Genomic DNA, 56,882 nt, shown 5'->3' on the forward strand with positions numbered 1-56,882 from the left:
AAAGTCACCAAAGAAAGCAGCTTTCTTCCCGCCCAAGGACCACCAAGCGGCGCGACACAGAAACACCTCACTGGCTCGGCAGTAGAGAGTGCCCTCACAGGCCACACCGGGCTTGGATCGCGGACCCACTGCCACAACGCGCCGTTCAACAAACAGGTGCAGCCCCTCAAAGCGCCGGCCCAGCGCTACGCGCTGCCGAAGGGTATGCAAGGGAAACCAACGGAAGGTTTGCGCGGTGACACGGACGCGTTAGTCGAGACGGATGAGTCAGCAAACAAGCACCGGCAGACCCGAATGACCGGACGGCGGCGCGAAGCGCTGCGCCGGAGCTTTGAGGGGCTGTACCAGTTTGTTTGAAGGCGCGGTTGCACAGTGGGTCCGCGATCCAAGCCCGGTGTGGCCTGTGAGGGCACTCTCTACTGCCGAGCCAGTGAGGTGTTTCTGTGTCGCGCCGCTTGGTGGTCCTTGGGCGGGAAGAAAGCTGCTTTCTTTGGTGACTTTCTTTGCAGCCGCAAAGAAAGTTACCCCCGCCCCGGGGAGGGGCAGTGCTAATACACCGACGCGACCACAGGAAGTCCATCGAAGCGCAAGCAAGCAGAGACAACGTCCACGCGAAGGCTTAGAGCGAAGAACCCCGCCCCGGGGAGGGGCAGTGCTAATACACCGACGTGAATACGGGAAGTCCATAGAAGCGCAGGCGGCCCATTAAAGCAATGACCGCAGCGTCACCGAGCTATCCGCGAGCTTCGCGGCATCAAGCGCCTTGCCGCTATTCAAAAGCCGCTTGTACACCGCCATATCGCGTCCCGCATTAACAGTCACAGCACCCGCAAGGCGAGACTCACCATCGAGAGCAAAGAGCGAGAAGGCACCTGTCGTCAGGTCCCCGCGCAGCACACGCCGGTGTGCATGATCCAACACCCCGAGCATCTGCACGTTGCAGTCATACTGATCCGACCAAAGCCAGGGAATCTCCGCATAAGGAGAATTACCCCCGAGCATATTGCCCGCCGCCACCGCTGGCTGATTCTCGGCGACTTGCCACGACTCCACCCGAACATGGCGCATCAACAGTGGATTAAAGTGCGACGTCACCTCACCCGCCGCAAAGACGAACGGATCCAATGTGCGGCATTGCGCATCAACTACAACGCCATCTGCCGTTTCAAGACCCGCTTCTTGCGCCAGATCTACATTCGGCAAGACGCCAATGCCCACCACTACGACATCGGCTTCAACCGGACCATGCTGCGTATCAACGATATATCCGCCGCCATTCCTTCGAATAGCCAGGACCGAGGTTCCAACGCGCACATCCACGCCACGCGCCCGATGCAACGCCTGCATATATTCACCAATCTCCGCAGGCATCGAACGATGCAGAACACGCGGCGCAGCTTCGATCACCATAGTCTCGCACCCGCGCGTGCGTGCTGAAGCAGCCACTTCGAGCCCGATGAACCCACCGCCCAGCACCACTACACGCTTTCCCGGCAGCAACGCCGCGCGCAATCTGCGGGCATCCGCAACGGTACGCACATAGTGCAACACGACACCTTCATCAACCGGCCCGGGAAACGCCCTCACCCGCGAACCCGTCGCGATCAACAGACGGTCATAGGCAAGCGCGGCGCCATCCGCCAGCAATACCCGGCGCCCGGCCCGATCAATAGCATCGACCCGCATGCCGAGCCTGAGCTCGATCCGCTGCGCCGCATACCACGCGGCATCGCGAATGAAGGCGCGCGCCTCGCCGTCCGCGTTTGTCAACGCGTCCTTCGACAGCAACGGACGGTCATACGGCAACGCGTCCTCGGCGCCGATCATCACGATACGCACATCCGCATCCAGCAAACGCAAGGTCTCGGCCGCGCGGCGCCCTGCGTGCCCCGCGCCAACGATCACGCAAGTGTCATTCGACATGAATCTGCACCTGGCCATCGACGATGCGGATCGGATACGCCCGCACCGCTTCCGTCACCGGCGCACAGCGCGGCGCCCCCGTGCGAATATCGAACAGCCCCTGATGCAACGGACATTCAACACACCCGTCCTCCACGAACCCATCCGACAGACGAGCATGGCCATGCGTACACAGGTCATGCAGCGCGAACAATTCGTCGCCGAGACGAAACACCGCAACAGGCTTCTCTCCCGCCACAATGGCCATCGGCTCGCCTTCCGTGAAGTCATCGAGCGCGCCGAGATACTGCCAGCCATCCACGAGGGCATTCAGGACGATCGCCTCAAATGGGCGTAGCGAGCAGCGTTTGCACACGCGAGGTGTCGTACACGACGCGCGTCCGTTGATAACGCAGCCCATCCGGCGTGCGCACCACACGGTCGTAGTACTTGCCCGCCTGGTACACGTCGGACTCGCCGTTGGTGCGCGTCTGCACGACCACGTAATTGCTCTCCGTCTCGATCACGCCATCCTTCTCCGCGATCACCGCAAGCCCCGACGTCATATGCCGGTAGCTGTGCTCCTCGAAAATGTTCGCGTGACGCAGCGACACCACGCGGTCGCGCAGCATCTTCCGGTTCGTGCAATGAATAATCCCGATGGGCAAGCCCATGTCGGCGTTCTCCTTCGGCACGATCTCATACACGCAGTCTTCGGTGAACAGCGCGGGCCACGCTTCGAGACGATCGTTGTCGAGCGTATTGATGTACTGGTTCTGAAGCATGCTCAGCTCGAACCACAGTTGCATGTCGGTCATAGTTCGGTTCTCGTGCGCGGTAAGTCAATAACCCATCAGCTTTTGATAACCCACCCAGAACTTGCGGATCAGGCTTTCGGTGATGACCGTGTCCTGCTGGTCGGGATTGGCGCGCGACATCTCGATCACCGAGGTCGCTTCGCCATCGCGCACGGTGCCACGCTGCACGAGTTCTGTCGCTTCCGTGTCTTCCATCGAGATATATCCCGCCGGACCCACCAGATTCGCCTGCTTGATGCGCAGCGCGCGCAACTCGGGCGTGTCGTCCGCGTAGCCGAAGAAATGGAAGATCAGCTCGAAGTTGTTGGGTCCCTTCGGCAACAGCTGACGCGCGACCAGCGTGTTGTGGATCTGCTGGATGACGAGCTGCGGAAAGATCGGCTGGATATGGTTGGTCGTGTCTTCCTCGTATTCGGAGACGAGGCCGAGGATGGAGTCGTCTTCGAGCGCAAAGCCCTCGTCGAAGGAACGGATGTTCTGCTGCTTGTAGGCGCCCGACGTATCCTCGCCCGTCTTCGTCACGGTGATGATGCTGTGCAGGCCGTGCGTTGCATCCGGGATCGAGCGCGCCTTCATGCCCACTCGGAAGATGTTGAACGTCGTGTGGAACAGATGCAGCATGCTCGCGTGATACGGGTCCTTCACGTTCTCGAAGTAGAGCTTCCAATTGGACTTCGAGTACTGGCGCGTGCAGCCAAGATATTCCACCGGCTTGTGAAAGATGCGGTCGATCCACGGTCGCATCTCATTGCCGAGATACTCGGGAAGCGGTCCCACCGTCTCGCTGAAGGTCGCGAAGACAAGCCCCTTGTAGCTGTCCACGCGCAGTTTGCGCAGGCTGTGCTGCTTCGGGTCGAACTCGGCGGGCATGCCGCTCATGCCTTTCTGGCCGCGTCGGAAAGGCACGCCGAGCAGGTTGCCGGCGTTGTCGAAACTCCATTGGTGATACACGCAGGTATGCGAGGTCGCATTGCCGCGCGCCTTGCGGCACACCGACGCGCCGCGGTGCGCGCAGCGGTTCACCCACGCGGCCAGCGAGCCGTCCTCGGCGCGCGTCACAACTACTGGCGTATCGCCGACGAACGTGCTCTTGAAGTCACCCGCGTTCGGCACTTCGGCTTCGAGGCCGAGAAAATTCCAGGTCGGCCCGCGATAAATGCGCTCCTGCTCGCGATCGTAAACGGCTTGCGAGCTGAACACCTTGTAGGGCACGCGCGATCCGTCATCGTGCGGAAAGACGACCGCGTCTGCGTCGAGCGGCTCCATGCGGCGAAGTGGCGTTTCGACCGTATCCATCGTGTATTTCTCCAGTTGTGGGGCGTCGTCCTGTCCGCGGACGGTACAGCGGGATTTTTGGAGAGCCACAATGGCGGGTCTATCCACCAAAAACGCGGCATGCGCCGGTTTATCCAGATTCGGCAGTTTTCGCTGACGGAGTCGTCATCGTGTCGCCACTGAACTTCAGCCCCTGCGCTTTACGCAATTACCGCCTGTTCGAGTCGACTAATCTCGATGAAACGCGCGAGTCCATCTCCCGCGTGATGCAGCCGCATGCACTGCGTCCATGGGGCGCGCACGAAGGCCCCGCGCACATGGACTTCGTGAAGGTCGGCGGGCTGGGTCTGGGCACCATTGCGTTCGGCGCCGAGATGGAAGTCGATGTCGAAGCCGTGGACGGCTACTACCTCCTGATGTTCTGTCTCGCGGGCCGCGCCCATGCCCGCACGCGCGACGTCACGCTTCAGGTGGATCGCAATAACGGCATCCTGTGTCGTCCGGGTCATTCGTTCGAGGCGCGCCTGTCGAGCGAGTGCGAGCAGTTCGTGCTGCGCATCGACGCGCAGAGCTTCGCCTCCGTGCTCGGCGACGAACCGCGCACGATTCCGGCGCATGTCTCGCTGGATAGTCCCGCGCTGCGCGGATGGATGGAGCAGTTGCGCACGCTCACCGGCTCGCCGGAACTGTTGGAAAGCGCGCGCACGAATCAGCGGGTTGCGTCGCATATGGAGTTCCTGCTGATCGAATTATTGTCTTCCGCTCATGCTTGTACGACGGAGCGCGAAGCGTCGGCCGCCATGCCCCGGCGCAGTGGGAGCGCGCCCGCCTATGTGCGCCGAGCGATGGACTTCGTGCGTGCCCACTGTGCGCAGGCGCTGCAATTGCAGGACATCGCGGACGCGGCCGGCGTGTCGTCGCGCACGTTGCGCGATGGCTTCCGGCAGAGTCGCGGCCTAAGCCCGATGCAGTTCGTCCGCGAAGCGCGCATGGAACGCGCTCGCGAAGCGTTGCTGGCGGCGGGGTCGGAGGTGCGTGTCGCGGATATCGCGCTGGAATGCGGCTTCTTTCATCTGGGCCGCTTTTCGGTGGGCTATGCGCGCATTTTTGGCGAGTCGCCTTCGGAAACACTGCGGCGCCGCTGACGAGAACCAAAAGCGAAGGACAGAGTTCCGCTATCGAATACGGCCATCGCACGATGTCCGTATCGTTCAGGTTCCAGGTGCAAAGCGCGCCTGTCACCTTGCTCCATAGCTCATGAACTCAACCGTTGCATCCGGCGCGCATGCGTCGAAGCCGCGACTGGGCATCGATATCGGCGGCACTTTTACCGACTTCGTGCTCGAGGCGGGCGATCTCCGTCACACCCACAAGCGCCTGACTACACCCGACGCGCCCGAGCACGCAGTGCTCGAAGGCGTGCAGCAGTTGTTGCGCGAGACCGGGGTTGCGGCGGATACGCTCGGCGCGATCGTGCATGGCACCACGCTCGCTACCAATGCCGTGATCGAAAGGCGCGGCGCGCGCACGGCATTGCTGACCACCGAAGGCTTCCGCGATGTCATCGAGACCGGCTTTGAGGCGCGCGCGGATCACTACGATCTGCGCGTGCGTCAACCCGCGCCGCTGATTCCACGCGATCTGCGCTTCACCGTCAGCGGGCGTCTGAGCGCGCAAGGCGACGAACTCGAACCGCTCGATCTCGCTGCACTCGATGGCATCGCCGCGCAACTCGAAGCCCGCGAGATCGAAAGTCTCGCCATCGGCTTCATGCACAGCTATCGCAATCCGCGCCACGAGATTGCAGCGGCGCACTGGCTTGCCGCGCGGATGCCGCGGCTCTCGATCAGTCTGTCGTCGGACGTGTCGCCGGAAGTGCGCGAGTTCGAGCGCTTCTCAACCACGGCGGTCAACGCCTATGTGCGCCCGCTGATGGCCTCGTATCTCACGCGCCTCGTCGATGCCTTGCACGCGCTGTCGATCGACGCGCCGCTCCTGCTGATGTCTTCCGATGGCAGTCTCTGCGACATCGATACAGCCTGCCGTCTGCCGGTGCGTCTGCTCGAATCGGGCCCGGCGGGTGGGGCGCTGCTGGCTGCACATCTCAGCGAGGTGCTCGGTTTGCCGAAGGTGCTGTCGCTGGATATCGGCGGGACCACGGCGAAGCTGTGCTTCATCGACGACGGCCGTCCGCACATGTCGCGCTCGCTCGAAGTCGCGCGTCTGTATCGCTTCAAGCCGGGCAGCGGCATTCCGCTGCGGATTCCAGTGGTGGAACTGTGCGAGATCGGCGCGGGCGGCGGTTCGATTGCCCGCGTGGACGCGCTCGGGCGCGTGCAGGTCGGTCCGGCGAGCGCGGGGTCGGCGCCCGGCCCCGCGTGCTACGGACTCGGTGGCCGGCGCGCCACGCTCACGGACGCCCACATGAGCGCCGGGCGTCTGGATCCGGCGTACTTCGCGGCCGGCACGCTGACGCTGGACGCGCAGGCCGCGCGCGAGGCGATCGATACCGACATCGCCGTCCCGCTTCAGATCGATACCGATGCCGCCGCCTATGCCGTCGCGGAACTGGCCGACGAAGCGATGGCCTGCGCGGCGCGAGAACATGCGATCGAACTCGGCAAGTCAGTCGAGGGCCGCACGCTGATTGCGTTCGGCGGCTCCGCGCCCTTGCATGCGGCGCGTCTTGCGGACAAGCTCGGCATTGATCACGTTGTGATTCCGGCGGGTGCAGGCGTCGGCTCGGCGCATGGCTTCCTGCTTGCGCCAGTTGCGTTCGATGCGGTGCGCAGCCGCTTCGCGCCGCTCGCGCAACTCGATCCGCACGCGGTGAACACGCTGCTCGATACGCTCGAGACCGAAGCGGCGGCTATCGTCGGACGCGTGGTGTCGCGCGAGACATGCAGCATGGAGGCGACGGCCTTCATGCGTTATCGCGGGCAAGGTCATGAATTGCAGATCACGCTGCCGGCCGCGCGTCTCGCCAGCGATGCAGTGGCCATGTTGCGGGATCGCTTTGAAGAGGTCTATCGCGCGCGCTTCGGACGGCTCGTGCCGCGTGCGGCGATCGAAACGCTTGGCTGGAGTGTCCGGGTCAGCGCCCCGCAACGAGCCGCGGTGACGCATGCGCAGTCTGACCAGGACGTCGAGACACCCACGCAAACCACGGCAGGCACGGAGCGTACCGTGCTCGACCAGTCGAGGCGCGCTCACGTCGCGGCGCGCTTCCATCGCCGCGACACGCTGGCAAAGGGCGCTGCCGTGAGCGGTCCCGCCGTGATCGTCGATCGCGAAACGACGGTCGTCGTGCCGCCCGATTTCGTCGCCCGTATCGATGCGGCAGGCCATCTGCTGCTCGAACGCCGCACTGCCAGAACCTGCATGCAATAAACATTATGCAAAATCACCATCACGACGCATCGACCCCGCTCGATCCGATCCGCCTGCAGATGATCTGGAACCGTCTGATTGCCGTTGTCGAGGAACAGGCGCGTCTCCTGATGCGCACCGCGTTCAGCCCAACAGTGCGCGAGGCAGGCGATCTCTCCGCAGGCGTCTTCGATGCGCGCGCGCGGCTCGTTGCGCAAGCCGTCACCGGCACGCCCGGCCATGTCAATTCGATGGCGGCCGCCGTGGGCCATTTCCTCGACGTGTTCCCGCTCGCGAGCATGCGTTCCGGCGATCACTTCATTACCAACGATCCCTGGCTTGCATCTGGGCATCTGCACGACGTGACCGTGGTGTCGCCGGTGTTCCGTGGCGAACGTGTGATCGCGTTTTTTGCATGCACGTGTCACCAGGTGGATATCGGCGGGATCGGGCAGGGGCCGGACGGGCGCTCGGTGTACGAAGAGGGCTTGTGCATTCCGCGCCTGCCGCTGGTGCGCGCCGGCGTGATCAACGCGGACCTGATCGAGATCATTCGCGCCAATGTGCGCACGCCGGATGAAGTGGAAGGCGACATCCTCTCTTACGCCGGCGCGAACGAGGCAAGCGGCGCGCGGCTCGTCGCGATGCTCGACGAGTTCGGCGAAGAGGACATGGTGCGTGTGTCCGACGCCATCATCGACCGTTCGCGCGCCGCCATGCAGCAGGCCATCGCGGCGCTGCCGGAAGGGCGCTATCCGTATGCGATGCGCATCGACGGCTTCGACACGCCAGTGGATCTCGCCGCCACGCTCGAAGTAGCGAACGGCCGCGTGAGCGTGGACTTCGCGGGAACCTCGCCCGCGAGCCATCGCGGCATCAACGTGGTGCTCAACTACACGCGCGCGTATGCGGCGTTCGGCGTGCGCGCCGCCGTCGCGCCTGAAGTCCCGAACAACGCCGGCTCGCTCGAACCGCTCGACATCAGCGCGCCCGAGGGTTCGATCCTCAATGTGCAGCGGCCCTGGCCGGTGTGCGCGCGCCACATCATCGGACAGTTTCTTCCTGATGTCGTGTTCGGTGCGCTCGCCGGCGTGCTGCCGGAGCGGGTGCCTGCCGAAGGGGCGTCGTGTGTCTGGGGCGCGCAGTTGCGCGGCGGCGCAGCGGCGTGGATGGCGGCGGGCGAGGCCTTGCCTGATTCGTCGTCGGCGCAGCAGCCGCGCGCGTTCGAAACGCTGTTCTTCAACAGCGGCGGCGCAGGCGCGCGTACCGGCGACGACGGCATGTCGGGCACGGCGTTCCCGAGCGGCGTGCGTGCGATTGCATGCGAGATCGTCGAATCGCTCTATCCGGTGGTGATCTGGCGCAAGGAATTGCGGCCTGACAGCGGCGGCCCGGGTCGCTGGCGCGGCGGACTCGGGCAACGGCTGGAGATTGCATCGGTCGATGGCGCGCCGTTTCAGTTCTTCGGCATGTACGACCGCATCGTGCATGCGGCGCGCGGCCGCGACGGCGGTGGTTCAGGTGCGCCGGGCGCCGTGACCCTCGATGACGGCACGCCGCTCGCCGCAATGGGCCTGCAAACCGTGCCGCGCGGACGGCGCTTGTGCCTGGACCTGCCGGGCGGCGCGGGCATAGGCGCGGTACGCGAGCGTTCCCGCGAACAGGTTGCGGAAGATGTCCGGCTCGGCTACGTCAGCGAGGCGTGCGCCGCGCAGGCATATGGCTTGGGTTGAGAGCGGAATATTGGCGGGATGGAAGCCGTCGCTAGAATGGACGCAGTGTTTCCGACGATGGAGCCGCGCCGCGCGGTGGCAGTCATGGATCGAGCTTCAACTTCCAGCAGCGCTTCCGCAGAAGCGCCATCGCTGATCGTCAGTGACGAACGGCGCGCTGGTTTGTTTCGCACCGCGCTCGCCCACGCGGGCGCGCCGCTGACCGAAGCCTACCGGCGTCTGCGCGACGATCCGCGTTGCGTCGAAGCGCGGGCATTGGGTCTGTACGGACGGATCGTCGAAGTGCCCGGCGACGGCGAAGAGGGCGCGTGGAAGATGATCTCGATCCGCGACGAGATTTACGTCGCGGTGTCCGATTGCTGCTACGCGCACGCGCGCACTGAGCCCGTGCCGCCCGAGGGCTTGATCGAATTCCACTATCTCGTGACCGGGACGGCGAGCGTCGGCGTGGACGATGCCGATGACGTGCAGGTCGAGGCGCCGAACTTCGTCATCTGTTACCAGGGCAAAGAGCTGCGTTATCAGATCACATGCCCCGAAGGCCCGCGCCGCGCGCTCGCGCTGTATGTCGCGCCTGCGTGCTTCGGGCGCGTGCTCGACGCGCTGGGCGGCGAAGGCGAGGTCATCCGCGCGCGTCTGGCCGCTGTGCAGCCCGATGAACTGTATCACCGGCGGATGCGTCTCACGCTGGACGCCGTGCAGGCTATCGAGCGGCTGCTCACGAGTCCGCACCGAGGAGCGCGCGACCTGCTGTTCGTCGAGGCGAAATGCATCGAGATCCTGTATGCGAGCGTCGGTGTGTGGATCGACGGCTTGCAGAGCGATGCGCCCGACGAGATCCTCTCGTCCCGCGACCTGATGCTGATGGAGCACGCCCGCGCGATGATCGACGCGGACCTCAAGCGCACCATGACGATTCCCGATCTGGCGCGCGCCGTGGGCACGAACTCGTCCAAGCTGAAGCGCGGCTTCAAGTTCCTGCATGGCGTGACCGTGTTCGACTACAGCCTGCGGCGGCGGATGCAGGAAGCGCTGCGTCTGCTGGTCGACGAACGGCAGTCCGTGGGGGAGGTGGCGGCGGCGGTCGGTTATCAGCATCCGACCAGCTTCACGACCTCGTTCCGCGACTTCTATGGCTTCGCGCCCAAGGATGCGCGGCAGTTGCGGGGCGCGCAGCGGCCGCACTCACGTTGAGCATCGCGCTCAACCCGGCCCGTCGCTGGCCGCAGCCAGCAGCGGCACCACAAAATCGCTGATCGGTGTCGCAATGCCGTGCGCGCGGCCACGGCGCTGCACCACACCGTTGCGGCAATCCCATTCGAGCGGGCGGCCCGCTTGCCGGTCGGCGAGGATCGACGTGCCCAGGTCGGCCGGCGAGCGGCGAAAGCCATCGACGATTTCCTGCGCCACTTCATCGCCCAGCGTCGCGCCTTCGGCGCGCGCTACTGCAAGACATTCCTTCGCATAGGCGAGCGCCAGAGCGGCGATGTCGTCACGGGCAAACATGCCGGCGCGGCGGCCGCTCAGCACCATCAGGCCCGCGACTGCATTCAGCAACAGCTTGCGCCATGCAACGGAGGCGAAGTCCTCGGCGATGTCGGCGCGGCAGCGCGTGCCGTGCATCGCGTCGATCACGAGGCGGCTTTCGGGCAGGTCCGGCAAGGTGAGACGCGCTTCGCGGCGCAGCCATACCGAGGCGTCCGGTTCGCGTTGCGCGGGAAACCAGACGACCGAAGGCAGCACCGGATTGCCCGACAGATACGGCGCAAAGAGCTGCTTCTGTTCGACGCCGTTCTGCAGCACGCAGACCACGGTCCTGTCATTGCACAGGACGGAGAGCCAGGGCGCTGCGGCATCGATCTGCGTCGACTTGACGGCGACGAATACCAGGTCGTAAGTGTCCGTGATCTCTTGCGGACGGGTCCGCACCGGTCCCGGCACGATGATGCGCTCGTCTTCGAAGCGCAACTCCAGTTGCGGAAGCGCGGTGCGGCCGCACAGGGTGGGCGTGCGGCCGGTCTCATGCAACGCGGCGGCGACGGTGGTGCCGATCGCCCCCGGGCCGATCAGGGCGATTTTCATGGTGTCACGCTGAGTCATCGTGTGCAGGCGTCCCTTGTCTGGTTGCCGGGCAGGGTCCCGGGCGTCAGAACGCGAGGGTAGCGCAAGTTGCGGCAAGTTGCTTCAGGCTGCTGCGGGACGCAGAGCTTGCATGCTTGCTGTAAGCGACGTCACGGCGTGATGCACGAGCGGACACCGCACCGGCTCCGAAGCCGGCGAGGACCGCCTCGCTCAAGGAATGCGATAGCTTCCGGTCTTCTTGCCGACGTAGTTGTACGTGCCTTTGTCGGAGGGCAAGGCGAGGACTTGCTGCCAGTCGAACTGGCCTTCTATGCCCTTGTACTTGCCCGTGCCGAACACGAGCGTGCCCTTGCCGTTGGTCGAGCCGCCCTGGTAGCTAAAGGTCTCGACAAACTTGTCGCCGTCCTTGTCCGCATACACGCAGAAACCGGTTGCCTTGCCGGCGCTGAAGCCGGTTTCGACGCAACGCGCAGTGACGTTCTGCATCAAGGGCGAGCGGGTATTGTTCGTCATCAGAAGCGTGGATTCGAAGAGATACACCGCGTCATCGCCGCTGATGCCGATGTTCCTGACATCCGTGCCGGCGGCCGTGTAAGTGGCTTCGATGTTGCCTTGCTTGGGGAGCGTCTGCGCCCGGGCGGCAGAGGCCGCCGATGCAGCGGCAATCAGGACGAACAGGGAGCAGGCAAGGCGATGCGTTGACATGCTGGAGCGGACCATGAGTCACCTCCGCAAGTAAGGATTGGCAACTTGCACGGTGCGGACACGGGCGAGGTGTTGTTCTATTCAGGTGCCTTCCGGACAAGGCTTGCAAATAGCTTTATAGAAGCTGGAATCCGAAAGGTCTAGTGCTTCTTTGAAAGATTCCCCGCGGTTTCGCTGGAGCGCGCGACAGACCAAAACGCGCACGCCTGGTCGCTTGTGTGAAGAAGCTCTCGCCCGTCCGGGCGCGATGCAGGCATCAGCGCGTGACCACGTCCTCACTCACATGCCGCCCGGATGAACTCCGGTATCGCGACCGCCTTGAGCGTGCCATCCGCCTGCTTGATGCACAGTGCGCGCGTCGCACGAAACTCGCAGATCAGCGTGTCGCCCCGCAGGATGCGATGCGCCTGGATGAAGACCTTGTTGCGCCATTCCTCGGTGGACGTATGAATCGCGAGCGTCTCGCCATACGTAGCCGACGCATGAAAGCGGCTGTGGATTTCCAGCAGCGGCGTCCCCACGCAACCGGGCAATGCGTCCAGATTCCGCCACGGCGGCAGACCGCATTGCATGAAGTAATCGTGCGATGCGGCATCCATCCAGCGCGAAAAGTTCGGGAAGAACACGATCCCCGCGGGATCGCAATCGCCGAACTGCACCTCGACACGAAAAATCGTTTCCTTGAGCACGCGTCCGACCTCGAATGAAGTTGAGCCAGCCGTATGGTAGTGCGCCAAAACGGCCAGCGTCCAGCTAACCAGCCAGTGAATTCCGCAACTTGATAGATCGATCTACTTGGCATAGAGTAACGCTCACGGATCAGCCGATCACAGCACCCGAATGCAAGATCACAACCGAGGAGACGAGGTGATTCTGTCCACCGAACATCAGCAGGTCGCCGACATGGCCCGGCGCTTCGCCAACGAAGTCATCCGTCCACAGGCGGAGCGGCTGGACCGCGAAGAAAGCTTTCCGGCGGAGATCTACCGGCAGATGGGCGAAACCGGCCTGTTCGGCATCACCGTGCCGGATTCGCTGGGCGGCGCGGGGCTGGATTGCCTCGCGTATGCCATCGTGATGGAGGAGTTGAGCCGCGGTTATGCATCGGTCGCGGATCAGTGCGGTCTGGTCGAATTGCTCAGCACGCTGTTGAGCCGGCACGGCACGCCGGCGCAGATCGACCGCTGGCTCGGACCGCTGGTGCGTGCCGAGACGAAGGGCGCGTATTGCATCACCGAGGCCGGCGCGGGCAGCGATGTCTCCGGCGTGAAGACCACCGCCGTGCGCGACGGCGAAGGTTGGCTGCTCAGCGGCTCCAAGCTGTGGATTCACAACGCGCCCGTCGCCGATGTGGCGCTGGTGCTGGCCCGCACGGACCCCGCTGCGGGCAAGCGCGGCATGAGCATTTTCATCGTCGATTGCGCAGCGCGCGGCGTGTCGCGCGGACCGAAGGAGCACAAGCTGGGACAGCGCGCGTCGCAGGTCGGCGAGCTGCATTTCGATGAAGTCAGGCTGCCCGCCGATGCATTGCTCGGCGCCGAAGGCCGCGGCTTCCACATGATGATGAGCGTGCTCGAAAAGGGGCGTGTGGGCATCGGGGCGCTGGCTGTGGGCATCATCCAGGCTGCGCTGGAAGCGGGCATCGAACAGGCGAAGATGCGCAAGCAGTTCGGCCAGGCCATCGCCGAGTTCCAGGCCGTCCAGTTCATGCTGGCCGACATGGCCAAGGACGGCGAGGCCGCGCGCCTGCTGGTGCGCGCAGCCGCGAGCCGGATGGACGCGGGCCTCGAAGCGACCGCCGCAGCCTCGATGGCCAAGTGCTTCGCCGGCGACGCAGCCGTGCAGCACACCAGCAACGCCATTCAGATCTTCGGCGGCAGCGGCTACATTCGCGGCTACGAAGTGGAACGCCTGTACCGCGACGCCAAGATCACGCAGATCTACGAAGGCACGAACCAGATCCAGCGCATCATCATTGCGCGTCAATTAATGAAGGCATGACCATGAGTAAAAGCGCAGTCGTCACGGGTGCATCGCGCGGCATCGGGCGGGCCGTCGCGCTGGCGCTGGCCGCGGAAGGGTTCGATATCGCCGCCATCGCGCTCGGCGACGCGGAGCGTCTCCAGACGCTCGTCGCCGAAGTGGAGGCGCTCGGGTGTGCCTGCCTGCCGCTGGATCTCGACATTGGCGACATCGACCGTCATGCGGGCGCGCTCGATGCCATCACCGCGCGCTTCGGCGGCATCGACTGTCTGGTCAACAACGCGGGTGTCTCGGTGCTCAACCGTGGCGATTTGCTCGACGTGAATCCGCAAAGCTATGACCGCTGCTTCGACATCAACACGCGCGGTACGTTCTTCCTGACGCAGGCCGTGGCCCGGCAGATGACGCAGCAGACGCCGGCCGGTGAGGGTGCGCGCAGCATCGTGTTCGTGACGTCGTCGAACGCGGTGGTCGCTTCGGTCGAGCGCGGCGAATACTGCATGTCGAAGAGCGCGCTGTCGATGGCGGCGCGCCTCTTCGCGCTGCGTCTGGCGTCGCATGGCATCGGCGTATTCGAGGTGCAGCCTGGCCTGATCCTCACCGAGATGACCGCGCCGTCGAAGGCGAAATACGACGCGCTGATCGCCGAGGGCATGACCGTGACGCCGCGCTGGGGCCAGCCCGAAGACGTGGCGCGCGTGATCCGCACGATGGCGGCCGGACTGCTGCCCTATACCGTCGCGCAAGAGGTGCGCGTGGACGGCGGCCTGATGATCCAGCGCTTCTGAGGTCATGCCATGCGCGAACTGAACGGACGCGGCGATCTCTGCTGCATCAATACCGCGACGCTGGGCCATCGCGAGGCACTGGACGTGACGGCGGCGCGCATCGCGGAACAGGGCTTCGGCTGGATCACGCCGTGGCGTCACGAAGTCGATGAGACGCGTCCAGAAGCTGCCGCCAGCGCAATCCGGGCGGCCGGGCTGAAGGTCAATGCCTATTGCCGTACCGCATACTTTGCCGCGCCTGATGAAGCGGGCCGTCGCGCGGCGCTCGACTCGAACCGCCGCGCGCTGGAAACCGCGGCAGTGCTTGGCGCGCCGGTGCTGGTCGCGGTGGTGGGCGGTCTGCCGCCCGGCTCGCGCGATATCGACGATGCCCGCAAACAGATTCTCGACGGCCTCGCCGCCTTGCAGCCGACGATCGACGCGACGGGCGTGCGCATTGCGCTCGAACCGCTGCATCCGGTCTATGCCGCCGACCGCAGCCTGCTCAACACGCTCGATCAGGCGCTCGACTGGTGCGACCTTCTCGATCCGTCGCGCACGGGCAGCTTCGGTGTGGCCGTCGATGCCTACCATGTCTGGTGGGATCCGGCGCTGATGCCGGCTATCGCCCGCGCGGGGCAGCGCATTCTCGCGCTGCATGCATGCGACTGGCTCCTCGAAACCCGTGACCCGTTGCAGGACCGCGGCATGATGGGCGACGGCGTGATCGATCTCAAACGTCTGCGCGCGGCGGTGGAGGGCGCGGGCTACGACGGTCCGGTGGAAGTGGAGATCTTCTCGCGACTGGACTGGTGGACCCGTCCCGCCGACGAAACATTGCGCGTATGTCGAGAGCGTTTGTTCGAGTGCTGCTGAAGCGCTCGATTTGCGTCAACGTCCCTCATAAAGCGGCGGACGCTTCTCCCTGAAACTGCGAATGCCTTCCGCCGCGTCCTGCGTGCTCGCGGCGAGTGCGCCTGCCATCGCTTCGAGCGTCGCAGCAGAGTCCTCGCCGCTGGCGGCGTTCACCAGTTGCTTCGTCAGCTGCAATGCCACCGGCGCACGCGCGGCCATCTCTCGCGCCAGTTCGTGTGCGCGTACCGCCAGTTGCTCGCGCGGCACGACTTCATGGACCAGCCCGCAGGCGTGGGCATCGGCGGCGCTCAGGCGTGTGCCGCTCAATGCTAGATACTTCGCGTGGCTTGCGCCGATGAGCCGCACCAGCCGCTGCGTGCCCGACCATCCGGGACATGTCGCGATGAATGCTTCCGGCAGCGCAAAGCGGGCTTCCGTGGCCGCAATGCGCACGTCCGCCGTGAGCGCCAGTTCGAGTCCGCCGCCGAACGCATGGCCGTTGACCGCCGCGATCACCGGCTGACGCAGCCGCGCCCATTGATCGAAGACCTGATGTCCGCGGCGGACCCAGCGCCGCCACATGTCGAGCGGTTCGAGCGCGGCCCATTCGTTGATGTCCGCCCCGACGCAGAATGCCGTGGCGCCGCTGCCCGTGAGGATGACGACGCGCGTCGCCGTGTCGGCTTCGAGATCGCGCGCGATCTGTTCCAGCTTTTCCAGCATCGCGGGCGTCAGCGCGTTGAGCTTGTCCGGCCGCTCCAGCGTGACCGTGGCGACGTGAGCCTCGCGGGCGACGGAAACAAAATGATCAGTCATGGCGGGGCTCGTGAGATTTCAAGCGCAATCCGAAGGGCGCGTCGGTGAACAGGGCAGGGTCCATCGGGCGCAGGTCGGGCGACACCTTCAGCGCGACTTCGGCCTGCTCCAGGATGTCGCGTTGCAGGTCCACGCCGGGCGCGATCTCGGTCACGGTGAGGCCGTCTTCGAGCAGATCGATGACGCAGCGCTCGGTAACATAAGTCACGCGCTGCCCGCGCTCGCGGCCTACGCGTCCGCTGAACGTGATCTGCTCTGCCGCCTGTACGAACTTGCGGGTGCGGCCTTCCTTCAGGATCGCGAGCTTGCCGTCGCCCACCTGCAGTTGCGCGCCTGCGGTGAAGAAGCCGGAAAACACGATGCGCCGCGCGTGGGCCGTGATATCGACGAAGCCGCCGCAGCCCGCAGTCAGATACGGCTTCGCTGCGAGCCGCGAGACGTTCACGCTGCCGTCGCCATCGACTTGCAGGAAGGACAGCAGCGCGATGTCGAAACCGCCGCCCTGAAAGTATGTGAACTGATTCGGTGAAGGCACGATGGCATCCGCATTCGACGCACAGCCGAACGCAAAGCCGAGCAGCGGCATGCCGCCGACAGCGCCTTGCTCGATGGCCCATGTCACCGCGCCATGCAGGCCTTCTTCGAGCAGGATGCGCGGCACGTTGGCCGAGATGCCGAAGCCCAGGTTGGCGGCATGGCCGTGCGCGAGTTCCATCGCCGCACGTCGGGCGATGACTTTCTCCGGCCCCCACGGCGTGGGCTCGAAAGCACTCGATGGCAACGCGATCTCGCCGCTGATGGCGGGGTCATAGGGCGTCTGGGTCGTCTGCCACTGGTCCGGATCCACGATGATGTAATCGACCAGATTGCAGGGCACGCGCACATCGTGCGGACGCAGCGTGCCGGACTTCACCACGCGCTTGACCTGCGCGATCACGATGCCGCCATGATTGCGCGCGGCCAGCGCCTGATCGATCCCGCCGAGCAACGCGCCTTCGTGCTCATAGCTCAGATTGCCCGCTTCGTCGGCGGTGGTGGCGCGGATGATCGCCACGCGCGGCACGAGCGCCGGGAAGTAGAGCCAGTCTTCGCCGTCGAAGGACACGCGCCGCACGATCGGCCGCGCGGATGCTGCGGCATTCATCGCGCAGCCTTGCAGATCGGGATCGACGAAGGTGCCCATGCCGACTTTCGTCAGCACGCCGGGACGTCGCGCGGCGGAGTCGCGATGCATGTCGAACAGGATGCCGCTCGGAACGTTGTAGGCCTCGATCCGGTTCTCGACGATCATGCGCCAGATGTCCGGCATCGGCAGCGAAGAAGGCCCGCTCGGATAAGAACCCGCCAGCGTGCGTGCGAGCAGTCCGGGCCGCGCGAGATGATCGATGCCCTTGACGCCGTACATGTCGCCCGCGGCGATCGGGTTCAGCGTCGTGAGATTGCGCGGCTGGCCCTCGCGCTCGAAGCGCGCGCCGATGGCCGCCAGCATCTTGTCGGGGCAACCGAGCGCGCTCGACGAACTGATGCTGACGACATCGTCCGTGCGGATCAGCCGGGCCGCAGCTTCGGCGGTGATGAGTTTGTTCATGTCGTGAGGGAGAGGGCTGGGCTCAGCGGTGCAGGTCGAACAGCGCTGCGCCGCGCTTCAGCGCATTGCGCGCGATGATGCCGCGATGAATTTCCGAGGTGCCGTCGAAGATGCGGTAGACGCGCGCATCGCGGTAATAGCGTTCGATGGCCAGTTCCTTGCAGAACCCCATGCCGCCGAACACCTGCACCGCGCGGTCCACCACGCGGCCAAGCGTTTCTGACGACTGCACCTTGACCATCGAGATCCAGTCGCGCGCGTCCAGCCCCGCGTCCATCATGCTGGCCGTGTTGAGCAGCATCAGCCGCGCCGCGTTGATTTCCATCACGCTGTCGGCGATGAGCTGCTGGATCATCTGGAAGTCGCCGATGCGTTCGCCGAACTGGCGCCGCTCGCCCGCATAGTCGATCATCATTTCCAGCACATGTGCCGCCTTGCCAATGCCGCGCGCGCCCACCAGCGCGAGGCGCACACGGCCGAGCATCCGCATGGCGAGCCGGAAGCCTTCACCCTCGCGTCCGAGCAGCGCGAGCGGTTCCAGCGGGACATCGTCGAAGAAGAGTTCGTGATGGGGCGTGCCGCGCAGGCCCATCATCGGCTGATCGCGGCCCACGGTGAAACCCGGCAGCGCCTTGTCCACCACGAACAACGAGATCTCCTGCTCGCCGGTGCGGGCCGAGACGAGGAAGAAGTCGCTCCATTGCGCGTCGCTGATGAAGTGCTTGCTGCCGTTCAACACCCAGCCGGACGGGGTTTTGCGCGCCGTGGTGCTGATGGCTTGAGCGTCCGAGCCCGCGCCGGTTTCGGTGATCGCGAGACCGCAGGTGCGCTCGCCGCGGATCGCGGGCGCGAGCCAGCGCTCGATCTGCTCGCCTTCGCAGGCCAGCAGCGCGTCGTAGACGTTGCCGAAGGCGCGCCGCACGAGGATGTCCGAGCTATGGCCGAACTGTTCCTCGCACAGCATGGCATCGACCGTATTCAGTCCGCCGCCGCCCAGTTCGGCGGGCATGTTGACCGCGTACAGGCCGAGCGCCCGGGCGCGCTTTTGCAGATCGCGCGCACGCTCCGGCGACAACACGCCCTCGTCCTCCACCTGTTGTTCGAGCGGCTGCAACTCGGTCCGCACGAAGCGGCGCGCCGTTTCGATCAGCATCTTCTGCGTGTCGCTCAGCGTGAAGTCCATCGGCTTCCGTACTCCCTATGCCTGAATTTAACCGCTGCCTACGCCGTGGCCACGCGCTCGCGCAGCGACGGATGCAGCGCCACCTCGAAGGGCATGCGTTCGAGCACATCGCGCACGAGATCCACGCCGGGCGCGACCTCGATCAGCTGCAAGCCCTGCGCCGTCAGTTCGAAGACGGCGCGCTCGGTCACGTAGATCACCTGCTGGCCGTCGGCGCGGGCGCGCTTGCCGCTGAAGGTGATGTGGCGCACCTGCTCGACCAGCTTCGGCACCGCGCCATGACGGCGGATATGCACCTTGCCGTCTTCGTGCTCGACTTCCAGTCCCTTGGCTTCGAACGCGCCGCAGAAGACCACCTTGCGCGTGCGCTGCGTGATATCGACAAAGCCGCCCGGCCCGACGATGTTCTCGCCCAGCCACGAGACGTTCACGTTGCCTTGCGCGTCCAGTTCGCCCATGCCGAGAAACGCGATGTCGATGCCGCCGCCGCTGAAGAAGTCGAACTGGTCGTTGGATTTGAGGATCGCGCTCGGATGGCGCGTTGCGCCGAACAGATCGCCGCCCAGCAGTTCGCCGTTGTGCGAACCTTGTTCGATCACGGTCCAGCTGATCTCGCGGCCTTCCGCGTGCGCGACGGCGGGAATGCCGTCGGGCAGGCCGTAGCCGAAGTTGACGCAGGCGCCGGGCGCCAGTTCCTGCGCGGCGCGTTTCGCGATCAGATAGCGGAGACCTTCGGGCAACGGCGGCGGCGTGCGCGTGCCGGGCGCGGCCAGTTCGCCGCTGATGGTGGCATCGTAGGCCGCGCCGGTGGTCTGCTTCTGCTCCGCATGTACGCAGATCTGATCGACCAGCACGCCCGGCACCGTGACCGCGCGCGCGGGCGCGATCGGCGTTGCGGACACGTCGCGCACCTGGGCGAACACACGGCCGCCGCTGTTGTGGGCGGCGAGCGCGGCGGCGAAGGCGTCGATGTCGGCGGGTTCCTCGCGCGAGGTGAGATTGCCTTGCCCGTCCGCCGTGGTGCCGCGCACGATGGCGAAGTCGATCCGAAAGTGCTTGTACCAGAGCAGTTCCTTGCCGCCGAGCGTGACCACTTCGACCAGATCCTCGCGGGCGCGAGCGTTCACCCGGCCGCCGCCGTGACGCGGATCGGCGAAGGTGTCGAGGCCGATATGCGTGACGAGTCCATGACGGCCCGCGCCGGCTTCGCGGATCAGTGTCTGGATCACGCCGGCGGGCAGCGTATAGGCTTCGATGCGTTCTTCGCGCGCAAGCGTCTGCATGCGCTTCGACCAGGTCCAGTGACCGCCGATCACGCGCCGCACCATGCCTTCGTGCGCAAAGCGGCTGATGCCGCTCTCCTGGCCGTCGCCGATGCCGAGGCCATGGATCAGCGTGAGATCGCAGGGATGACCCGTCGCGAGAAAGCGCCGCTCGATGGCCGCCGCGATGTGATCCGGCTCCACCAGCCCGCCGCCGGAACCGCTCAGCACGACCGTCGCGCCGTCGAAGACCGCTGCCGCCATCGTATCGGCGTCAACCAGATTGGCTTGCTTCATTTCATCGTTCCTCGTTGCTCGTCTTCACGGCATGGGCGCGGGTCCGCACCATCAGCACGTTGAGTCCTTCCTGGATCACCACATCGTCCTGATTGCGCACCTCCACCTGCAAGCGCACGATGCCGCGGTCGGCGCGCTTCGTCGGACGCTTGTCGAGCACGCTGATGCGCCCCTGGATGCGGTCGCCGATCAGCACCGGCTTGTGGAAGCGATAGATCCATTCCAGCGTCGCGACCGAAGCGAGACTCGTGGCCGCGCGGTTCTTCAGTCCATCGACCATCGCGAGACACAGCAGTCCATGCGCGATGCGGCCAGAAAAGCCGACACTGCGCGCGAAGTCGTCGTCCATGTGGACGTCGAAGAAGTCGCCCGAAAGGCCGGCGAACTGCACCACATGGCTTTCGGTGACGACGATGCCCGAGGTTGCGAAGCTGAGCCCCGGCTCGATCTCTTCGAAGAGCAGCGGTTGGGTCATGATTGTTCCTTCAGTCGAAGTCGGGCGCGTCGGGCACGCGTTCGCGATTGACGATGCGGTAGTTCGTCGAGTTGAGCGCGTCGATGCGATCCATGTCGATGCTCGACAGCGTGAAGTCCATCACGTCGAAATTGGCCTGGATGTTCTCGCGCCGGGTGGACATCGTGTTGATGGTCACGCCCTTCTGCAGGATCCAGCGCAGCGCGGCCTGCGCAGCCGTCTTGCCATAGCCCGCGCCGATCTCCTCGAACAGCGGGTATTTGAAGATCTCTCCGCGCGCCACCGAGCAGTACGACGACAGCGGAATGCCCGTCTCCGTGGCCGTGCGCAGCAGTACGCGCTGATCGAGCAGCGGATGAAACTCGACCTGGTTCGTGATGAGCGGGAGCTTCGTCGCGGCCTTCGCGGTGCGCATCATCGCGGCGGTGAAGTTGCTGATGCCGATGTGGCGCGCAAGGCCCGCCTGCACCGCTTCTTCGAGCCGTTGCACCGAGGGCGCGACATCGCCATGAGCGGGCGGCCAGTGCAGCAGCAGGATATCGACCTGATCGATCTGCAGTTTCGCGAGGCTCTCGCGCAGCGACGGCAGGAAGGCTTCGGCGGTATCGTTGGCCGGCGCGATCTTGGTCGTGATGCAGAGGTCTTCGCGCTTCATGCCCACGGCTTTAAGCGCCGTGCCGACGTCGGCTTCGTTGCCGTACATCTGCGCGGTGTCGATGGCGCGGTAGCCGGTGTCGACCGCGATGCGCAATGCGTCCCGAAGCGCCTGGCCTTGCAGCGGCCAGGTGCCGAACGCGCGTTGATGAGTGCCCTGGAAGAGTGGATTCATGGTGTCAGAAGGAAGCAGTGGTCTTGTCGAAGAAGGCGCGGATGCCGCGTTCGGCGTCCGCACTGGAACGGATCGCGAGCGCGGCTGCCGGATAGGCCGTGCGGGCGTCCTTGTGGTCGTCGATGATGAGCGCCTTCGCCTGCGCAGCAGCGCGTGGTGAGATCTGGCACAGGCGCGTGGTCCAGTCGTCGAGACGGGCGGGCAGGTCTTGCGGCAAGCAGACTTCGTTGAGCACGCCCCAATGCAGCGCCGTGCGCGCGTCGATCTCGCGCGACAGCAGCACGGCTTCGAGCGCGCGTCCGCGGCCCGCGATGCGTTGCAGCCGGTCGCCGCCTTCCCAGCCCGGAATGGCGCCGATGGCGACTTCCGGGAAGCGCAGGCGCGCGCCATCGGTGGCGAGCCGCAGATCGCAGCACAGCGCCAGTTCCAGTCCGCCGCCGAAGCACAAGCCCTCGATCACGGCGACGGTCGGGCAACGCAAGCGCTCGAAGCGTCCGAACAACTCGTTGCCCTTGCCGATCCATTGCAGCGCGAAGGTCTCCGGATCGAGCGCCGACCATTCGCGGATATCCGCACCGGAGCAGAACACGCCGCCTTCGGCGCCGCGCAGCACGACGGCGCGGATCGTATCGTCCTGCTCGACGCGCGCGATGGCGTCGTCGAGTGCGGCGAGCATCGCGAAGTCGAGCGCGTTGGCCTTGCCCGGATTGCTCAGTTGCAGCGTGAGCACTGCGCCGTCGCGGCGCGCGAGTAGCTGTCCCATGCGCGGCGCCTCAGTCCTGGGTCACGCCGTGGACGGCGAGGAAAGTCTTCATGCGCGTCACCGCGAGTTCAGGTTGCCGCAACAGACCGGCGGCATCGGCGAGTTTGAAGAGATCGACGAAGTAGGGCAGCGGGCGCATGGCCTGATGGCCGGCCAGCATCGTCATGTTCGGCTGATGGCCGTTCAGCCAGGCCAGAAAGACGATGCCGGTCTTGTAGAAGCGCGTCGGCGCCCGAAAGATGTGGCGCGACAGCGGCACCGTGGGCGCGAGGATGTCGAGGAAGCGCTCGCGCCGTCCCGCTGCCAGTTCGCCAAGCGCAGCCGATGCGGCGGGCGCGATGGCATCGAAGATGCCGAGCAGCGCGTGCGAATAGCCTTGCTCGTCCCCGGCTATCAGTTCCGGATAGTTGAAGTCGTCGCCGGTGTACATCTTCACGCCGGCAGGCAGCAGGCGGCGCATGTCGATCTCTCGTTGCTTGTCCAGCAACGACACCTTGATGCCCTCGACCTTCACCGCGGATTCCGTCATGACCTCGAGTGCGATGTCGCGCGCGGCGCTCAGGTCGTCGGTGCCCCAGTAGCCGGCCAGCGCGGGATCGAACATGTCGCCGAGCCAGTGCAGGATCACCGGCTGATCCACCTGCGCCAGCACCCGACGATACACCGACACATAGTCCGCCGGCGTGCGCGCCACGCGGGCCAGCGCGCGGCTCGCCATCAGGATCAGGCGGCCGCCGGCGGTCTGGATTGCATCGACCTGTTCGAGATAGGCGCTCACCACGGCATCGAGCGAAGTGACGGAGGCGGGATCGAGATGATCCGTGCCGCAGCCGTTGAAGACCGGCACCGGACTGTCCGACAACTCCGCGCGCGTGCGGCGGATCAGTTGCAGCGAGTCCTTCCAGCTGAGGCCCATGCCGCGCTGGGCGGTGTCCATCGCCTCGGCGATGCCGAGCCCCAGCCCCGCGAGATAGCGGCGGTATTCGAGCGTCCTGTCCCAGTCGATCCGGCCGCCCTCGGACGGTTCGACGTCGGCGAACGGATCGGCCACGACGTGCGCCGCCGAAAGCGCGATACGGTTGAACGGTGCTGCGGAGCGAGCGTCCGGCAGCGGCGTGCCGGCGAGCGTGTAGCGCTCCAGCGCGCCGGTCGATGTGGGCAGTTTCAGGCTGTTCATAGGGCGGGACCCGGGGTCATCGGAAGAAGAGGGAAAGCGCTCACAGGCGCGGAACCGACAGCGCGCCGTCGATGTTGAGCACGCTGCCCGTCGCGAACTGCATCTGTCCGGAGGCCAGCGCCGCGACCGCCGAAGCGACGTCGGCCGGCATGCCCCAGCGGCGCATCGGCACGACGCCGTCCGCGATGCGTTCGTCATGGCGCGCGGCAACGGCCTCCGTCATCGGCGTGCGGATGATGCCGGGGCGAATCTCGAACACGCCGATGTTCAACGGCGCGAGGCGCAGCGCGAACAGCTTGGTGAGCATGCCGAGTCCGGCCTTCGACATGCAGTATTCGCCGCGCTCCGTCGACGCGAGTTCGGCGCTCACCGACGACACCGTGACGATGGTGCGCGCGTGTTGTGCAGGATGCGTGTCCTCCGCCATGTGACGCGCTACCGCCTGCGTAAAAAAGAACGTGCCGCGCATGTTGATGTCGATCACCTTGTCATAGGAACGCTCGCCGAGTTCGAGCAGGTCGCCGCGCGCGTCGGCGGACACGCCCGCGTTGTTCACGAGACAGGCGATCGGTCCGCATGCCGCGACGATGCGCTCGACCAGCGCGCGATGCGCGCCGCTGTCGGCGAGATCGTGTTGCCAGAAGGCCGCACGTGCGCCATGCGCTTCGGCGGCGGCAAGCACCTGGTCAGCGCCGTCGTCCGCGATGTCGAGCAGCGCGAGATCGAAACCCTGCCGCGCCAGTTCCGTCGCAATGCCCGCACCGATGCCGCGCCGCGCGCCGGTGATCAGCGCCAGCGGCCGGGCGGCGCGTGCCGCTAGTAGAGAAGATGAGGAAGCCATTCGGAGAACGCGGGCACGAAGGCCAACAGCAGGATGGTGACGAACATGATCGCCATGAAGGGCAGCATCGGGCGCACCAGGTTGACCATCCTGATGTTGGCGACGCCGGTGACGATGAAGCATGCAGTGCCGATCGGCGGCGTCACGAGCGAGATGCCGACGATGGCGATGGCGAGGATCGCGAAGTGCACGTCGCTGTAACCGGCGTCCTGCGCGATCGGCAGGAACAGCGGGATCAGCAGGATCAGCGCGGGAATGCCGTCGAGCAGCGCGCCCAGCAGCCAGAACACGACCACGATGAACACCGTGAAGACGAAGCGGTTGCCGGTCAGTTGCGAGGCGAACTCGGCCACCTGCTCGCCCACCGAGTTGTACGCCAGCATGTAGCCGAGAATCTGCGCGACGCCCACCAGCGACAGCACGATGGCGCTGGTGCGGCCCGCCTTGATGAGAATGCCGGACCAGGCGCGCGCAGGAATCGAGCGTTGCAGCAGCGTGATGATGGTCACGTAGGCCACCGCCGCCGCCGCGGATTCCGTAGCGGTGAAGAAGCCCATGAAGATGCCGCCGAGGATGATGACGGGGGCGCCGAGCGCCGGGATCGCGAGCAGGAAGGCGCGGCCCAGTTCGCGCACGCTGAAGTGGACCGGCGCCACCGGCGGCTCCGACCGCGCGCGGTACATGATGATCAACATCTTCGTGACGCCGACCAGGATGGCCGGCAAGGTGGCCGCGAGAAACAGCTTGGTCACCGACATGTTCGCGACCGTGGCGAGCACGATGATGGTGATCGACGGCGGAATCAGGATGCCGGTGCCGGCCGCCGCCGCGATGATCGCCGACGACCATTCCTTGCGATAGCCGGCCTTTTCCATCGAAGGCAGCATGGCCGAGCTGATGGCGGCAGCGTCCGCGTTGACCGAGCCGCTCAGGCCGGAGAACACCATGGTCGAGGCCACGGCGCTCACACCCAGCCCGCCCGGCACACGGCCCACCAGCAGGTTCATGAAGCTGACCAGCTTGCCGGCCGAGCCCGAGTGAAACAGGATCTCGCCGGCGAGGATGAACAGCGGCACGGCGAGCAGCGTGAACGAGTCCACGCCGTGATACATCGCCTGCGCGATGTTGGTCAGCGGCAGGCCCTGCATCAGGCCGTCGATGGTGCCCACCACGCCCAGAGAAGCGATGATCGGCGCGCCAGCCAGCACGAACAGCGCGAGAAGTCCGATGGTCAGAATCATTGCGTCCTCGTTTCGGCAGAACCGTGTGCGTGGGCATGAACGGGGTCGGCATCGGCATGCGCGAGCAGGTCCCAGGCATGCGCCAGCAGATGCAGCAGGCCCAGCGCACTGCCGGCCGGGATGGCGGCGAACGAGATCCATTGCGGGATGCCGCTCGGCGTGATCTGGTCGAAGCCCAGTTGCATGAACTGCCAGCCGCCCCAAGCGAGCGCGACCAGCAGCGCGCCCATCAGCAGCATCTGGACGAGCGATGCAAGCACGAGCCAGCGGCCCGAGAGCCGGTCTTCGAACAGTTCAAAGGCCACGTGCACCCGGTCGCGCACACCGACCGCGATGCCGATGAAGGTCATCCAGATCATCAGCGTGACGCTGACCTCGATGTTCCACGAGAGCGACACATGGAAGACGAAGCGGGACACGATGCCCGCCAGCACGACGCAGAAGATCGCGAAGACCAGGACGGCGATCAGCAGATCTTCGACGCTCGCGAGCACGCGGAACGGCGCAGTCTGGTTGATGCCGTCCCTGCGCGCGGAGGAACGCGAATCGGGTTTCATGGCGGGCACCTGAGGCGGTTGATCAGAGGTCCGGCAGGTACTTCGCCAGCTCGGCGAAGTTCGAGCGGTACTTGGCGTAGATCGGCTTGACGGCTGCGCGGAACGCGGCGCTGTTGGTGTCGTTGAATTCGACGCCGTTCTTCTTTGCTTCGGCGAGATACTTCGCGTCCGACGCCAGCCACAGTTCGCGCTCGTGCTGCTGGGCCTGCGCGGCGGCCTGCTTCACGGCGTCCTGCTTCTTCGGATCGAGCGAGTCGAACCACTTCTTGCTGGCCAGCATCGGGTCGATCGAGAAGAAGTGGTTCGTGTAGGAGTAATGCTTCGCCACCTCGCTGTGATGCTGCTGGACGAAGAAGGTCACCGAGTTCTCGGCGCCGTCCACCACGCCCTGCTGCAACGCCGAATAGATCTGCGTGGTGTCCAGCGGCGTGGCCTGCGCGCCGAACTGGTTGAACGTCGCGATCATGATCTGGTTGCCCTGCGTGCGGATCTTGAGGCCCTTCATGTCGTTGGGCTCGTTGATGGCGCGCGTGCGGTTGTAGACGCTGCGCAGACCCGAATCGAACCAGCCGAGCAGCACGAAATCCAGCTTCTCCAGAATGCCCGCGTAAGCCTCGCCGAGCGCGCCATCCTGCGCGGCGAACAGCGTCTTGCGGTCCGGGAATGCAAAGGGCATCGCGAACAGACCGAGGCGCTTGTCATAGCCTTCGAGGTCTGCCACGTTCGCCACCGTGATCTCCAGCGTGCCGTTGCGCAGCTGCTCGTTCATGCGGGTATGCGAACCGAGCACGCCGTCCGGGAACACGCGTGCGTCGAAGCCGGTGGTCTCCTTGAGCCGCTTCGCCATCAGGTTCTCGGTGATCACTTCCGGGTTGTGCCGGTCCACCACGTCGCCGATGCGGATCGTCTGGCTGTCCGCACTGGCCAGCCGTGGCAGGCAACCGGCCGCCGCCGAGGCGACCGTGAGCGTCAGGAGTTTTCTGCGAGAAAGAAGGTAGTCGCGCATGCGTCGGATTCCTGTGATTCTTATGGCCGTGGCGCACGACAGGCGGCACGGATGGGCCTTCGACCGTCGTGCTACGCACACGCTTCCGGCCGTCTGGTAGATTGAGTAGATCGATCTACCTGGAAGGTTAGGGGCAGCTTCAATGTGACGCAAGCGGATTTTTATAAGGGAAACCCGAACGGGCGAAGCCGCGGGCGCGACGCTCAGGCCGCGCCGGGACGTCCGCCGCAGGTGCCGCGAATGATCAGCACAGGGTCCGAGAGGATGCGCGTGGCGGTGCGCGACGGCTCCGTCATGCGCTTGAGCAGCAGGTCCGCGGCGCTCTGGCCGATCTCGTCCTGCAAGACCTGGACCGTGGTGAGCGGCGGCTCCCAGAGCGCGGCTTCAGGGACGTCGTCGAAGCCGACTACGCCGAAGTCGCGGCCCGGTTCGATGCCGTGCGCGCGCAGACCGAGCATCACGCCGAACGCGACGATGTCGTTGCCGCAGACCACCGCCGTAGGCGGATTCTTCAGGCGCAGGAGTTCGGTGATGATGCGCTTGCCGTCGTAGCGCGTCAGCGGCGAGGGCACGAGCAGACGTTCGTCGAACTTGATCTTTGCGGCCTGCAAGGCCTCGCGATAGCCTTCGGCGCGATCGCTGCCGGTGGAGGCGCGCATGATGCCGCCGATCATCGCAATGCGCTTGTGGCCGAGCCCGATCAGATGCGACGTCGCGAGCGCCATGCCGCGGCGGTTGTCGACGCCGACGTAATCGGCTTGCAGTCCGCTCACATAGCGCGATGCGAACACGCACGGGATGCCCCACGCCAGCACCTGGCGCATCTGCGTGGCCGTGGTGGATTCGGTCGGACAGACGATGAGGCCGTCGATGTTGTGCTGCCTCACGGTTTCGAGAAAGCGGCTTTGCCGGTCGAGCGACTCGTCCGTGTTGCCGAGCAGCGTCATGAACCCCTGCGTGCTGAGGCTCGCCTCGATGGCGCGGACCAGCATCGTGAAGTAGGGATTGGCGAGGTCGTTGACGACCACGCCGACGGTGTGCGTCTGGTTGCTGCGCATGCCCGCCGCATGGCGGTTGTAAACATAGCCCTGGCGTTTGAAGGCTTCGAGTACGCGTTCGCGGGTGGCTTCGGAGATGCGCGGACTGTTGCGCAGCACGAGAGAAACCGTGGCGCGGGACAGGCCGAGTTCATTGGCGATGTCCAGCAGCGTGACGGGAGAGCCTGGTTTGCCTCGGGACATGAGGAGCGCTTGAAGATTCGTATGTCCGGAGTGTATCTGAATCGGCTGCGCTGACCGGGGCGTACTACATCGGTTTCAGGCCAAAGAATTCGGCGACGATCTCCGCCTGATTCTCCAGCAGATGACGTCCCAGGTGCGTGCGATGGCCGCGCTCTTCGGCACGTTGCAGCAGCGGCGTCCGTTCGGGCTTCATGATGATGTCGGCGACGAGCACGTTGCGGTCGAGTTGCTCGATGGAGAAGGGCAGCGCATCGCCTTCGGCCATGCCGCAGGGCGTGGCGTTGACGACCATGTCCACGTCAGTGGGTTGCGAGTCTCCCGCTGCGACGTTCAGCTGCGGATAAGCCTGCGCGATCTCCGCGACGAGCGCGTCCTGCTTCGCCCGGTCCACATCGATCAGGCGCAGCGACTTGACGCCGGCGCTGGCAAGCGCATGCGCCAGCGCCTTGCCTGCGCCGCCCGCGCCGGCCTGGAACACGGCCATGCCGCGCGGTTCGTGGCCCTGCTTGCGCAGGCCGCGCGTGAAGCCTTCGCCGTCGTACATTTCGCCGATCCACTCGCCGGATTCCGCGCGGCGCATGCAGTTGATCGCGCCGACCTTCTGCGCGATGGGCAGCAGCCGGTCGACCCAGTTGGTCATCGCAATCTTGTGCGGCACCGTGACGACGATGCCGTCGAGATTGGCGATACGCTTCAAGCCGGCAATGGCGGTTTCGAGCGCTGCCGCGGGAATCTGCATCGGCACGAGCACCGCGTTCACGCCCATGCGCTGGAAGATGGCGTTGAACACCAGCGGCGAGCGCGCTTGCGCAATCGGATCGCCGACGATGGCGAACAGACGTGTATCGCCGCCGACAGCGGCATTCAGGGCAGAAGTCATGTTGTCGAACCTGGGTTGACGGGCATGGGTTGACGGCTGGCCGACGAAGCGATCAGCGCATCGATCAGCACGTGGACGTCCAGCGCGCTGCGCAACGAGGCGACCGGTTCGGCGCCGCGTGTCGCGGCATCGACGAAGCTGGACATCACGGCCCGGTGCGCGTGATGCGAGAACGCCATCGGGTCTGCGCCGGAGCCGAGCGAAGCTGTCTCGCCTTCTTCGAGCGCCGAGCCGTCCATGTATTGCACGCTGAGCTTGCCGCCGCCGAGCGTGGCGCTGCCCTTGCTGCCGCTGATCTCGATGCGTTCGGGAAAGCCGGGATAGATGGCCGTGCTGGCATGCAGCGACGCCACACAGCCGTTGCGATAGCGCATGACGCCCGCCACCGTGTCCTCGCATTCCATCCGGTGCGCGGGACTGGTGACTGCGTAGGCAAAGACTTCGTCCGGCAGCCCGACGAGCCACAGGAACAGGTCCAGCGTATGAATGGCCTGGGTCATCAGCACGCCGCCGCCGTCGCGCGCGAGCGTGCCGCGGCCGGGTTCATCGTAATAGGACTGCGGACGCCACCACGGCACGGCCACGCTGGCGCTGTGAATCTCGCCGAGTGCGCGTGCATCGAGCAACTGGCGCAGCTTGCGCGATGCATCGCGCGTGCGGTGCTGCAACACCGCCGCCGCGACTATGCCATGCTGTTCGCAACACGCGACCAGTTCGCGTGCGCGCGACGTGGTGACGTCGATGGGCTTCTCCACCAGCAGATGCTTGCCCGCCGCCGCAATCCGTGCGCCGAGTTCGAGATGCGAGTTCGGCGGTGTCAGCAGCAGCACGCCGTTCACGTGATCGTCGTTGAGGGCGGTGTCCAGATCCAGCGTGACGCGGGCGTGCGGCAAGCGGCTCGCGAAAGCGCCCGCCCGTTCCGCCGAGCGCGCCACGATGTGACGCACGCTCACCCGGTCCTGCAAGTCGAGCAGCCCCGCCAGATGCGGCGCGGAAGCCATGCCCGCGCCCACGACGGCAATGCCAAAGCCAGTCTCGTTCATAGAATGTCTCCGTGAGAAGACATTAAGGTAGATCGATCTAATTGTCCAGTAGGCTTAACGCCGACTGTGCGATCCGTCGCGTGTACGAGAGACTTACCGGGTGTATTTCGCGAGCACCACGCGCGAGAACGAGTTCATGAACTGTTCGACGCGTTCGAAGCCGCCCGCGTCCTGCGCGAACACGGAGAGGCTGTCGATCAGATGCGTCAGCAGAAGAATCAGATCTTCCTTCGGCGTGTCGCGTTTCAGCTCGCCGCTGCGGCTTGCTTGTTCGACGGCCACTTCGACCGCCGCGTGAATCTCGGTGGTGAAGCCCGCGAGGGCCGCGCGCGCTTCGTCGGTCAGCACGTCGCTTTCCATGCGCAGCCGTCCGATCAGGCTCCACGGCTTGCGCGTCTTGCCGCCCGGGTTGTACTTGCGGAACAGGTTGCGGTTATAGCCGATTTCGGCCTGCAACTTGTCCTGCAAGGAGAGCGTTTCATCGAGCCAGATTTTCTTCTGGCCTTCCGTGGCGCCCGCCACGTAGTCCTTCACCACTTCCTCGACGAGGCTGTTCTTGTTGCCGAAGTGATAGTGGATGTTGGTCGTGGTGATGCCGAGTTCCTTGGCGATCACGCCAAACGTTGTCTTGTGATAGCCGTGCGCGATCAGGAGCCGCTTCGCCAGGTCCTTGATGCTGTCGTACATCGACGAGCGCTTCGGTGCGGCGGCGGCCGGGTCGCTCTTGACGGCCTTGGCGGCCTTGGTGTCTTTCGCGGGCTTCGCGGGTTTCACGGCGGTTGTGGTCTGACTCAACGTGGCACCTCGGTGAGGATCGGAGGGTTGACTGGGCCTCACACGGGGCGAAGGAACGGGCGTGACGGGCGGGGACCGGAGCGTGCCGCGTTCAGCGATCCGGCACTTTTCCGCGGCTGATTTTACACGACCCTCATTCTTTTCCCGTTGCCGCCTTGGCCTGCAAAAAGACTGCGCCGCCTGAGTTCGCTGCACCTCAAATTTCCGTTGCATGACGCCTGAGATTGATGATAATGTCCGCTCAAGCTACTTACTAGTAAGTAAGTATGAGGGAAAACGCGAAGGGGAAAGGACTGCTCCGGCGGTCGATAAACAGGAGGCGCGATGCAGGAGAACATGGTGGTGCGGCGACATGGCGCGGTGGCCGAGATCGTCATCAACCGTCCCGAGAAGATGAACTCGATGACGCCCGAGATGACGCAGGCGCTGCTCGGGATCCGTCAGGACATCGAGCGCGATGCGGCGATCCGCGTCGTGCTGCTGCGCGGCGAAGGCGAGCGCGCGTTCAGCGCGGGCAGCGACCTGCATTCGCTCAAGACGTATCAGACGGCATGGGAGTTTCGTGCGCGCACCGACTACGCGATGGTGGTGCGCGACTTCACCAAGCCCGTCGTCGCGGCTTTGAAGGGCTGGGTGCTGGGCGGCGGTCTCGAGATGATGCTCGGCGCGGATATCCGGGTCGCGGGCAAGAGCGCGAAGTTCGGCGCGCCCGAAGTGCTGCGTGGCTGGGTGGGCGGCGGCGGCGCGTCGCAGATGCTGCCGCGCCTCGTCGGCTATGGACAGGCCATGCGTCTGCTCTTGACGGGCGATACCATCGACGCCGGCGAAGCGCGTGATATCGGGCTGGTCGAGATGGTGGTGGAAGACGCGGATGTCGTCGATAGCGCCATGGCGCTGTGCCGCAGGATGGCCGAGTTCAGCCCGATCGCGACGCAATCGGTCAAGGCCGCCGTACGCGCGGCGCTGTCGATGAGCGTCGAGCAGGGCATCCGCTACGAGAACGAATTGACCTCGCTGTGTTTCGCGTCGGGCAATTACGAATCGGGCGCCAACGCCTTCGGCAAGCGCACGAAGCAAGACTGATTCATGCAGCAGTACCGTCCGCCGCAACAGGCGGAGGGATTTCCGTCAACGTGCACCGCGAGGCCGCGGTGTCGCACAAAATCAAAAGCGAAGCAGGAGACAGCGCCATGCAACCAGCACACGCGCAGAAGGCAGACCGCAGGAACATCCGACGCGCCGTGTTCGCGTCGACCCTCGGCACCATCATCGAGTGGTACGACTATGGCCTGTACGCCGCGGCGTCGGGCCTCATCATCAACAAGTTGTTCTTTCCACAACTCTCGTCGCTGGCCGGCACGCTGGCCGCGTTCGCGACTTTCGCGGTGGGCTTCATCATTCGCCCGCTGGGCGGCATCGTCATCTCGCACATTGGCGACAAGTACGGCCGCAAGCCGGCGCTCGTGTTCTGCGTGACCATCATGGGGGCGGCCACGGTCGGGCTGGGGATACTGCCCACCTGGCAGCAGGCGGGCATCATCGCGCCGCTGCTGCTGGTGCTGATGCGCATGATGCAGGGCTTCGGCGCAGGCGCGGAACTGGCAGGCGCCATCACGCTGATCGCCGAATACACGCCGCCGAGCCGGCGCGCATTCTTCACGTCGATTCCAAACGCGGCCACCAACTTCGGCGTGATGATTGCGATCGCAACTTTCCTGCTGATCTCGTACGTGCCCGAGGACATCCTGTTCTCGTGGGCCTGGCGCGTGCCGTTCCTGCTGTCGCTGGGGCTGTTCGGCGTGGCCATCTACATTCGCTCGAAGCTCGATGAAACGCCCGAGTACGTCGCCGCCATGGAAAAGGCCAGCAAGAAGGCCAAGGCCGAGAGGGTGCCGTTGGCGCAACTGTTCCGCAACAGCCGGCGCGAACTGCTGTGCGGCTTCTTCGCGATGGGCGGCCATCAGGCGCTCAGCTACGTGCTCAATACCTTCGCGCTCAGCTACATGACCAACACGGTCGGCATGGCGAAGTCGGACAGTCTGGTGGTGCTCATCATCGCGCTGGGCTTCTCGCTGTTTTGCGCGCCGGTCGGCGGCATGCTCGCGGACCGCTTCGGCAGCGCCAACATCTTCGCCGCCGGCGCGATGATCGCCCTCGCGCTCGTGTATCCGCTGTTCCTTGCGATCGATTCGAAGGACGTGGTGCTCGCCACCATTGCGATGAGCGCGGTCTATGGCATCAGCTGGGGCTGCACCTGCGGCGCGCAGGGGGCGTTCCTGTCCAACCTGTTTCCCACGCAGTACCGCTTTTCAGGCATAGCGATGTGCCGCGAGATGTCCGGCGCACTCATAGGCGGCCCGACGCCGTTCATCGCCACCGCGCTGGTGGCCTACGCGAACGGCAAGCCGACGTACGTGATGGTGTTTCTCGCGGTCTTCAGCTTCCTGACGCTGATTGCAGCGCTGCTCGGCAAGCAGTTGTCGCGACATCGCGACGATGAGCCCGCCTTGCCGGAAGCGCGCCCCGCGGCGTGACAAAGGCAGCGCGCCAGACATTGAAATCGACACACAGAAACAAGCAGAAACAAGCGGAGTTGAAAACCATGCAAATCTTGACCGCCGACCAGGCTGCATCCCTGCTCAAGGATGGCGATACATTGATGATCGGCGGATCGGGGAGCGGGCATGCCGTGCCGGAAACGCTGATCGAAGCGCTCGAACGGCGCTTTCTCGCGAAGGGCGAACCGCGTCAGTTGACATCGGTGCATCCGGTCGGTCTGGGCGATCGCGGCGAGCGCGGCGCGTCGCGGCTCGCGCATGCCGGTCTGCTCAAGCGCGTCGTGTGCGGCACGCTGGTCGATTCGCCGCCGCTCGCGCAGATGGCGCTGAACCAGGAGATCGAGGCGTGGACGCTGCCGCAAGGCGCGCTCTCGCTGCTGACACGCGAGATGGCGGCGGGGCGTCCGGGGCTCATCAGCCATGTCGGCCTGCATACCTTCGTGGATCCGCGCAATGGCGGCGGCATTCAGGGCGCGCCAAGCGACGACAAGCTCGTGAGCCTGATCGAACTCGAAGGCCGCGAGTGGCTGTTCTACAAGCGCTTCGAAGTCGATGTCGCGTTCCTGCGCGGCACCACGGCCGACGAGGACGGCAACATCTCGATGGAACACGAAGCCGTGTTCGGCGACATGCTCTCGATGGCGCAGGCGACGCGCCGCAACGGCGGTCTCGTCATCGTGCAGGTGAAGCGGCTGGCGAAGCGCGGCACCCTGCCGGCCAAGACGGTGAAGATTCCCGGCATGCTGGTGGACGCCGTGGTGATCGACCCGGAACAACCGGTCACCTACCAGACCGCCTACGACCCCGCCTTCACCGGCGAAATGCGCATTCCGCTGGAAGGCTTTCCGCGCCTGCCGCTCGACGAACGCAAGATCATCGCGCGGCGTCTCGCGATGGAACTGCGCGTCGGCGCGGTGTGCAATGTCGGCTCCGGCGTGTGTACCGGCATCGGACTCGTGGCGGCCGAAGAAGACGTGCTGCATCACATCGTGCTCACCAACGAGCAAGGGCTGATCGGCGGCGCGCCGGCGGCCGGACTCGATGCGGGCGCCGCGCGCAACTACAGCGCCATCGTCGACATGCCGTATCAGTTCGACTTCTACGATGGTGGCGGCATCGACATCGCGTTCTTGTCCGCCGTCGAGATCGATGCGCAGGGCAGCGTCAACATCAGCCGCTTCGCGAACAAGCTGATCGGCGTGGGCGGCTTCATCAACATCAGCCAGAACGCGCGCAAGATGGTCTTCGGCGGCACCTTCACGGCGGGCAGCCTGAAGGTAGCGTGCGAAGGCGGCCAGTTGCAGATCCTGAAGGAAGGCACGCATCGCAAGTTCGTGTCGAAGCTGCAGCAGGTGTCGTACAGCGGACCGTATGCGCAGGAGCGCGGCCAGACCACGCTGTTCGTGACCGAGCGCGCGGTGTTCCGCGCCATAGACGGCGCGCTCGAACTGATCGAGATCGCGCCGGGCATCGATCTCGAACGGGACGTGCTCGCGCACATGGCGTTCCGTCCCGTCATCTCGCCGGACCTGAAGCTGATGGACGAGCGCCTGTTCCGTCCCGAGCCGATGGGCCTCGACGCCGCGATGGACGAACAAAGCTGGCCGTCGCATCCGCGCCTCGCTGCGTTCAAGGAGCAGCAGTCGTGACGAAGCAAGCGCAACAGGGACCGCGCATCGGCGGATCGACACGGCTGTTCGGCATTCTCGGCAACCCCGTCACGCAGGTGAAGACGCCGCAGCTGATGAACGCGCTCTTCGAGACCGGCGGCATCGATGCGGTCTGCCTGCCTTTCGATGTTCCCGTGAACGTGTTCGAGCCTGCCGTCGCGGGGCTTCAGGCGCTCGGCAATCTCGACGGCCTCGTGGTCACCGTGCCGCACAAGGTGCGCGCGATGTCGATGGTCGATGACGTCTCCGACACCGCCCGCCGCGTCGGCGCGCTCAATGTGATGCGCCGCCAGCCGGACGGCAGCTGGTTCGGCGACCTGTTCGACGGCACCGGTCTCGTGCAGGGGCTGACGCGCATCGGCTTCGAGTTGCGCGGCAAGCACGTGAAGCAGCTCGGTGCGGGCGGCGCGGGCGCGGCCGTCGCGCATGCGCTGGCGGAGGCGGGCGCGGCGAGCATCGCGCTGAGCGATCCGCAGCGCGAGTTGCCCGAGCAATTGTCGGCGCGGCTGAATCACTACTACCCGGCGTGCCCGGCAAGCGTGGATGTCGATCCCGCCAACCTCGCGGGCGTGGACGTGCTGGTCAACTGTTCGCCTGTCGGCATGAAGCCGGGCGACGGCATGCCCGTCGCATTCGGCGCGTTTCCGCCTGCGCTTCAGGTGGTCGACATCATCATGACGCCCGCTGAAACGCCGCTGCTGAAACATGCGCGGGCGTGCGGCTGCCGCGCGACCAATGGCCAGCCGATGATCGAAGGACAGCTCGCGGCCTTCGCGACGTTCTTCGGCATCGAGATGCCCGCGTCGTAACCGAACCTTCAAGCCTTCGACATCATGCAAATCGTTCTTCCGGCCGCTTCTGGCCAGTTGGAAAACTACCGGCTCACGGGCGACCCGATCGGCGGCGCGCCGGCGGGCGCGAAGTTCAACCGCATCGCTTATTCGGCGGCGCACGTCGTGGCCGATCCGCAGCGCAGCGGCGAACTGAACCAGCCCGCCGCTCTCGACTGGACGCGCACGATCGAATACCGGCGCTATCTCATCGGTCAGGGACTGGGCATCGCCGAGGCCATGGACACCGCGCAGCGCGGCATGGGCGTGACGTGGGACACCGCGCGTGAACTCGTCGAGCGCACGATGCAGGAAACCCGCGATCTGCCCGGCGCGCTGATCGCCTCGGGCTGCGGCACCGATCATCTGCCGGCGCACGAGGCCACGTCCTGCGACGACGTGATCCGCGCCTATGCGCTGCAACTCGACGCCATCCAGCGCACCGGCAGCCGCGTGATCCTGATGGCGAGCCGCGCGCTGGTGCGTGTGGCGCGGCATCGCGACGACTATCTGCGCGTGTATCGCGAAGTGCTGGCAATGTGCTCGCAGCCCGTGATCCTGCACTGGCTCGGCGACATGTTCGATCCCGAGCTGAAAGGCTACTGGGGCAGCAACGATCTCGACGCAGCCGCCGATGTCTGTCTCCAGGTGATCGCGGAGAATGCGCACAAGGTGGACGGCATCAAGATCTCGCTGCTCGACGATGCACGCGAGATCGCTTTCCGGCGCCGCTTGCCCGAAGGCGTGAAGATGTACACCGGCGACGACTTCAACTATCCGTCGCTCATCAAGGGCGACGAGCAGGGCTACTCGCATGCGCTGCTTGGCATCTTCGATGCCATCGCGCCCGCTGCATCGCAGGCGCTTGCTGCCTTGGCCGCAGGCGACGTCGCACGCTACGACCGCCTGCTCGAACCCACCGTCGCGCTGTCGCGGCACATCTTCCGCGCGCCCACTCAGTACTACAAGACGGGCGTCGTATTCCTCGCGTACCTGAACGGATTCCAGCCGCACTTCTTCATGCCGGGCGGGCATCACGGCGCGCGTCCGCCGCTGTATCTCGCGGATGTGTTCCGTCTCGCGGATGCCGCGAACCTGCTGCGCGAACCCGAACTCGCGGTGCAGCGCATGCGGCTCGTGATGCAGACCTTCGGACTATGAGCGGAGACACGCATGGAGACGCTTGAGAACCGGCTGGACCGTTGCGCGATCAATACCGCGACGCTCGGACATCGCGAGCCGCTCGACGTGACGCTCGAACGCGTGGCGCGAGCGGGCTTCGGCGGCGTCGCGCCATGGCGGCATGAAGTGGAGGCCATGGGCGCTGCCGCCGTGGCGCGCAAGCTGCGGGCGCTGCAACTCACGGTGACCGGCTATTGCCGTTCCACGTACCTGACCGGCGAAACGCAGGCCGCGCGGCGCGCGAGCATCGACAGCAATATCAAGGCGCTGCACGACGCGGCGGAACTCGAAGCGCGCTGCTTCGTGATGGTGGTGGGCGGCGTGAGCGCGAACGGGCGCGATCTTCCGGGCGCGCGTGCGCAGGTGGAAGAGGGCATCGCCGAGTTGCACGCGGAGGCGCGCAAGCTCGGCGTGCCGCTGGCCATCGAACCCTTGCATCCGATGTATGCGGCGGAACGCGCCGTCATCAACACGATCGGGCAGGCGCTCGCACTGTGCGAGAAGATCGCGCCGGGCGATCCGTCGATGCTGGGTGTCGCCATCGATGTCTATCACTGCTGGTGGGACCCGCTGCTCAAGGAGTCGATCGCGGCGGCGGGACGCGCGCAGCGGATCCTCGCGTATCACGTAAGCGACTGGCTCGCCGATACCAGCGACATGCTGCTGGACCGCGGCATGATGGGCGATGGCGTGATCGATCTGGCGGGCTTTCGCGGCCAGATGGAACGCGCGGGTTATGCGGGCATGGTGGAAGTCGAGCTGTTTTCGCGCGACCGCTGGTGGAAGGTCGAACCGGACGAAGTGCTGAAGGTGTGCGCGCAGCGCCTGCAGACGGTCTGCTGAAGCGGCCGCCTATCACGTAGAGAACAAGGAGACAGAGACGCTCATGGAAGTACGACAGGATACCGATGCCATCGCCCAAGGCCGTGCGCTCGCGCCGGGCATGTACGACCTCAACGACATCGAGGCCGGCGACCACTTCGCCACCTCGGGCATGACGGTCACGGAAACCCACGTGGTCAATTTCGCGGGCGTATCGGGCGACCTTTACGACCTTCATCTCGACGATGTCGCGGCTCAGGAAGCCGGCTTTCCCGGCCGCATCGCGCATGGACTGCTGGGGCTTGCGCTCGCCGACGGTCTCAAGACCCGTTGCGCCGTCCGCCTGAAAGGACTGGCAACCCTGAGCTGGAACTGGTCGTTCCGCGCGCCGCTGATGATCGGCGACCGCATTCATGTCGAAGTCGAAGTGGTCGCGAAGCGGCCGACCAAGCGCGCGGACCGCGGCATCGCGACGCTCAGGCTGAAGGTGCTGAACCAGGCCCGCGAAGTGGTCCAGGACGGAGAAACGCTGCTGCTGATGGCAAACCGGACCTGAACCGTCGCGTTCAGCGGCCCTCAGCCACGGCCGTCGAATCGCGCACGATCAGACACGGCTCGATGGTCACGTGCTCGATGTGATCCTTCCCGCCCAGCATGTCCACCCGCTTCTGCATCGCGACCTCGCCGATCGTCTCGCTCTGCGTGTCCACGCTCGTCAGCGTCGGCGCGGACAGCTCGCCATAGGGAATGTTGTCGATGCCGGCTTGCGCAAGGCCGTCGCGCACGCCGGCGATGCGCGCGGCGTTGCTCTGCGCATGACCGAATCCCAGGTGGACCGTCAGGCCAGCAGCCGCGTGATGAGTTCCGGCGTCGCGCGCACGCCGTACTTGCGCAGAAGGCTTGCACGATGGATATCCACCGTGCGCGGGCTGATGTTCAGTTCCTTGCCGATCTCCTTGCTCGTCAGGCCATGCACGAGGCAGGCGGCGACGTCGCGCTCGCGTTCCGTCAGCGTGCTCGTGACATCGGGCGGCTTGGCGCTGTCCGAAAGATCCGTGAAGGTCCAGACGGCGAGTTCGAAAGGGCGTTGCGGGTTATAGCCGAAGCCGCGCACGGTGACCCAGAAATGACTGCCGTCGATGCGCCGCATGATGCGGTCGTCGCTGAAGACCGCGCGCTTCGCGATCAGCGGTCCGAGACGGTGACCGGTGCTCGCGAAGTCCTTCTTCTGCGGGTAAAGCTTGGAGAACGACTGATCGACGATATCGCTGCGTTCCGCCCGGAACAGTTCGAGCGCGCGCGCATTGCAGTCCACCATGATGCGCTCGCGGGCCACGATCACCGCAACGGGCAGATGCCGGAAAAGATCCTCATAGTCCAGCTTGGACGTCGTCTCGCTCGGGTTCGGCATGATGGCGTGCATTGGGGACACAGGCTTCGGGATTGTAGCCCGCGAAACTGGCCAGCACGTTCAGACGTTCCACACTTCGCCGAAGAAGCGCATCCAGTTCTCGCCCATCACCTTCTTGATGCGCGACTCGCTCCAGCCTGCGCGTTCCATCGCGGCCGTCAGGTTCGGAAACTCGCCGATGGTGCGGATGCCTTCCGGATTCACCACCTTGCCGAAGTTCGTCAGGCGGCGATAACGGCCCTTGTCGTGCGTGATCCAGTCGAAGAACTCGGTGCTGTAGCCCTGCGTGAAGTCGGTGCCGATACCGACTTTGTCTTCGCCGATCACATCGATCGTGTATTCGATCGCTTCCAGATAGTCGTCGACGGTCGCGTCCGGGCCTTTCTTCAGGAACGGCGAGAACATCGTCACGCCTACGAAACCGTTGGCATCCGCGATCTCGCGCAGCTGATCGTCGGTCTTGTTGCGCGGATGATCCTTCAGGCCCGACGGGCAGCAATGCGAATAGGTAACCGGCTTCTTCGAGCAGGCAATCGCATCCGACGAAGTCTTCGCGCCAACATGCGAGAGATCCACCATGATGCCCACGCGATTCATCTCGTGGATCACTTCCTTGCCATAACCCGACAGTCCGCCATCGGGTTCATAACAGCCGGTGCCCACCAGGTTCTGCGTGTTGTAGCAGAGCTGCACCACGTTCACGCCGAGTTCCTTGAACACCTCGATATAGCCGAGGTTGTCCTCGAAGGCATACGAGTTCTGGAAGCCGAAGATGATGCCGGTCTTGTTCTCCTTCTTCGCGCGCAGGATGTCGTCGGTCGTGCGCACCAGCGTGAGGATCTCGCTGTACTCGCGGATCTGCTGCTTCATCTCCGCGATGTTGTCGATGGTCTTCTGGAAGTCTTCCCACACCGAGACGGTGCAGTTCACCGCGGTGACGTTGCCTTTGCGCATGTCCTCGAACACGGAGCGCTCGAACTTCGAAATGTTCAGGCCGTCGATGATGATGCTCGAATCGTGCAATGCACTCATGGTCGTGGTCCGTTGAAGTCGCTTCAGTGAGTACGGGAGAACGCGTCGGCGGTTGCGGCGCCGCTTGCGTTCGTATTTGCGAAGCCGGCTTCTTCGAGCGCCGTCTTCGAGGTCTCGCGCAACGAGAGGCCGCCGATCATCGCGAGAATCGACACGGCGATCAGGTAGTAAGCCGGCGACAGGTTCGTGCCGGTCGCCGAGATCAGCCAGGTGGCGACGAGCGGCGCGGTGCCGCCAAAGATCGTGTAGGCGAGGTTGTAGGTGATCGCGGATGCGGTGTAGCGGGTCTTGGTCGCGAAGACTTCCGACAGCAACGGCGCCGTCACGACGCCCGACAGCACCGCGCCCACGGCCAGCAGCGCGACGCCGAGCAGGGATTGCGGCAGATCGCCCGAACCGCCCAGCGCGAAGGCCGGATAGACCGACGCGATGATGAACACGCAGGTGCTGCCGATGGTCACGCGGCGGCCGACGGCATCGGAGAACAGGCCTGCCAGCGGACACAGCGCGGCGGCGAAGAAGAGCGCGAGCACGGTCACGAGCAGCGAGGTGCCGCGTGACAGATGTCCGGCCACCTGGAGATAGGTCGCGAAGTAGGTGGTGAAGGTGTAGAACGACAGCGCCGTCACCGAGACGAACGCGCCCAGCTTCAGGATGTTCCAGGACTGCGAGCGCAGGGTTTCCGCGAGCGGCGCATGCGCGACTTCATGCTTGCCTTCGAGCGCCTTGAAGGCGGGCGTTTCGTTCAGGTTGACGCGCAGATAGACGCCGATGAGACCGATCGGCGCGGCGATCAGGAACGGCACGCGCCAGCCCCAGTCGACCATCGCGGCCGAGGACAGCCACGATTCCATCGCATAGGCGACGACAGCGGCGCAGGCGAACGACGAGAACGTCGAGACCGGCACGAAGCTGCCGAAGAACGCGCGTCGACGGCGCGGCGCATGTTCCATCACGTAGGCACAGGCGCCCGCATATTCGCCGCCGGCCGAGAAGCCCTGCACGCAGCGAATGATGGTGAGCAGCAGCGGCGCCCAGTAACCGATGCTCGCGTAAGTGGGCAGCAGGCCGATCAGCGTGGTCGAGCCGGCCATCAGCAGGATGGTGAAGGCGAGGGTGCGCTTGCGTCCCACCCGGTCACCGACGACGCCGAAGAACAGCCCGCCGAGCGGCCGGAACGCGAAGGCCACCGCGAACACCGCGAAGGTTTTCAGCAGACCGACGGTGGGATCGCCGCTGGGAAAGAACTCGCGCGTGAGGATCGTCGCGAGAAAGCCGTATGCGGCGAAGTCGAACCATTCGACGAAATTGCCAATGGAGGCCGCCGCGATGACGCGCCGCAGCGTTCGGGTGTCGACTTCCTGACCTGGTTGAGCTGACATGTTCATCTCGCCTTTCACGTGTCGATGTGCATCGGAGGGGTGAAAACGAGAGTAGGCGCTCAAATTACCTAGGTCCATACGTGTCAATTACCTAGGTAATCCGGGTGTCGAGGCGCAGAAATGCGCGAGCGGCTTGCGCAGGCGATATCATCGCGTGCCCGGATCCCACCCTCGCCGCACCTTACGCCGACATGAACAAAGCTTTCAGCGACACGGATCGCGACGCCGTCTACCGCGCCATTCACGAGCGTCGCGACATGCGCCATTTCGTCAGCGATCCGGTCGATCCGCAGGTCATGCTGCGGCTCATCGATGCAGCGCTGCATGCGCCGAGCGTCGGCTTCATGCAGCCCTGGCGCATCGTGCGGGTCACGTCGAAAGCGTTGCGTGCAGAGTTATGCGATGCCGTCGAACGCGAGCGCCTGCTCACCGCCGACGCCCTCGCCGAACGTCGCGAGGCGTTCATGCGTCTCAAGGTGGAAGGTCTGCGCGAGTGCGCGGAAGTGCTCGTGATGGCGCTGATGGACGGCCGCGAACAGCATGTGTTCGGCCGCCGCACCCTGCCGGAGATGGATTTGGCGTCGGTGGCGTGCGCGATACAGAACATGTGGCTCGCGGCCCGCGCCGAAGGGCTCGGCATGGGCTGGGTATCGCTGTTCGATCCCGCTGCCGTCGGCGTGTTGCTGAACATGCCGGCGGGCGCGCGGCCGGTCGCGATCCTCTGCGTGGGGCACGTGGAACGCTACTACGATGCCCCGATGCTCGAAACCGAACGATGGGCCACGCGCCGCTCCTTTGACGAATGCGTGTTCGAGAACACGTGGCCCGAAGCGGAGCGCTTGTAAGCGCTCAGTCGGCCGCGCCGAGATCGCGCAGGCGCTTGCCCGCCATCAGATCGTTGCCCAGCTTTTCCAGCGATACACCGCGCGTCTCCGGCACATAGAAGAACACGATGACCGCGAACAGCGCGTTGAGCACCGCGTACAGCACGAAGGTATTCGCTTCGCCGATCGTCGAAAGCAGGCTCAGGAAGGTGGCCGCGACGACCATGTTCGCCACCCAGTTGACCAGCGTGGAGGCGGCGACGCCGAAGTCGCGTCCCTGTTGCGGCTGAATCTCCGAGCACAGGATCCACACGAGCGGCCCGGCCGACATCGCGAAGCCCGCGATGAACAGCAGCAGCGACACGACCGCCATCCCCTGCGCCGCCGTGCCCGATACGCCTGCATGCAGCAGGAAGCCGAGCGCGCACATGCCGAACGCCATCACCGCGCAGCCGGCATAGAGAATCGGCTTGCGTCCCCAGCGATCGACGAAGGCAATCGCGCCAAAAGTCGCGATCACGTTCACGAGACCGACGATCACGGTCGCCCACAACTGCTGCTCATGCGTCGCGAAGCCGGCCAGCTGGAAGATGCGCGGGGCGTAGTACATCACGACGTTGATGCCGGTCAGTTGCTGGAAGATCTGCAGCACGATGCCCAGCGCCACCGATCGGCGGAAGTTCGGATTGGCGCGCAGCAAGCTCCAGCCGCGTTGCGGTTGCTTGTTGTCGTCGCTGACCTGTTCGAGTTCGCTCTGCACGTCGGCGGGATTCGCATACAGGCGTTGCAGCACGGCGCGGGCTTCGTCGCCGCGATCGCGTTGCAGCAGCCAGCGCGGACTGTCGGGAAGCGCGAGCACACCCGCCAGAAAAAACGCAGCCGGAATCGCGATGACGCCCAGCATCCAGCGCCAGTCGGCGATATAGGAGAGCCCGATGTTGGACAGGAACGCCGCCAGGATGCCGACGGTGATCATCAACTGATAGGTCGAGATCATTGCGCCGCGCCATTGCCTCGGCGCGACTTCGGACAGATACAGCGGCGCGGTGAACGACGCCATGCCCACCGCCAGCCCGAGCACCAGACGCGCGCCGATCAGGTGAGCGGGCCCGCTTGCGAACGCCGACCACAGCGAGCCGATGATGAAGAGAATCGCCGCGAGCACCAGTGCATAGCGGCGTCCGAGACGCCACGAGAGCCAGCCGGCCGCGAGCGCGCCGAGGGCTGCGCCGACCATCATCGAGCTGACGATCCATTCCTGCGAGCGATCGTTGAGAACGAATTGTTTCGCGATGAAAGGCAGCGCGCCGGAGATCACGCCGATATCGAGGCCGAACAGCAGGCCGGCAAGCGCGGCCATGAAGCAGACGAAGAGACCGTAGCGTTTGGATTGGGCAGCGGCGGGAGCGCGGCGGTCGGCGAGGGTGCTCATGTGTGGATCTCCAGTCGGGTTCAGAGGATCGTGGCGGCCCGCATGCGGTCTGCGCGAGATCGCTTGCCGAAACGATCTTGCGCTCATCCGGACGGGTGCGCTCTTTTCCTGCGCACGCGCGCCAGGGCTCAGCTTCCGTAACGAGAAGACACGCGCGCCGTAGCTGGCCCTTCGCGGCGTTGACGAACGCTCTGATCGAATTGTGTGTTCGTGTGACTGCCTTGGTGCAGGTTTCGGACCTGACGTGCTCGTCGGTCATTCGAGCGTTGTTGCTCAGGGTTTTCCCTTGCTTGCTCGATCTGTTTTGGCCATAAACAATCGATTCACACCAATGAATCGAGTTCGTATACATGAACGACGCAGTCCGATCAGCCGCACGGGTCCTCGACCTGCTCGAATATTTCGCATCGACGGAAGAGGGCGTGGCGCTGACCACCGTCTCCACGATCTTCGCGATGCCCAAGAGCAGCACGCTCGCGTTGCTGCGCACGCTGCTCTCGCGCGGCTATCTGGAGCGCGACGACCACAACCTCTATCGGCTGAATCCGGCGTTTCGCAGCGGCGGCTTCGGCTGGAACGGCGACCTCGGCGCGCGCCTGACCGCCATCGCCAAGCCGGCAATGGACGATCTGTGCGTGGAAGTGGGCGAGACGGTCGTGCTGAGCGTGTTCACTGACGACGGACAGTTCAGGACAGTCGCCAAGTCACTCGCACAGACCGTGGTGCGCTACGACCTCGAGATCGACAAGTCGTATCCCGCCTATTGCGGCGCGATGGGCCGCGCGATGCTCGCCTGCCTGCCGCGCGACAGGCGCGACGCACTGCTCGCGCTCTGGCCGCTGGAGCAGCGCACGCCGTACGCGCTGTCCGACCTCGCACGCATCAACGAAAAGATCGATCAGGCGGCCATCGAGGGCGTTGCCATCGTCGAGGAAGAGTTCGCGCTGGATGGCGTCGGCATCGCGATGCCGATCTGCGATGCCAGCGGCGCGCCCATCGCGGCGCTGGACGTGGGCTGCGTCGCCAGCCGCTATCCGGCTAAGCGCGAGAAGATCCTCGCGGCGATGCGGGCCTGCATCGACCGCTTGCCGCCGCCCTTCGGCGCATTGACACCGGCGGCGGCGCCGTCGCCTTCGCCGCGCGAATCCGCTTAAGCGTCGCTTGAAGAACATCGCATGCCGGGGTTCCGGCATCTCCACATCGAACAATTAGGGTTCCTGTATGCTCAATCAGGCTGATACGCAAGCTGCCGTCCCGCCCCTGACGACAGACGCGCCGCAAGCACACTCGACACGCCAGCAACTCATGGCCGCCATGATCGGCAACGTACTCGAGTACTACGACTTCATCGTGTACGCGTTCCTCGCCGCCACGCTCGCGCGCAACTTCTTCCAGGGCGACAAGTACGGCGGCCTGCTCGCGAGTTTCGCCGCCTTCGGAGTCGGCTTCCTGGCGCGGCCGGTGGGCGGCGCGGTCATCGGCCGCATCGCCGACGTGCACGGCCGGCGCGCCGCGCTGCTCATCACCATCTTCGGCATGGCGGTCGGCACGGCGGGCATCGGCCTGTTGCCGACGTATGCGACGGCGGGCGCGCTCGCTCCTGCGCTGCTCGTGTTCCTGCGGCTCGTTCAGGGCCTCGCGGCGGGCGGCGAATGGGGCAGCGCCACGTCGTTCATCGTCGAATCCGCGCCGCCGGGCAAACGCGGCTTCTATGGCGGCATGGGCCAGGCGTCGATTGCGGCGTCGTCGCTGGCGAGCAGCGTGGTCGCGACCATCGTCAGCGCGTCCTTCACCGCCGATCAACTCGATGCCTGGGCCTGGCGCCTGCCGTTCCTGTTCGGCGGCATTCTGCTGCCCATCGGTCTCTACATGCGCCGCAACATCGTCGAGACGCCCGCGTTCACGCAGGTGCAGGAGAACCTGGAGCAGGTCGAACGCACCAGCAAGTCCGCCGCGCTCGGCATGATGTCGAAGGCGTTCGGCTTCACCATCATCTGGACCGTCTCGTACTACGTGATGCTCAGCTACATGCCGACCTTCCTCGGCAAGTACGCCGGCCTCAGCACGACGCAGGCGCTGATGTCGAATTCGATCGCGCTCGCCGTGCTGGTCGCGGCCACGCCGTTCTTCGGCGCGCTGTCGGACCGCATCGGCCGCAAGCCGCTGTTGATCGGCTGCTGCGTGGGCTTCCTGCTGTTCTCGTACGTGCTGTTCCGCGTGGTGCTCGGCGGCGCGAGCTTCGGCGCGATCCTGGCCATCCAGATCTTCTTCAACCTGTTCATCGCGGCCTTCTCGGGCGCGGGTCCGTCGGCGCTGTGCGAACTGTTCCCCACTTACGGCCGCACCACGCTGATGTCGATCGGCTACAGCCTCTCCACCGCGATCTTCGGCGGCTTCGCACCGTTCATCTCGACCTGGCTCATCGGCGTGACCGGCTCGCCCATCGCACCGGCCTTCTATCTGACGGCGGCGGCGATCGTCTCCGGCATCGTCATCTCGACTTTCCGCGAAACCGCACGCGAGCGGCTTCGCTAAACCAACGGGCAGACCTTCAATGAAACAACGCATTCTGATCTGGGGCGCGGGCGCCATCGGCGGAACGATCGGCGCGTATCTCGTGCGCGCGGGTCACGACATCACCTTCGTCGACATCGACCGCGAGCACGTTGAGGCGATCCGCGATCCGGCGCGCGGCTTGTCGATCACCGGTCCGGTAGATCGATTTACGGTCAGCGCGCCGGCATGCCTTCCCGATCAAGTCGACGGGCAATGGGACCGCATCTTCCTCGCCGTGAAGGCGCACCATACCCGCGAGGCGTGTGAAGCGCTGTGGCCGCATCTGACGAAGGACGGCTATGTGCTGTCGCTGCAGAACGGACTGTGCGAGCACGTCATCGCACAGGTCGTGGGCCGCGAGCGGACGGTCGGCGCATTCGTCAACTTCGGCGCGGACTGGATCAAGCCGGGCGAGATTCACTACGGCAACCGGGCGGCGGTGGTGGTCGGGGAAATCGATGGCGCCTCCACCGAGCGTATCCGCGTGCTGCACGGACTCATGCAGCAATTCGAACCCGACGCGGTTCTCACCAACGAAATCTTCTCCTACCTGTGGGGCAAGCTGGCCTACGGCTCGCTGCTGTTCGCGCAGGCGGTCGGGCAACTGGGCATCGCCGATTGTCTCGAACGCCCCGAACTGCTGCCGCTGTGGCGCGAGATGGCGACCGAAGTCCTGCAGGTGGCGCAGGCGGAAGGCGTGAAGGCGCGCGGCTTCAATGGCTTCGATCCAGCCGCGTTCACGCCGCAGTCCGACGAAGCCGCGGCCCGCGCGAGCGTCGCGGCGATGGTGGCGTTCAACCGGCCGAACGCCAAGACGCATTCCGGCGTATGGCGCGATCTCGCGGTGCGCAAGCGCCGCACGGAAGTGGACATGCAGATCAAGCCGGTGGTGGAGACGGGCCGGACGCACGGCATCGACTGCGCGAAGCTGAATGCCTTGTGCGACATGATCCACGAGATCGAGGACGGCGAACGCACGCTGTCCGACAGCAACCTCAACGAACTACTCGAGACATGAACATTTCCTTCGAAGGGCAGGTGGTCGCCGTCAGCGGTGCAGCCATCGGTTTCGGGCGCGTGATCGCCACGACGTTCGCGGAACTCGGCGCGCACGTGTATGCCTGCGATATCCGCGCCGACGAACTCGCGACGCTCGCCGCGCCGCGCATCGAAACGCAGGTCGTCGATCTGACGGATCGCGCGGCGGCTGCGGCGTGGATTCGCGGGATCGAGGAACACAGCGGCCGCGCGCTCGACGTGCTCGTCAACAATGCGGGCGGCGTGGCGGGACAGGCGCCGCATCCGGTCGACGAAGTCACCGACGAACAATGGGACCGCGTGATCGAGATCAATCTCGGCACGACCTTTTCGCTGAGCCGCGCGGCCGCGCCCGGCATGAAGCGCGTGGGACGCGGCGCGATCATCAACATCAGTTCCGGCGCGGCCTTGCAGGCTTCGCTCACCGGCGTGCAGGCGTACTGCTCCGCGAAGCATGCGGTGCTCGGCCTCACGCGGCAACTCGCGCACGAACTCGGACCGCACGGCATTCGCGTGAACTCGGTCGCGCCCGGTTTCGTGCGCACCAACGACGCCACCGAAAAGCAATGGGCCGCGATGGGCGAAGCGCGCCAGCGCAGCCTGCTCGACGGCATTGCGCTGCGGCGCTTCGGCACGCCCGAGGACATCACGCGCGCGGTGCTGTTCTTCGCGTCGGAGTTGTCGGGCTTCGTCAACGGGCAGATCCTGTCCGTCGATGGCGGCCGATGACACCGCAGGCACGGTCTCAACCCGAATCAAAGGAACCCAGGATGACACACGATACTTTGAAGCAGACCCTCGAACCCTGGCAATGGCCGGAAGAAACCTGGCGCGCGAAGGTGAATCACACGCGCGCGGGGCGCAGTCTGCGGCCCGCGCACTGGCCGGACGGCGCGCGTTGCGCGGTGGCCCTGTCGTTCGACAGCGATCACGAAACCAACGAACTGCGCGACGGCGGCAAGTCCATCAGCCGGATGAGCTGGGGGCAATACGGCGCGCGTGTCGGCATGCCGCGACTGCTCGAATTGCTCGAGCGGCATGGCGTCAAGGCGAGCTTCTATGTGCCGGCGGTGGCGGCCATGCTGCATGAAGACGAACAGCGCCGCGTGATCGCCGAAGGACATGAGATCGGCATTCATGGCTGGATTCACGAACTCAATTCGGTGCTGTCCTACGAGGACGAGCGCGATCTGATGCTGCGCTCGTCGGACGCGCTCGAGAAGATCACCGGTGTGCGGCCGGTCGGATTGCGCACGCCTTCGTGGGACTTCAGCCCGCATACGCTACGCATCGCGAAGGAAATGGGCCTGCTCTACGATTCGTCGCTGATGGCGGACGAGGACTGCTACGAGCTGATGCTCGAAGGCGAGGCGACGGGCGTGGTGGAACTGCCGGTGGAATGGATTCGCGACGATGCCGTGTACTTCAGCATGCATCGCTTCCAGTCGCTGCGCCCCTACACGCCGCCTACCGATGTCTTCGAGATCTTCCGTCGCGAGTTCGATTACGCGTACGAGAGCGGCGGCCTGTTCCAGCTGACGATGCATCCGCACATCATCACGGCGCGCTCGCGCATCTGGATCCTCGACGAGTTGATCACCTACATGAAGACCAAGGAGGTCTGGTTCGCCACGCACGCGGAAGTCGCCGCGTATGCGAAGGCGAATGCAGTTTGATTTTTTGACTCTCCGCGATGCCTGTCGCGAAGTGCTTTCAACTATCTGGACCAAGCATGACGAGCAATCTATTTTCCCCCTTGCGCATGGGTTCCGTCGAACTCGACAACCGTATCGTCGTGGCCCCGATGTGCCAGTACAGCGCCAACGACGGTTGCGCCAGCGACTGGCATCTGATGAACCTCATGCAGCTCGCCGTCTCGGGCGCGGGGCTGGTGATGCTCGAAGCGACTGCCGTCGAACGGCATGGGCGCATCACGCATGGCTGCCTCGGCCTGTATAGCGATGTCACCGAAGTCGCGCTCGGGCGTGTGATGGCTGCGGCGCGCGGCGTCGGGCAGGGCGTGCGCTGGGGCATCCAGCTGGGCCACGCCGGCAGGAAGGCTTCGGCGCAACGTCCGTGGGAAGGACGCGGCGCGCTCGGCGAGGGCGAGGATCCGTGGCAGACGCAGGGGCCGTCTGCGCTTGCGTTCACGAACGGCTGGCACACCCCGCAGGCGATGACGAAGGACGACATCCGCCGCGTGCGCGACAGCTTCGTCGATTCCGCGAAGCGCGCGGCGCGTCTCGGGTTCGAAGTGGTCGAGATTCACGCGGCTCATGGCTATCTGCTGCATCAGTTCCTGTCGCCGCTGGCCAATCAGCGTGACGACGAATACGGCGGCAGCCTCGCGAAGCGCATGCGCCTGCCGCTCGATATCGCCGCCGCTGTGCGCGACGCGCTCGGCGCCGATATCGCGCTCGGCTTTCGCATCACCGGCACCGACTGGAAGGACGGCGGCATCACGATCGACGAATGTGTCGCGTTCACCGAAGCGCTCAAGGCGGTCGGCGTGGATTATGTCTGCGTGACGTCGGGGGCCGTGGCGCCGGCCGCCATTCCCGTCGAGCCGGGCTATCAGGTGCACCTCGCCGAAGAGGTCAAGCGCCGCACGGGCATGGTCACGCGGGCCGTCGGCTTTATCGCCGATCCGCATCAGGCCGAGGCCATTCTCGCGAACCAGCAGGCCGATTGCGTGGCGCTCGGGCGCGCGTTCATCGACGACCCGCGATGGCCATGGCACGCCGCCGAAGTGCTCGGCGACGTCAACCGGATTCGCTATCCGGGGCAATATGAACGCGGCGGCGCGCAGTTGTGGCCGGGTGTCGCATTGCGGCAGAAGAAGCGCCGATGCGTCATGAAGGCATGTCCGTGAACTGCGGGATGTCAGGGTGCTTCAGCCACGTGTGACGGCGCTTCGTGAACATTTCGAGCATCGGCTGGATGGTTTCGGCATTGTCCAGGCTGCCCAGCATCACGAACACCGTTCCCGGAAACGCGCCGGCGTGGTTCGTGAACAGGCGCGAGCCGCAGTCGGGACAGAAATTCCGGTCGATGCCCTTGCCGGAGTCCGCGATATAGGCAAACGACTTCGGCTTGCCGCTCAGCAACGTGAAGTCGTTTTCCGGAACGCCGAAGAACGTGGCCATCACGCCGCCGCTCGCCCGCTGACAGTCCCGGCAGTAGCAATCGGCGATGAAGCCGGGATCGGTATCGAATTCGAATCTCACGGCACCGCACGCGCAGCCGCCCGCATATTTCTTGGCCATTCTGATGCACCTCCGACGTTGGGTATCGACGTGGGCATAGCGTGGCAGAAGGGGAATCGTCAGGCAGTGCCGCCGTGCGAATGCGACAGGCGTGCGATTTCAAGAACAGCGCTCAACCCCGCTTCCTCGTTGCTTTCGGCGGTGCGCTCGACGACGCTCGCACGATCAACTCGGCCTCAAGCTTCACGCTGCGGGCGGTACCCGGTTCCGAAAGCTCGGCGAGGATCATTCTTGCGGCATGCCGGCCGATCTCGGCGCTCGGGACACGGACGGTCGTAATCGGGATGGGAAGCTCGGACATGAGCTCGAAATCATCGAATCCGACCAGGCTCAAGTCGCCGGGAATGTTGTAGCCCTGATGCATGGCCTCCAGCATCGCACCCATTGCAAACGAGCCGTTGCCGCAAATCACCACCGTCGGCGGCTGCGGCGTATTCATCACTTTCGAAAAGAGTTCGCGTCCGACGCGCGCGCCCCACACGCCGTCGACCATGTGAGCCGCGGATATGCCCAGTCCGTGTTCCGCCAGCGCGTCGCGCACGCCTTCACGGCGCGCCTGTGCGCGATCGTTGGTGTCGGTGTGCTGCGACAGCATGGCAAAGCGGCGATGCCCCAGACCGACCAGATACGTCGTGAAGAGCGAGTCGAGCGGTATCGGCCACGAGGCGTCACTCGGTTATGCTTTCGACCCGACGTTAAGATGGCTGCTTCGCTAAAACAGTCGTCATTGCTGACTTGTGTCGAACCGTCGGACTACTGGCCCTACTCTTATCCGAAAAAACGTGTTTTGCGCGCCGTCGGTGGCCTGCTTCTCGCGCGCATATTCGGAGGGTGGCAGCCCGACTTGCCGTGTCAAGGCGACGCTGAAATTACTGGCGGAGTTGTAGCCAACGCGATACAAGACTTCGTCAACGTGGCCTTCGTTACGTTATGCCGGCGCAGGTTAGACTGACGTAATCCGAACCCAAAACCTGTTCCAGCGCCCATGATTGAGCCAGGGCCGATTGCGAGCTAGAAAAAATGGACGAGAAGAAGGTTGCAGAACTGCGGAAATTTGTCATCACGATCACCGACCCCAAGGTCAGTGCGTTCATTGACCTGAGGAAGCTGTGTCAATCGGGCATATACAACCTCGCCGTCCAGATGGCGACGGAACATGCAGCCAAACGCCATGATTTCAGCTATCTCGAAAAAATCCTGACGCTGCTTGACGGGAGCACCCACGCCAGCGGGTTTATTGCCTCCCTGCGTCCTAAGCTCAACTTCATTGTCAGCGATACGAAGCCGCGAAAGTTCAAGAAGGCGACCCCAGAGCAGATAGCCAAGGCAGCGAAGCAAGCTAAAAGCAAACCTGTCGCCGCTCAGAAGACTTCACCCGCTGTCACCAAGAAAGTAGCGAAGGTCGAGGTCAGCCAAGACCTCCTGGACTCACGGCTCATGCTTCCCGGCAGCTACGGAACAGGCCGAAGAAGGTAGCACTCGGTCCGAAAGCCCCCTGCGAATTGCGTCTCTGTCTACCCAACAAGCCCGACTGATGGCGATGTGTTCATGCCACCCAGTGTTCATTGCTTGCCGAGCCTTTGGGATGGTTGATTGGCAGTTGGACCTCGAATACGGCCGCCCGCCAGATCGCGGGTCGAACGCCGGAAAGGAAGGCCGGTTATGCCCTTTGCATCGCGCGTAAAACGTGACAAGCGTCGCACGGGCGGACAGGCTCTGGTCGGCCAGTAGCAGTCATCCGTCTCAAGCCTGACCCTGCCGCTCGAGCGACTCGTTCACTAGCAAAGGTGCCATGTCGCCGGAACGCAGCTAGGCGCTTGTGGGCGTGGGCCGGCACGACGCTTTTCGGCGACTGCTTTTCGTTGTAGGGAGCCAAAGCTTGAACAGTTGCCCCAAGATCGTTCGGCGTGCAGGCGACCATGCGATGCGCGGCGAATCGGTAAAAAATACTTGACTAATCAATAAAGCATGTGCAATCGTCTCGTCCTTTTGCTTAGTATTAAAATCCCATGCCGCCCACGGCCCGACTGTCCGGCCGACCGAAACCGATTCTCGCTCGCTCCAAGTTAATGGCAATCAAGAAATCTGAGCTGTACTCTTCCCTTTGGGAATCCTGCGATCTGCTTCGTGGCGGCATGGATGCCAGCCAATACAAGGACTACGTGCTGGTCCTGCTGTTCATCAAGTACGTCAGCGACAGATATGCCGGGCAGCGTTACGCGCCGATCACCATTCCGGATGGGGCAAGCTTCACTCATCTCGTCGAGTTGAAGGGCAAGTCGGATATCGGCGACCAGATCAACAAGAAGATCGTTGGGCCATTGGCCGCCGCCAACAAGTTGTCGGACATGCCGGATTTCAACGATTCCGGCAAGCTTGGCACGGGCGCAGAGAAGGTCACGCGACTGACCGAGTTGATCGCGGTATTCGAAAGTCCCGATCTCGATTTCTCGAAGAACCGCGCCGACGGCGACGACATTCTCGGCGACGCCTACGAATATCTGATGCGCCACTTTGCGACCGAAAGCGGCAAGAGCAAGGGGCAGTTTTACACGCCGGCGGAAGTCAGCCGCATTCTGGCATCCGTGATTGGTATTAGCAGCGCACAGACCAGCACTGATACCACCGTGTATGACCCGACATGCGGCTCCGGCTCCCTGCTGCTGAAAGTCGGCGATGCTGCGCACACCGCCGTGACCTTGTACGGGCAGGAAAAGGATTCGGCGACGAGCGGTCTCGCACGCATGAACATGATCCTGCACAACAATCCAACGGCTTTGATCGCTCAGGGCAACACGCTGACCGATCCAAAGTTTCAGGACGGCGCGACAATCAAGACTTTCGACTTCGTAGTTGCCAACCCGCCGTTCTCCGACAAACGATGGAGTACAGGCCTCGACCCGCTCAACGATCCCTACGGCCGTTTCGATACGTTCGGCGTGCCGCCCGCCAAGCAGGGCGACTACGCCTATCTGCTGCACATCGTCCGCAGCCTGAAAGCCACCGGCAAGGGCGCGTGCATCCTGCCGCACGGCGTGCTGTTCCGCGGCAATGCGGAAAGCGAAATCCGCAAGAACCTGATTCGTCACGGTTACATCAAGGGCATCATCGGCCTGCCGGCCAACCTGTTCTACGGGACGGGCATTCCCGCCTGCATCATCGTAGTCGACAAGGAAAACGCCCAGGCGCGCAAGGGAATTTTCATGATCGATGCCAGTCAGGGGTTCATCAAGGACGGCCCCAAGAACCGCCTGCGCGAGCAGGATATCCATCGCATCGTGGACGTCTTCACCCGTCTGGACGAGAGCAATCCGCGCTACGCTCGCATGGTGGGCCTCGCCGAAATCGAGAAGAACGACTTTAACCTCAATCTTCCGCGCTATATCGACAGCAGCGTGGCCGAGGATATCCAGGACATTAGCGGTCATCTGCAAGGCGGGGTTCCGCTGGCAGATATAGAGGCGTTGAGCGACTATTGGGCGGTCTGCCCGCAACTTAAGGATGCGTTGTTCAAGCCGCTGCGCGAGGGCTATGCATTGCTGGCCGTGGACAAGCGCGACATCAAGAACACGATATTTCAGCATCCGCAGTTCGTTGCGTACCTCGAGAGCATGGGCACGCATTTCGATGTTTGGCGAGCACGGGCCGATCCCAAGTTGAAGGCGCTCGAACCGGGTTTCCATCCGAAGCAATTCATCGCCGATCTGGCCGATGACCTTCTGGCTCACTATGAAGGCAAACCCCTGGTGAACGCCTACGACATCTTTCAGCACCTGATGGACTACTGGGAAGAGACCATGCAGGACGATGCCTACCTGCTCGCGGCCGATGGATGGGTGGCGAAAACCTATCGCGTCATCGAGAAGACGAAGAAAGGCAAAGGCGAGAACGCCAAGGTCGTGGAGAAGGACAAGGGCTGGGCCTGCGATCTCGTGCCGAAGCAATATGTGGTGACCCGGTACTTTGCTGCCGAGCAGGTTGCCATCGAAGAAACCAGTGTCGCGCTGGAAGCTTCCAGTACCGCATTGGCGGAACTGGAAGAAGAACACAGTAGCGGCGAAGACGGCGTGTTTAGCGGCTTTGACAAGATCAATTCGGCGGTGGTCAAGGATCGCATCAAAGAAATCGGTAACGACATGAATGCAACAGAGGAACTGGCCGTATTGAAGCGGTGGCAGTCCCTAGCCGACAAGGAATCCGGCTTGAAGAAGAAGCTCAAAACGCTCGAGGCGGAGCTGGATGCCAATGCGTATGCGCAGTACCCCAAGCTTACTGTGGACGAGATCAAGGCGCTAGTTGTGGAAGGCAAATGGCTTACTGCCCTGTTCGCCACCGTGTCCGCCGAGCTGGAGCGTGTTTCGCAAACACTTACCGGCCGCGTGCATGACCTGGCTTCTCGCTATGAGTCGCCATTGCCGATGTTGGTGGATGAGGTTGTCGCGCTGTCTGCTCGCGTTGATGCGCACCTGAGCAAGATGGGGGTTGCATGGAAGTGAGGTCGGGGTACAAGCAGAGCGAGGTCGGCTTTGTGCCAGAGGATTGGAACATTAAATCCGTCGAGGATCTGTGCATCGCAGTGCTTGATTGCCATCACTCGACACCCGTCTGGACCCAGTCCGGTGCGGTGGTTATACGGAACCAGAACATCCGAGATGGGAAGTTGGATCTCTCTGAGCCGAGCTTCACGGATGACGGTCATTTCGTAGAGAGAACGCGTAGGGCTATTCCCAGCTACGGGGACTTGGTCATTACACGCGAGGCGCCCATGGGTCTCGTCTGTATGATCCCCGAGGGATTGCGTTGTTGTCTTGGCCAGCGCATGGTTTTGCTACGAGTTAACCGCGACGTAGCGGATCATCGATATATTCTCTATTCCCTACTCACCGAAAACCTACAGCGTGCTATTTCCATAGGGGGAGGCACCGGTTCCACGGTCAGTAATCTAAGGATTCCCGTATTAAAGGGACTGAAAATCGCCGCTCCGAAAATGCCAGAGCAAGTAGCAATTGCCGAAGCCTTGGGCGACGTGGACGATTTGCTGTCCGGATTAGACGAGCTCATCGCCAAGAAACGCGATCTCAAGCAGGCCGCCATGCAGCAACTGCTTACCGGAAAAACGCGATTGCCGGGGTTCGATGGAAAGTGGATCACGCAAAGATTGGGAGATGTAGCAACTTTGAAGGCACGAATCGGTTGGCAAGGTTTGACGACAGCCGAGTATTTGGATGCTGGTGACTACTATCTCGTGACGGGCACCGACTTCGCAAATGGTCGGATTGACTGGGAACATTGTCACTATGTGACACAGGCCCGATACAATCAAGACCAGTACATACAGATACGTCCGCGCGATGTACTGGTGACGAAAGACGGAACTATTGGGAAAGTCGCTCTCG

At 64.4% G+C, this 56,882-nt stretch carries 55 protein-coding genes (1 of these 55 only partly in view); 25 read left to right on the forward strand and 30 right to left on the reverse strand.

Features of this window, described 5'->3' with window-relative positions; translation table 11 throughout:
- Window positions 1-357 (forward strand): hypothetical protein (locus QCE83_RS15390; protein ID WP_309812317.1); only part of this gene is annotated, 357 nt, incomplete at its 5' end.
- Between the two features lie 348 nt (window positions 358-705).
- Here the strand turns inward: QCE83_RS15390 and andAa are convergent.
- From andAa to andAc, 4 genes are read right to left on the reverse strand one after another with little or no spacing between them, the layout of a single operon-like run.
- Window positions 706-1,923: an anthranilate 1,2-dioxygenase system ferredoxin--NAD(+) reductase gene (gene andAa, locus QCE83_RS15395; RefSeq protein ID WP_309812319.1), complete on the reverse strand. Its 1,218-nt coding sequence runs from the start codon at window positions 1,921-1,923 to the stop codon at window positions 706-708.
- Window positions 1,913-2,236, reverse strand: a complete 324-nt coding sequence (gene andAb, locus QCE83_RS15400; protein WP_309815371.1) for an anthranilate 1,2-dioxygenase ferredoxin subunit AndAb — start codon at window positions 2,234-2,236, stop codon at window positions 1,913-1,915. The genes andAa and andAb overlap by 11 nt, the downstream gene beginning before the upstream one ends.
- A gap of 10 nt (window positions 2,237-2,246) precedes the next feature.
- The gene (gene andAd / locus QCE83_RS15405) at window positions 2,247-2,720 is read right to left on the reverse strand and encodes an anthranilate 1,2-dioxygenase small subunit AndAd (protein WP_309812322.1); all 474 of its coding nucleotides are present in this window, start codon (window positions 2,718-2,720) and stop codon (window positions 2,247-2,249) included.
- A gap of 24 nt (window positions 2,721-2,744) precedes the next feature.
- Window positions 2,745-4,016, reverse strand: a complete 1,272-nt coding sequence (gene andAc, locus QCE83_RS15410) for an anthranilate 1,2-dioxygenase large subunit AndAc (RefSeq protein WP_309812324.1) — start codon at window positions 4,014-4,016, stop codon at window positions 2,745-2,747.
- Window positions 4,017-4,165: 149 nt separating this feature from the next.
- Here andAc and andR point away from each other — a divergent pair, with 149 nt between their 5' ends.
- The 4 genes from andR to QCE83_RS15430 all read left to right on the forward strand — a co-directional run bounded on the left by andR (window position 4,166) and on the right by QCE83_RS15430 (window position 10,291).
- Window positions 4,166-5,140 carry an anthranilate 1,2-dioxygenase regulatory protein AndR gene (gene andR, locus QCE83_RS15415; RefSeq protein WP_309812326.1) on the forward strand — a complete coding sequence of 325 codons (975 nt, stop codon included), beginning with the start codon at window positions 4,166-4,168 and terminating at the stop codon, window positions 5,138-5,140.
- A gap of 112 nt (window positions 5,141-5,252) precedes the next feature.
- On the forward strand, window positions 5,253-7,385 hold the full coding sequence (locus QCE83_RS15420) for a hydantoinase/oxoprolinase family protein (protein ID WP_309812327.1): 2,133 nt from the start codon (window positions 5,253-5,255) through the stop codon (window positions 7,383-7,385).
- A 5-nt stretch (window positions 7,386-7,390) separates the two neighbouring features.
- Window positions 7,391-9,097, forward strand: a complete 1,707-nt coding sequence (locus tag QCE83_RS15425; protein ID WP_309812329.1) for a hydantoinase B/oxoprolinase family protein — start codon at window positions 7,391-7,393, stop codon at window positions 9,095-9,097.
- A gap of 36 nt (window positions 9,098-9,133) precedes the next feature.
- The gene (locus QCE83_RS15430) at window positions 9,134-10,291 is read left to right on the forward strand and encodes an AraC family transcriptional regulator (protein ID WP_309812331.1); all 1,158 of its coding nucleotides are present in this window, start codon (window positions 9,134-9,136) and stop codon (window positions 10,289-10,291) included.
- 9 nt (window positions 10,292-10,300) lie between these two features.
- On the opposite strand, the gene QCE83_RS15435 is transcribed toward QCE83_RS15430, so the two are convergent.
- From QCE83_RS15435 to QCE83_RS15445, 3 genes are all read right to left on the reverse strand, one after another.
- Window positions 10,301-11,197, reverse strand: coding sequence for an oxidoreductase (locus tag QCE83_RS15435; protein WP_309812333.1), 897 nt, complete (start codon window positions 11,195-11,197; stop codon window positions 10,301-10,303).
- A 192-nt stretch (window positions 11,198-11,389) separates the two neighbouring features.
- Window positions 11,390-11,884, reverse strand: coding sequence for a hypothetical protein (locus tag QCE83_RS15440; RefSeq protein WP_309812335.1), 495 nt, complete (start codon window positions 11,882-11,884; stop codon window positions 11,390-11,392).
- Between the two features lie 275 nt (window positions 11,885-12,159).
- Window positions 12,160-12,573, reverse strand: coding sequence for a thioesterase family protein (locus tag QCE83_RS15445; protein WP_309812337.1), 414 nt, complete (start codon window positions 12,571-12,573; stop codon window positions 12,160-12,162).
- A 178-nt stretch (window positions 12,574-12,751) separates the two neighbouring features.
- On the opposite strand from QCE83_RS15445, the gene QCE83_RS15450 reads away from it, so the two are divergent.
- From QCE83_RS15450 to QCE83_RS15460, 3 genes are read left to right on the forward strand one after another with little or no spacing between them, the layout of a single operon-like run.
- A complete protein-coding gene (locus tag QCE83_RS15450; RefSeq protein ID WP_309812339.1) occupies window positions 12,752-13,885 on the forward strand; it encodes an acyl-CoA dehydrogenase family protein in 1,134 nt (377 codons plus the stop codon).
- A gap of 2 nt (window positions 13,886-13,887) precedes the next feature.
- Entirely contained in the window at window positions 13,888-14,655 is a 768-nt protein-coding gene (locus tag QCE83_RS15455; RefSeq protein WP_309812341.1) for a 3-ketoacyl-ACP reductase, read from the forward strand.
- Window positions 14,656-14,664: 9 nt separating this feature from the next.
- Window positions 14,665-15,510, forward strand: coding sequence for a sugar phosphate isomerase/epimerase family protein (locus tag QCE83_RS15460; RefSeq protein WP_309812343.1), 846 nt, complete (start codon window positions 14,665-14,667; stop codon window positions 15,508-15,510).
- 15 nt (window positions 15,511-15,525) lie between these two features.
- Here the strand turns inward: QCE83_RS15460 and QCE83_RS15465 are convergent, their stop codons facing one another.
- From QCE83_RS15465 to QCE83_RS15540, 16 genes are all read right to left on the reverse strand, one after another.
- The gene (locus QCE83_RS15465) at window positions 15,526-16,305 is read right to left on the reverse strand and encodes an enoyl-CoA hydratase-related protein (protein ID WP_309812345.1); all 780 of its coding nucleotides are present in this window, start codon (window positions 16,303-16,305) and stop codon (window positions 15,526-15,528) included.
- A complete protein-coding gene (locus tag QCE83_RS15470; RefSeq protein ID WP_309812347.1) occupies window positions 16,298-17,893 on the reverse strand; it encodes an acyl CoA:acetate/3-ketoacid CoA transferase in 1,596 nt (531 codons plus the stop codon). Before QCE83_RS15470 ends, QCE83_RS15465 begins: the two co-directional genes overlap by 8 nt.
- Before the next feature lie 22 nt (window positions 17,894-17,915).
- Window positions 17,916-19,076: an acyl-CoA dehydrogenase gene (locus QCE83_RS15475; protein ID WP_309812348.1), complete on the reverse strand. Its 1,161-nt coding sequence runs from the start codon at window positions 19,074-19,076 to the stop codon at window positions 17,916-17,918.
- A 38-nt stretch (window positions 19,077-19,114) separates the two neighbouring features.
- A complete protein-coding gene (locus tag QCE83_RS15480) occupies window positions 19,115-20,635 on the reverse strand; it encodes a CoA-transferase (RefSeq protein WP_309812350.1) in 1,521 nt (506 codons plus the stop codon).
- Window position 20,636: 1 nt separating this feature from the next.
- On the reverse strand, window positions 20,637-21,110 hold the full coding sequence (locus QCE83_RS15485) for a MaoC/PaaZ C-terminal domain-containing protein (RefSeq protein WP_309812352.1): 474 nt from the start codon (window positions 21,108-21,110) through the stop codon (window positions 20,637-20,639).
- Between the two features lie 10 nt (window positions 21,111-21,120).
- Window positions 21,121-21,939 (reverse strand): aldo/keto reductase, encoded by an 819-nt coding sequence (locus QCE83_RS15490; protein ID WP_309812354.1) that lies wholly within the window; start codon window positions 21,937-21,939, stop codon window positions 21,121-21,123.
- A gap of 4 nt (window positions 21,940-21,943) precedes the next feature.
- Window positions 21,944-22,702 (reverse strand): enoyl-CoA hydratase/isomerase family protein, encoded by a 759-nt coding sequence (locus QCE83_RS15495; protein ID WP_309812357.1) that lies wholly within the window; start codon window positions 22,700-22,702, stop codon window positions 21,944-21,946.
- A gap of 10 nt (window positions 22,703-22,712) precedes the next feature.
- Complete coding sequence (locus QCE83_RS15500; RefSeq protein WP_309812359.1) at window positions 22,713-23,879, reverse strand: dihydrodipicolinate synthase family protein; 1,167 nt, start codon at window positions 23,877-23,879, stop codon at window positions 22,713-22,715.
- Between the two features lie 40 nt (window positions 23,880-23,919).
- Entirely contained in the window at window positions 23,920-24,720 is an 801-nt protein-coding gene (locus QCE83_RS15505) for a 3-ketoacyl-ACP reductase (RefSeq protein ID WP_309812362.1), read from the reverse strand.
- Window positions 24,696-25,961 carry a TRAP transporter large permease gene (locus tag QCE83_RS15510; RefSeq protein WP_309812365.1) on the reverse strand — a complete coding sequence of 422 codons (1,266 nt, stop codon included), beginning with the start codon at window positions 25,959-25,961 and terminating at the stop codon, window positions 24,696-24,698. Before QCE83_RS15510 ends, QCE83_RS15505 begins: the two co-directional genes overlap by 25 nt.
- Entirely contained in the window at window positions 25,958-26,518 is a 561-nt protein-coding gene (locus QCE83_RS15515; protein ID WP_309812367.1) for a TRAP transporter small permease, read from the reverse strand. Before QCE83_RS15515 ends, QCE83_RS15510 begins: the two co-directional genes overlap by 4 nt.
- Window positions 26,519-26,540: 22 nt before the next feature.
- Window positions 26,541-27,524 (reverse strand): TRAP transporter substrate-binding protein, encoded by a 984-nt coding sequence (locus QCE83_RS15520; RefSeq protein WP_309812369.1) that lies wholly within the window; start codon window positions 27,522-27,524, stop codon window positions 26,541-26,543.
- Window positions 27,525-27,727: 203 nt separating this feature from the next.
- Window positions 27,728-28,765, reverse strand: coding sequence for a LacI family DNA-binding transcriptional regulator (locus QCE83_RS15525; RefSeq protein WP_309812371.1), 1,038 nt, complete (start codon window positions 28,763-28,765; stop codon window positions 27,728-27,730).
- Between the two features lie 64 nt (window positions 28,766-28,829).
- Entirely contained in the window at window positions 28,830-29,645 is an 816-nt protein-coding gene (locus QCE83_RS15530) for a shikimate dehydrogenase (RefSeq protein WP_309812373.1), read from the reverse strand.
- On the reverse strand, window positions 29,642-30,688 hold the full coding sequence (locus QCE83_RS15535; RefSeq protein ID WP_309812374.1) for a Gfo/Idh/MocA family oxidoreductase: 1,047 nt from the start codon (window positions 30,686-30,688) through the stop codon (window positions 29,642-29,644). Before QCE83_RS15535 ends, QCE83_RS15530 begins: the two co-directional genes overlap by 4 nt.
- 93 nt (window positions 30,689-30,781) lie before the next feature.
- On the reverse strand, window positions 30,782-31,483 hold the full coding sequence (locus tag QCE83_RS15540) for a TetR/AcrR family transcriptional regulator (RefSeq protein ID WP_309812379.1): 702 nt from the start codon (window positions 31,481-31,483) through the stop codon (window positions 30,782-30,784).
- A 324-nt stretch (window positions 31,484-31,807) separates the two neighbouring features.
- On the opposite strand from QCE83_RS15540, the gene QCE83_RS15545 reads away from it, so the two are divergent.
- The 7 genes from QCE83_RS15545 (at window position 31,808) to QCE83_RS15575 (ending at window position 39,101) form a co-directional block, all read left to right on the forward strand.
- A complete protein-coding gene (locus QCE83_RS15545; protein ID WP_309812381.1) occupies window positions 31,808-32,566 on the forward strand; it encodes an enoyl-CoA hydratase/isomerase family protein in 759 nt (252 codons plus the stop codon).
- A 107-nt stretch (window positions 32,567-32,673) separates the two neighbouring features.
- A complete protein-coding gene (locus tag QCE83_RS15550) occupies window positions 32,674-34,017 on the forward strand; it encodes an MFS transporter (RefSeq protein WP_309812384.1) in 1,344 nt (447 codons plus the stop codon).
- 68 nt (window positions 34,018-34,085) lie between these two features.
- Window positions 34,086-35,690, forward strand: a complete 1,605-nt coding sequence (locus QCE83_RS15555; protein WP_309812388.1) for a CoA-transferase — start codon at window positions 34,086-34,088, stop codon at window positions 35,688-35,690.
- Window positions 35,687-36,520, forward strand: coding sequence for a shikimate dehydrogenase (locus tag QCE83_RS15560; protein WP_309812391.1), 834 nt, complete (start codon window positions 35,687-35,689; stop codon window positions 36,518-36,520). Before QCE83_RS15555 ends, QCE83_RS15560 begins: the two co-directional genes overlap by 4 nt.
- A 24-nt stretch (window positions 36,521-36,544) precedes the next feature.
- Window positions 36,545-37,702 carry a dihydrodipicolinate synthase family protein gene (locus QCE83_RS15565; RefSeq protein WP_309812394.1) on the forward strand — a complete coding sequence of 386 codons (1,158 nt, stop codon included), beginning with the start codon at window positions 36,545-36,547 and terminating at the stop codon, window positions 37,700-37,702.
- A 12-nt stretch (window positions 37,703-37,714) separates the two neighbouring features.
- Window positions 37,715-38,566: a sugar phosphate isomerase/epimerase family protein gene (locus QCE83_RS15570; RefSeq protein WP_309812396.1), complete on the forward strand. Its 852-nt coding sequence runs from the start codon at window positions 37,715-37,717 to the stop codon at window positions 38,564-38,566.
- A gap of 43 nt (window positions 38,567-38,609) precedes the next feature.
- Window positions 38,610-39,101 carry a MaoC/PaaZ C-terminal domain-containing protein gene (locus QCE83_RS15575; protein ID WP_309812398.1) on the forward strand — a complete coding sequence of 164 codons (492 nt, stop codon included), beginning with the start codon at window positions 38,610-38,612 and terminating at the stop codon, window positions 39,099-39,101.
- Between the two features lie 10 nt (window positions 39,102-39,111).
- Here the strand turns inward: QCE83_RS15575 and QCE83_RS15580 are convergent, their stop codons facing one another.
- Genes QCE83_RS15580 through QCE83_RS15595 form a run of 4 tightly spaced genes read right to left on the reverse strand, consistent with a single transcriptional unit; the run spans window position 39,112 to window position 42,370 of the window.
- A complete protein-coding gene (locus tag QCE83_RS15580) occupies window positions 39,112-39,387 on the reverse strand; it encodes a substrate-binding domain-containing protein (protein ID WP_309815374.1) in 276 nt (91 codons plus the stop codon).
- Window positions 39,384-39,956 (reverse strand): PAS and helix-turn-helix domain-containing protein, encoded by a 573-nt coding sequence (locus tag QCE83_RS15585; protein WP_309812399.1) that lies wholly within the window; start codon window positions 39,954-39,956, stop codon window positions 39,384-39,386. Before QCE83_RS15585 ends, QCE83_RS15580 begins: the two co-directional genes overlap by 4 nt.
- Before the next feature lie 60 nt (window positions 39,957-40,016).
- Window positions 40,017-40,988: a dipeptidase gene (locus tag QCE83_RS15590; protein WP_309812403.1), complete on the reverse strand. Its 972-nt coding sequence runs from the start codon at window positions 40,986-40,988 to the stop codon at window positions 40,017-40,019.
- 23 nt (window positions 40,989-41,011) lie between these two features.
- Complete coding sequence (locus QCE83_RS15595) at window positions 41,012-42,370, reverse strand: MFS transporter (protein ID WP_309812405.1); 1,359 nt, start codon at window positions 42,368-42,370, stop codon at window positions 41,012-41,014.
- Window positions 42,371-42,561: 191 nt separating this feature from the next.
- On the opposite strand from QCE83_RS15595, the gene bluB reads away from it, so the two are divergent.
- Window positions 42,562-43,215, forward strand: a complete 654-nt coding sequence (gene bluB / locus QCE83_RS15600) for a 5,6-dimethylbenzimidazole synthase (RefSeq protein ID WP_309812409.1) — start codon at window positions 42,562-42,564, stop codon at window positions 43,213-43,215.
- 4 nt (window positions 43,216-43,219) lie between these two features.
- On the opposite strand, the gene QCE83_RS15605 is transcribed toward bluB, so the two are convergent.
- Window positions 43,220-44,626 (reverse strand): sugar porter family MFS transporter, encoded by a 1,407-nt coding sequence (locus QCE83_RS15605; protein ID WP_309812411.1) that lies wholly within the window; start codon window positions 44,624-44,626, stop codon window positions 43,220-43,222.
- Between the two features lie 350 nt (window positions 44,627-44,976).
- Between QCE83_RS15605 and QCE83_RS15610 the strand changes: the two genes are divergently transcribed.
- The 6 genes from QCE83_RS15610 to QCE83_RS15635 all read left to right on the forward strand — a co-directional run bounded on the left by QCE83_RS15610 (window position 44,977) and on the right by QCE83_RS15635 (window position 51,092).
- The gene (locus tag QCE83_RS15610) at window positions 44,977-45,780 is read left to right on the forward strand and encodes an IclR family transcriptional regulator (protein ID WP_309812414.1); all 804 of its coding nucleotides are present in this window, start codon (window positions 44,977-44,979) and stop codon (window positions 45,778-45,780) included.
- A gap of 151 nt (window positions 45,781-45,931) precedes the next feature.
- Window positions 45,932-47,161, forward strand: coding sequence for an MFS transporter (locus QCE83_RS15615; RefSeq protein WP_309812416.1), 1,230 nt, complete (start codon window positions 45,932-45,934; stop codon window positions 47,159-47,161).
- Between the two features lie 19 nt (window positions 47,162-47,180).
- Window positions 47,181-48,200, forward strand: a complete 1,020-nt coding sequence (locus QCE83_RS15620) for a 2-dehydropantoate 2-reductase (RefSeq protein WP_309812420.1) — start codon at window positions 47,181-47,183, stop codon at window positions 48,198-48,200.
- Window positions 48,197-48,949, forward strand: a complete 753-nt coding sequence (locus QCE83_RS15625) for an SDR family NAD(P)-dependent oxidoreductase (protein ID WP_309812421.1) — start codon at window positions 48,197-48,199, stop codon at window positions 48,947-48,949. Before QCE83_RS15620 ends, QCE83_RS15625 begins: the two co-directional genes overlap by 4 nt.
- A gap of 41 nt (window positions 48,950-48,990) precedes the next feature.
- Window positions 48,991-49,896 carry a polysaccharide deacetylase gene (locus QCE83_RS15630; RefSeq protein WP_309812423.1) on the forward strand — a complete coding sequence of 302 codons (906 nt, stop codon included), beginning with the start codon at window positions 48,991-48,993 and terminating at the stop codon, window positions 49,894-49,896.
- A 56-nt stretch (window positions 49,897-49,952) separates the two neighbouring features.
- A complete protein-coding gene (locus QCE83_RS15635) occupies window positions 49,953-51,092 on the forward strand; it encodes an NADH:flavin oxidoreductase/NADH oxidase (protein ID WP_309812425.1) in 1,140 nt (379 codons plus the stop codon).
- Here the strand turns inward: QCE83_RS15635 and QCE83_RS15640 are convergent.
- Together QCE83_RS15640 and QCE83_RS15645 are read right to left on the reverse strand one after the other, a co-directional pair.
- Window positions 51,073-51,486: a GFA family protein gene (locus tag QCE83_RS15640; protein ID WP_309812427.1), complete on the reverse strand. Its 414-nt coding sequence runs from the start codon at window positions 51,484-51,486 to the stop codon at window positions 51,073-51,075. The genes QCE83_RS15635 and QCE83_RS15640 overlap by 20 nt on opposite strands.
- A 112-nt stretch (window positions 51,487-51,598) precedes the next feature.
- Window positions 51,599-52,141, reverse strand: coding sequence for a substrate-binding domain-containing protein (locus QCE83_RS15645; protein ID WP_309815377.1), 543 nt, complete (start codon window positions 52,139-52,141; stop codon window positions 51,599-51,601).
- 365 nt (window positions 52,142-52,506) lie between these two features.
- Here QCE83_RS15645 and QCE83_RS15655 point away from each other — a divergent pair, with 365 nt between their 5' ends.
- The 3 genes from QCE83_RS15655 to QCE83_RS15665 form a co-directional block, all read left to right on the forward strand.
- On the forward strand, window positions 52,507-52,962 hold the full coding sequence (locus QCE83_RS15655) for a hypothetical protein (RefSeq protein ID WP_309812433.1): 456 nt from the start codon (window positions 52,507-52,509) through the stop codon (window positions 52,960-52,962).
- Window positions 52,963-53,495: 533 nt separating this feature from the next.
- The gene (locus QCE83_RS15660; protein ID WP_309812435.1) at window positions 53,496-55,982 is read left to right on the forward strand and encodes a class I SAM-dependent DNA methyltransferase; all 2,487 of its coding nucleotides are present in this window, start codon (window positions 53,496-53,498) and stop codon (window positions 55,980-55,982) included.
- Window positions 55,973-56,882 carry the 5' portion of a restriction endonuclease subunit S gene (locus QCE83_RS15665; protein WP_309812440.1) on the forward strand. 350 nt of this gene lie beyond the right edge of the window, so only the first 910 of its 1,260 coding nucleotides appear in the window; it begins with the start codon at window positions 55,973-55,975; its stop codon lies off the right edge, out of view. The genes QCE83_RS15660 and QCE83_RS15665 overlap by 10 nt, the downstream gene beginning before the upstream one ends.

Origin of the sequence: Caballeronia sp. LZ034LL (genome assembly GCF_031451215.1) — a bacterium.
In the GTDB taxonomy this organism is placed as follows: Bacteria; Pseudomonadota; Gammaproteobacteria; order Burkholderiales; family Burkholderiaceae; genus Caballeronia.

Coding starts and splice junctions, on each gene's coding strand:
- andAa (WP_309812319.1), bottom strand. CDS start 1,923: ATGTCGAATGACACTTGCGTGATCGTTGGCGCGGGGCACGCAGGGCGC.
- andAd (WP_309812322.1), bottom strand. CDS start 2,720: ATGACCGACATGCAACTGTGGTTCGAGCTGAGCATGCTTCAGAACCAG.
- andAc (WP_309812324.1), bottom strand. CDS start 4,016: ATGGATACGGTCGAAACGCCACTTCGCCGCATGGAGCCGCTCGACGCA.
- QCE83_RS15420 (WP_309812327.1), top strand. CDS start 5,253: ATGAACTCAACCGTTGCATCCGGCGCGCATGCGTCGAAGCCGCGACTG.
- QCE83_RS15425 (WP_309812329.1), top strand. CDS start 7,391: ATGCAAAATCACCATCACGACGCATCGACCCCGCTCGATCCGATCCGC.
- QCE83_RS15430 (WP_309812331.1), top strand. CDS start 9,134: ATGGACGCAGTGTTTCCGACGATGGAGCCGCGCCGCGCGGTGGCAGTC.
- QCE83_RS15435 (WP_309812333.1), bottom strand. CDS start 11,197: ATGACTCAGCGTGACACCATGAAAATCGCCCTGATCGGCCCGGGGGCG.
- QCE83_RS15440 (WP_309812335.1), bottom strand. CDS start 11,884: ATGTCAACGCATCGCCTTGCCTGCTCCCTGTTCGTCCTGATTGCCGCT.
- QCE83_RS15455 (WP_309812341.1), top strand. CDS start 13,888: ATGAGTAAAAGCGCAGTCGTCACGGGTGCATCGCGCGGCATCGGGCGG.
- QCE83_RS15460 (WP_309812343.1), top strand. CDS start 14,665: ATGCGCGAACTGAACGGACGCGGCGATCTCTGCTGCATCAATACCGCG.
- QCE83_RS15465 (WP_309812345.1), bottom strand. CDS start 16,305: ATGACTGATCATTTTGTTTCCGTCGCCCGCGAGGCTCACGTCGCCACG.
- QCE83_RS15470 (WP_309812347.1), bottom strand. CDS start 17,893: ATGAACAAACTCATCACCGCCGAAGCTGCGGCCCGGCTGATCCGCACG.
- QCE83_RS15475 (WP_309812348.1), bottom strand. CDS start 19,076: ATGGACTTCACGCTGAGCGACACGCAGAAGATGCTGATCGAAACGGCG.
- QCE83_RS15480 (WP_309812350.1), bottom strand. CDS start 20,635: ATGAAGCAAGCCAATCTGGTTGACGCCGATACGATGGCGGCAGCGGTC.
- QCE83_RS15485 (WP_309812352.1), bottom strand. CDS start 21,110: ATGACCCAACCGCTGCTCTTCGAAGAGATCGAGCCGGGGCTCAGCTTC.
- QCE83_RS15490 (WP_309812354.1), bottom strand. CDS start 21,939: ATGAATCCACTCTTCCAGGGCACTCATCAACGCGCGTTCGGCACCTGG.
- QCE83_RS15495 (WP_309812357.1), bottom strand. CDS start 22,702: ATGGGACAGCTACTCGCGCGCCGCGACGGCGCAGTGCTCACGCTGCAA.
- QCE83_RS15500 (WP_309812359.1), bottom strand. CDS start 23,879: ATGAACAGCCTGAAACTGCCCACATCGACCGGCGCGCTGGAGCGCTAC.
- QCE83_RS15505 (WP_309812362.1), bottom strand. CDS start 24,720: ATGGCTTCCTCATCTTCTCTACTAGCGGCACGCGCCGCCCGGCCGCTG.
- QCE83_RS15510 (WP_309812365.1), bottom strand. CDS start 25,961: ATGATTCTGACCATCGGACTTCTCGCGCTGTTCGTGCTGGCTGGCGCG.
- QCE83_RS15515 (WP_309812367.1), bottom strand. CDS start 26,518: ATGAAACCCGATTCGCGTTCCTCCGCGCGCAGGGACGGCATCAACCAG.
- QCE83_RS15520 (WP_309812369.1), bottom strand. CDS start 27,524: ATGCGCGACTACCTTCTTTCTCGCAGAAAACTCCTGACGCTCACGGTC.
- QCE83_RS15525 (WP_309812371.1), bottom strand. CDS start 28,765: ATGTCCCGAGGCAAACCAGGCTCTCCCGTCACGCTGCTGGACATCGCC.
- QCE83_RS15530 (WP_309812373.1), bottom strand. CDS start 29,645: ATGACTTCTGCCCTGAATGCCGCTGTCGGCGGCGATACACGTCTGTTC.
- QCE83_RS15535 (WP_309812374.1), bottom strand. CDS start 30,688: ATGAACGAGACTGGCTTTGGCATTGCCGTCGTGGGCGCGGGCATGGCT.
- QCE83_RS15545 (WP_309812381.1), top strand. CDS start 31,808: ATGCAGGAGAACATGGTGGTGCGGCGACATGGCGCGGTGGCCGAGATC.
- QCE83_RS15550 (WP_309812384.1), top strand. CDS start 32,674: ATGCAACCAGCACACGCGCAGAAGGCAGACCGCAGGAACATCCGACGC.
- QCE83_RS15555 (WP_309812388.1), top strand. CDS start 34,086: ATGCAAATCTTGACCGCCGACCAGGCTGCATCCCTGCTCAAGGATGGC.
- QCE83_RS15565 (WP_309812394.1), top strand. CDS start 36,545: ATGCAAATCGTTCTTCCGGCCGCTTCTGGCCAGTTGGAAAACTACCGG.
- QCE83_RS15570 (WP_309812396.1), top strand. CDS start 37,715: ATGGAGACGCTTGAGAACCGGCTGGACCGTTGCGCGATCAATACCGCG.
- QCE83_RS15575 (WP_309812398.1), top strand. CDS start 38,610: ATGGAAGTACGACAGGATACCGATGCCATCGCCCAAGGCCGTGCGCTC.
- QCE83_RS15585 (WP_309812399.1), bottom strand. CDS start 39,956: ATGCCGAACCCGAGCGAGACGACGTCCAAGCTGGACTATGAGGATCTT.
- QCE83_RS15590 (WP_309812403.1), bottom strand. CDS start 40,988: ATGAGTGCATTGCACGATTCGAGCATCATCATCGACGGCCTGAACATT.
- QCE83_RS15595 (WP_309812405.1), bottom strand. CDS start 42,370: ATGTCAGCTCAACCAGGTCAGGAAGTCGACACCCGAACGCTGCGGCGC.
- bluB (WP_309812409.1), top strand. CDS start 42,562: ATGAACAAAGCTTTCAGCGACACGGATCGCGACGCCGTCTACCGCGCC.
- QCE83_RS15605 (WP_309812411.1), bottom strand. CDS start 44,626: ATGAGCACCCTCGCCGACCGCCGCGCTCCCGCCGCTGCCCAATCCAAA.
- QCE83_RS15610 (WP_309812414.1), top strand. CDS start 44,977: ATGAACGACGCAGTCCGATCAGCCGCACGGGTCCTCGACCTGCTCGAA.
- QCE83_RS15615 (WP_309812416.1), top strand. CDS start 45,932: ATGGCCGCCATGATCGGCAACGTACTCGAGTACTACGACTTCATCGTG.
- QCE83_RS15620 (WP_309812420.1), top strand. CDS start 47,181: ATGAAACAACGCATTCTGATCTGGGGCGCGGGCGCCATCGGCGGAACG.
- QCE83_RS15625 (WP_309812421.1), top strand. CDS start 48,197: ATGAACATTTCCTTCGAAGGGCAGGTGGTCGCCGTCAGCGGTGCAGCC.
- QCE83_RS15630 (WP_309812423.1), top strand. CDS start 48,991: ATGACACACGATACTTTGAAGCAGACCCTCGAACCCTGGCAATGGCCG.
- QCE83_RS15635 (WP_309812425.1), top strand. CDS start 49,953: ATGACGAGCAATCTATTTTCCCCCTTGCGCATGGGTTCCGTCGAACTC.
- QCE83_RS15640 (WP_309812427.1), bottom strand. CDS start 51,486: ATGGCCAAGAAATATGCGGGCGGCTGCGCGTGCGGTGCCGTGAGATTC.
- QCE83_RS15655 (WP_309812433.1), top strand. CDS start 52,507: ATGGACGAGAAGAAGGTTGCAGAACTGCGGAAATTTGTCATCACGATC.
- QCE83_RS15660 (WP_309812435.1), top strand. CDS start 53,496: ATGCCGCCCACGGCCCGACTGTCCGGCCGACCGAAACCGATTCTCGCT.